This window comes from Coleofasciculus sp. H7-1 (assembly GCF_057473865.1).
In genome coordinates this window covers 57,672-107,911 of sequence record NZ_JBYCCT010000061.1, presented here as the reverse complement: position 1 = coordinate 107,911, position 50,240 = coordinate 57,672, and the positions used below count along the sequence as shown (strand labels likewise).

Below are 50,240 nucleotides of genomic sequence, written 5' to 3'. Positions count from 1 at the left end.
CACCATCTGTCAAAGCAAGGGGGCATAGCGGCGGGAGTTGTCTCTTTCATCCCTCAAACCTCAACGTGAAATGTCTGTTATTACAGTATTATACTTCCATTGACTTTTGATTTTAGTTTAAGTCCCATTAGGTCGTAGGGATAGAGTTTGGAGTCGAGGTGACTATTGTCGGGGGTGAGGGTAGCGGTGAAGTTGTCGCTGACAAACAGTTGAGAACCGTTGATGGTTTGGATGTGGCTGTCGAAAGTAGAGTAGCCGTCGATAAAGCCTGCTAGGTGCCCCATTTCGTGCAGCAGGGTGGTGACACGTAGGCAATAATCAACACGCCGTACTGTGCCACCTGAATCCAGGTAATCCCTTTCATTCCCCTCAAAACGGAGAAAAAACCGACAATCACCATACCAACGATCGCGCCAGTGCTTACATCCACTTGTAGGAAGCGGCTGAACACAGTTCCCACAGCCCGCATCTATCCGGCGACGTAGGTCATGGAAACAAAAATAGCCGCCACGACTGCTACCAAACGGGCACGTTGGAGTAATAGCGATCGCACTTCTTCCGATGCAACAACCCAGCAGCGAAGCATCCCGTAGAAATCAACGTAAAATCGCGGATAGATATCACCTCAGTTCCTAAAAAAACCCGGTTTATTGGAGATTTACACTTACCTACTCAGCGTATGCCGCAACGCTCCAGCTCCTCAAACCTAGGAAGTGGCAGAGAATCTGCGATCGCTTCCGAGTAAATACATAAATTGGTGTTTTAAAAATAAAATACAAAATTTTGTAAGAATTGGGACGAATACTCTGCATCATTAGTAGGAAGCGATGGGAATACTAATAACAGCTAACCGGGGAGTAAATATCCAAGAGGACTACTGTGGACAATTCCAAGCATCCAAGCGAATTAACTGAGCAGCTGGCTAAAGCAGAGTCCGAACTCAACGCATTTTTTAACCTGTCCCTCGATCTTTTATGCATTTGCGGACAAGACAGGTACTTCCAGAAACTCAACCCCGCCTGGGAGAGAGTTTTGGGCTGGACGCTGGAAGAATTGATGTTGCGCCCTTGGATTGAGTTTGTCCATCCAGATGATGTGGATGCAATAACAGCATACGAACAATCTACTGACAATGCGATCGCCCATTTTGAAAATCGCTATCTCTGCAAGGATGGCAGCTATCGATGGCTGTCTTGGAGAACGTTACCGCATCAAAATGGATGCTACTATGCAGTTGCCAAAGACATCACCGAGCATAAAGCCGCAGAGTTAGAACTACAACAACTCACCGCCCAAGTTGAGCAACAAGCAAAAAGCCTCGACCAAATTCTCTCAGCTTCTCCAGACCATATTTATCTAATCGATAGAGCTGGAAAATATGCCTATGCTAGCCTTGCAGGTGCAAAGGCACTAGGGTTCCAGCGTAGCGACATGGTGGGGAAGACATGGCGAGAACTAGGCTTGCAACCGGAAAATATGGAGTCAATTGAGGCTCACCATCAGGCAGTATTTTCCACCGGACAACCCATGAATGGCGAAGCTTACCTTCCCACCGTCGAGGGTTTCAGGCACTACGAGTACATTATCACCCCCATCCATAATCCAGACGCCAGTGTGGATGCAATCCTCAGCACTGTCAGAGATATTACCAGTCGAAAGTGGGCAGCCGCCGCCCTAAAAGAAGCCAACGAAGAACTAGAACAGAGAGTAGAAGAGCGTACAGCAGAATTACAGCAGGTAAACGAGCAACTCCGGGATGAAATTAGCGAAAGCCTGCGACACGCTGCGCTCTTGCGACGTGCAGAAGCAGCACGGCGCGAGAGCGAAGAAAGATTCCGCCGAATTTTTGATGATGCTCCCATCGGTATCACCTTAGTGAGAAAACCTGACTGTCGGTTTTTCATGGTAAATCGAGCCTTTTGTGAAATTTTGGGTTACACGCAGTCAGAACTGATAACCCTCAACCTTTTAGATATTAACCATCCCGAAGATTTGGAAATGGAAACGCCTTATCTCAAGCAAGTAATTCAGGGAGACATAGACAGCTATCAACTTGAGAAACGTTATATCAAGAAAAACCAAGAAATTTGCTGGGTGAAGTTAACGGCAACAGTAATCCGAAATGAAATTGGAGAAATCCTCTATGAATTAGGCATGGTTGAGGATATCACCGAGCGGAAACGAGCCGATGCCGAAATTCGCAATGCCATAGAAAAAGAACGGGAACTCTGCGAACTCCGTTCTCGCTTTGTTACCACCGTATCCCACGAATTCCGCACCCCGTTGAGCATCATCATTTTGTCTGCCAGATTGCTAGAACGTTTCCCACATCAAGCAACAGAAGAGAAAAAATGCGAATATTTTGCTCGCATTCAAGCAGCTGCCAAAAACATGACTCATCTCTTAGATGATGTGTTGTTTATTGGTAAAGCAGAAGCCAAGAAGCTCCAGTTTAATCCAGCACCTTTAGATTTAGAAAGATTCTGCTGCGAATTGGTGGAAGATATACAAGTAACAACTAGCAAGCAACACGCGATCGCTTTCGCTTGTCAAGGTCAGAATACCCATTTTTGTATGGATGAAAAGTTGCTTCGGCAAATTTTCACTAATTTACTTTCAAATGCCATCAAGTATTCCCCGAAAGGCGGCAATATTCAGTTTGACTTAGTTTGCGAACAAGGAACGGCACTTTTCCGCATCCGAGATCGAGGAATCGGCATTCCTCCCGAAGCCAGAGCGCGATTATTTGAATCTTTTCATCGAGCTGATAATGTAGGGACGATTCCGGGTACTGGATTAGGACTTTCTATCGTCAAAAATTGTGTGGATTTGCACGGTGGCAAAATAGCAGTGGACAGTGAAGTTGGAGTAGGAACCACGTTTGAGATTACGATTTATTCAAGTAATTCTCTGTCTAAAGTAGAGGCAGAAAAGACAATTGCTTCTCTCGTTCAAGCTTCATAAATTCAGGAAATTGTTTTGCTAAAAACGTTTACTATAATCAAGACAAGACATTCAACTGAATTTGAGTTTAGATATTTCCTCCCTTTTTTATAAACTGCTTCAAAATCTCGCTTGGTTTGCGATCCCATGTATCGATGTGATTGTAAATTAAACCGTCTTTATTGAGTTTATACGTAGAGTAGCCATTGAAAAATAGGCGAGCTTTCCAGGGAAGGCGCAAGACACCGCGCACAGTCCAATTCGCCCTAATCGTGTCTTCATCTGTCTGATACACATCATGAAGATCGAAAAAGATTTCTGTAAAAAATAGCTGAGCGTGAAATCGCAGCGTCCAAAAGATAATGCGATAGTTGATTTTCCATTTAAATTTATTAACTGGATCTTCAAAGTAGATATCCTGCGTATAAATGTCGTAGGAAATATCTTTCTCAAAAAGCGTCGGTAAATCCTTTTTAAGCGTCTCTACTACCCGTTCTACTTGTAATTGATATTCCACGCGCTTTCCCTCGTAACCCAGCGGCACAGTGATGATTTTAGCGGCTTTTCAACCTCTTTTTTTGCAGAAAACCCGATTCTAGACCAGCCGCTATTTTACATTGATTTTCATCGATTGCTTCTTATCTACTGAGGCGATCGCTGGCAAAGTGGTAAAAGATCCGAAATTATACAGTAGACAGTATCTCCAGCCAGTGTTATCTCAGAAGAGGGAACGACAAATACTTCTAGTCAAAAAGTCTTCTGCCTAAAAACAAACTAATATTTGCTGTCTAAATGACCAACCAGTTATCCGTAATTTCTCGGAATTTGCTGAGAAACAACTGAATAGTCAAAGTCGAGCGTTTGCACAAATTATAATGAAAATGTTACCTATTTCATGAAAATCAACAAATATACAGCGTTTTCTTTCTGGATGAGGTACAGTCAAGCTTCCAAAATCAAAGGTTTTAGGCGATCCTCGTACCTCACTAGCTTCAAAAGTGCTGTATGAAATATTCCAAAATAAGATACAAATTGAATATTAAAAGTAAAAACTATTACGGCAATAAATCTTGATGTTAAAATTTGTGCAAAATTTTTTGTCAAAAGACTTTATTCCCCACGGGCATTGTTACTTGTGGAAGCCAGGATTAGTGTGGCTGCACATCACATCCGATGTTCTGATCGCACTGGCTTATTACTCAATTCCAATCATGTTGGTATATTTCGTCTACAAAAGGCGAGATATGCCTTTTTACGGGATATTCCTATTGTTTGGAACATTCATCGTTGCGTGCGGTACGACTCATATCGCAGAGGTGGCAACGCTGTGGCATCCGTATTATTGGCTATCAGGATTGTTGAAAGCTTTTACTGCTGCGATTTCTGTGTATACGGCGTTGGTGCTAATGCCCTTGATTCCTCAAGCACTTGCAATTCCTAGTCCAGCGCTACTGGAAACTGCCAACAATACACTAGAAAATGAAATTGCCGAGCGCCAAGCCGCTGAGGAAGAACTGCGAAAACTCACATTAGAGTTAGAAAGACGAGTCGAAGAAAGGACTGCGGCGCTACAATCTGCCAACATCTTGTTACAACAGGAAATTGCCGAACGCCAGCAGACAGAAGCGGCATTACGGGAAAGCGAAGCGCAATATCGTCGCATTGTCGAAACCACAACTGAGGGAATCTGGGTTCTCGACGCCGCAGGCAATACATCTTTTGCGAACAATCAGATGGCCGAAATGCTAGGCTATACCATCCCTGAGATGTTAGGTCAGACTTTATTTGCATTCATGGATGAGGAAGGTCAGGCGATCGCGATCGCGCAAATAGAACGTCGCCGCCAAGGAATTAAAGAACAGCACGACTTTAAATTCAGCCGTAAAGATGGCTGTGACTTGTGGGCGATTGTGGCGACCAATCCCATCTTCGATCAAGCAGGGCAATACATCGGTGTCTTAGGAATGATTACCGACATTACCGAACGTAAAGCTGCCGAGGAAGCTTTACGGCAATCGGAAGCGCAATTGAGACAACAAACAAACCAGCTAGAACAAGCTTTTCGAGAACTTCAACAAACCCAAGCTAAACTCGTTCAGAGTGAAAAAATGTCCAGTCTGGGGCAATTAGTCGCCGGAGTTGCTCACGAAATTAATAACCCAGTCAACTTCATCTACGGCAATCTCACCCACACCAGCGACTATACTCAGGAACTGCTCAACCTGCTGTCCCTCTACGAGAAACACTATCCCAATCCCGTCCCTGAAATTCAAGCTCATGTGGAGATGGGCGACTTCCGTTTTATCAAGAAAGACCTCCCGAAGCTGCTGGCGTCGATCAAGGTGGGGGCAGAACGCATCCGCCAAATTGTCTTGTCGCTGCGTAACTTCTCTCGACTGGATGAAGCGGAAATGAAAGTCGTTGATATTCATGAGGGAATTGAAAATACTTTGCTGATTTTGCAGCATCGCTTGAAACAAGTCGGAGGCACTTCAGGCATTCAGCTGTTCAAAGAATATGGCAAGTTGCCGCTAGTCGAGTGCTACCCAGGTCAGCTCAACCAAGTGTTTATGAATATTCTCGGTAATGCGATTGATGCCCTCGAAGAGGCAATCGGGAATGGGTCATGGGTTATGAATCATGGAGAAGAAAGTACCGATAAACAATTACCTACGATTCGGATTCACACTCAAATGCTAAACACCAATCAGGTAGCGATCCACATTGTAGATAACGGTTCTGGCATGAGCCAAGAGGTGCAGCAACGAGTGTTCGATCCGTTTTTTACCACAAAAAGCATCGGCAAAGGCACAGGACTGGGGTTATCTATTAGTTATCAGATTGTGGAAAAACACGGCGGTCAATTAAAATGCATTTCCACAGCAGGACTTGGGGCAGAGTTTGCGATTGAGATTCCCATTCACCAGACCAGTCGCCAGCCTGCGTTAGTGAAGTAATCTGCCCTATTTTTGGCTCCGTAGAAATCTTGATAAAATTTAGAAAAAGCAGGAAAATCTCTGCTGGAAACAAGAGAATATCCGTAGTTTCCCGGTTGCTAAATTTTGCATTTGTTCCATATAAAACGAATAAAATTTAAAGGGTAGGCATTTTTTCTATCGATTAAAGTTGTAAATAGATTAGTTTAATAAATAATATTTGTAATTTCGTATACAGATTTGCTTTCTACGTCTAGAAAGTAATCAGGTTAAAAACTTATTAAGGTAATTTGTGACAGAAAAAGGAATTTTTTGTGATTTAGATCCGGAGAAGGCTACCTATCTTAAAGTAGAAGTAAAGATTGCGAACATAATTACAACCAACCTAGCTGAGGAAAACAGAATATGGTAAACCTGAGCCGGATAGGTATATTTGAAGCTATATCCAAAAGAATAACCAAAGCTAGTGTCAGAGAAAATGTCGCAAGTATCGAATCTGGAGAAGTATTACGGGTGAAAGTGCCTATAACAAGCAATGAAGCAGCAAGGCTAAAAGCCCTCTGGCAGTATGAGATTCTTGATACTGCTCCCGAACAGGCTTTCGACGATCTAACTCAGGTGGCTGCACATATTTGCGGAACACCTATTGCGCTGGTCAGCTTTGTCGATACGCATCGGCAGTGGTTCAAGTCGAAAGTCGGTGTGGAGGTATCAGAAACACCGCGAGATATCGCCTTTTGCGCTCATACCATTCTGCAAACCGATTTGTTTGTTGTCCCCGATTTAACAGCCGACGAACGGTTTGCAACGAACCCTTTGGTAGCTTCCGATCCTAATATCCGCTTTTATGCAGGTGCGCCTTTAATCACACCCGCCGGTTATGCGCTGGGAACGCTGTGCGTAATTGACTATGTGCCGCGCCAACTCAAGCCTGAGCAGCAAGAAGCACTCTTAACACTGAGTCGTCAGGTGGTGGCGCAACTCGAACTCAGGCATAATTTAGCAAATATGCGACAAGCGATCGCTGAACGCTTGCAAGCAGAAACTCTATTAAGCAGTCAGAAGCGTGTACTGGAAATGATTGCCAGAGGCGACTCCCTCAACAGCGTCCTCAACGTTTTATGCCGCAATATTGAAAAACATTCCAGTAAAATGCTCTGTTCGATTCTACTTCTGGATGAAAACAGAATTAATCTGCACTATGGCGCAGCGCCTAGCCTTCCAGAAAACTATAATCGCGCTCTTGATGGGGTAGAGATTGGACCGCGTGTTGCCTCTTGCGGGACAGCTGCTTATTGGAAGGAACCTGTAATTGTCTCAGATATTGCTATCGATCCGTTGTGGGAAGATTACCGCGAGTTAGCGTTGAGCAACAAACTCCAAGCTTGTTGGTCTACACCGATTCTGAATTCGGATGGCAAGGTGTTGGGTACTTTTGCAATGTACGGCTCCCAACCTTGCACGCCTAATTCTTATGATTTACAACTGATTGAAATAGCAACAAACTTGGCAGGAATTGCCATCGAGCGCCTGCGGACAGAAACCGCACTTCAGAAAGCGCACGAAGAGCTAGAAATGCGGGTTTGGGAACGAACGCAAGAGCTAGAAAAAGCGAATCAGACATTGCAAGCTGAAATCGAGGAGCGCCAGCGAGCAGAAGCGGCGCGGCGGGCATCAGAAGAGAGATTCTTTAAAGCCTTCCGTTCCAGCCCTGACGCAATTACTATCAGTACGCTTGCAGAGGGACGCCTTGTTGAAATCAACGATACTTTGCTAAGCATTACTGGTTATACCCGCGAAGAAATCATCGGTCGCACCACAGTTGAGCTGAAGATTTGGGCAAATGTAGAGCAGCGCGATCGCATGAGGCAGATATTGCAGGAGCAGGGAACTGTTCGCAACATAGAATTTACCTTCCTGATCAAGTCAGGTGAGGCGCGTGTGGGATTGCTCTCAGCAGAAATTATTGACTTTGACAATCAGCCGTGTCTTCTCGCCGTGAGCCGAGATATTACCCATCGCAAGCAAGCTGAAGAAGCACTTAGGGTACAACAAGAGTTTCTTCGCAATGTGATTGACGCCACCCCAAATTTAATTTTTGTCAAAGACTGGGATGGGAAATTTACTCTGGTTAACAAAGCATTAGCAAATATTTATGGAACAACCGTGGAAAATTTGCTTGGCAAGACCGATGCAGATTTCAATCCGAATCCTGGGGAAGTAGAACAGTTTCTCTGTGATGACAGAGAAGTGATGACAGTAGCAACGGAAAAAATCATTTCTGAGGAAACCCTCACTGACTCTACAGGCAAGGTGCGATGGTTTCAAACAACTAAGAAGTCTCTGGTATCGCCAGATGGAAAAAGCCGGCAAGTTTTAGGAGTTGCCACAGATATTAGCGAGCGCAAACGCGCAGAGGAGCAATTAATCCACGATGCCTTTCACGATAAGCTGACAGGCTTATCAAACCGCGCCTTGTTCATGGATCGACTCGGACATTTGGTTGAGCTGACACAACGGCGTCAGGATTACTTGTTTGCCGTACTATTTCTGGATCTCGATCGCTTTAAGGTCGTCAACGATAGCCTTGGGCATACAATCGGCGATCAACTACTTGTCGAAATCGCTCGCAAGCTCCAGACGTGTCTGCGTCCTGGAGATACGGTTGCCCGTCTTGGGGGAGACGAGTTCACCATTCTTGTAGAAAATATTAAAGATGTCAGTGACGCCACCCGCCTTGCCAACCAAATTCAAAATGAACTAACTTTACCGTTCAATCTCAACGGACAAAAGGTATTTACCACCACCAGTATTGGCATTGCTTTGAGTACAACAGGTTATCACCAGCCGGAAGACCTGCTGCGCGATGCTGATATTGCCATGTATCGCGCTAAGGCATTGGGTAGAGCGCGTCATGAGGTATTCGACATGACGATGCACACTCGCGCTGTGGCACTTTTGCAGTTAGAAACTGACTTGCGGCAGGCTGTCAATCGCCAGGAGTTTTTACTTCACTATCAGCCAATTGTGTCGCTTTCTACAGGTCGAATTACCGGATTTGAGGCGCTGGTGCGCTGGCAGCATCCAGCGCGGGGTTTGATTTCCCCAGCTGAGTTTATTCCAATGGCAGAAGAAACTGGACTGATCTTTTCCCTAGGTTGGTGGGTCTTAAGGGAAGCTTGCCGTCAGATGCGGGCATGGCAAGATTCGTCATTAGAAGAACCAAGGGCAAATGACCAAGGACAATTGACGATGAGCGTGAATCTTTCTAGCAAACAGTTTACGCAACCTCATCTAGCTCAAGCAATCCATCAAATTCTAGAGGAAACAGGTTTAGATGGTGGCTGTTTGCGGTTGGAAATCACCGAAAGCGCCGTGATGGAAAATGCTGAATCTGCGATCGCTACCCTCTTACAATTGAAAAAACTAGGCGTCCAGTTATATATTGATGACTTCGGCACGGGTTATTCATCTTTAAGTTATCTGCACCGATTTCCAATTGATACGTTGAAAATTGACCGTTCCTTCGTCGGTAGAATGAGCAGTGATAGCGAGAATTCGGAGATTGTTCGTACCATTGTCACACTTGCTCACAACTTGGGTTTGGATGTGGTTGCAGAAGGAGTAGAAACCCATGAGCAACTTGCCCAACTCAGAACGCTGCAATGCGAGTATGGACAAGGTTACTTTTTCTCCCGCCCCCTGGATGTTGCAGCCGTGGAGACATTAATGGCGGCAAAGCCTCAGTGGTAGAGATACCCCTGGCATCCCCCGATAAATTGGGGGACTTTTCCGGTTCCCCCCAATTTATCGGGGGGTTAGGGGGGATCTAGGTTTCAAGCTTTGAGTGCGTAAGTCCTGATATATCTAAATTGCCCAAAAAACTCCTACAAAATGTCGTCTATGTCCGTAACTCCCCAACTGGCTGTTGGCAGCAATAGACAAGCCATTGTCATCGGTGGCAGTATGGCTGGGCTACTAGCAGCGCGTGTGCTTGCCGACCGCTTTGACCAAGTGACGATTATTGAACGCGATCGCATCCCAGACAAACTGGAGACGCGCCGAGGCGTCCCCCAAGCCTACCAAGCCCACGTTCTGCTAGTGCGGGGTCAGCAGATTTTAGAGCAAATGTTTCCTGGATTGGGTGCTGAATTAGTGGCTGCTGGCGCAACTACTTTGGACTGGACGTTAGACTGTCCCATGCTAGATTTTGGCGGTTGGGCACCCCGCTTTCCCTCCGGACTTGTGACTCATGCCTGTAGTCGGAACCTGCTGGAATGGACGATTCGCCGCCGACTGGCTGCTTACAGCAACATACGCATTCTGGAAGAATCCCAAGTAACCGAGTTGTTGTCTGACGCCAGCAAAACGAAAGTGACGGGCGTGCAGGTGCAATTTCACAACCACCCGCAAAACACTAGCGCCGCAGATGTAGAGACGCGGAATTTCGCCTCTCTACCAGCCGATCTGGTCGTGGATGCAACTGGACGGAATTCCAAAACCCCTGAGTGGTTAAAGGCATTAGGTTACACGCCGCCTCAGGAGACAGTCATTAACTCGTTTTTAGGCTACGCCAGCCGTTGGTATCAGCGCCCAGCCGATCTCCAAAGCGATTGGAAATCAATCGTGCTGTGGTCTAAACCAGGGGAAAACTCTCGCGGTGGGCTGCTTTATCCCTGTGAGGGCGATGCTTTTGTTCTCACCCTGGCTGGCGTAGGTCGAGATTATCCACCCAGCGACGAAGCTGGCTTTTTGGAATTTGCCCGCAGCTTGCGATCGCCCATTCTCTACGAAGTGGTCAAACACGCCCAACCGATTTCACCCATCTACTGTCATCGCGGGACAGAAAACCGCCTGCGTCACTACGAACAATCCAGATTGCCAGAAAACTTTGTCGTCTTAGGTGATGCCGTCTGTTCCTTCAATCCTATCTACGGTCAAGGCATGACTGCGGCGGCGATCGCTGCGTTAACTCTGGAGGAGTGCTTGAAAGAGCAATTTCAGCGTCAGTCTCAGGACGATTTAACGGGTTTAACGCGGCGTTTTCAAAAGCAACTGGCTAAAGTGAATCATATACCTTGGCTGATGGCAACCGGCGAGGATTTCCGCTGGTCTACGACCGAGGGCGGTCAACCCGATCTCAAGACCCGATTTATGCATTTGTATCTGGATCGTGTGAGATTAATCACGATTGACAGTCCCGTAGCGTTCAAAGTTTTCATAGAAGTGATGCACCTGCTGAAACCACCCACCGCGTTTTTTCAGCCGAGAATCTTAGTGCAAGTGCTAAGGCAGTTAATCAATCGGCGTCGGCAAGATCAACCGAGTGCTGATGAACTATATCTTCCGAAGCTGCCGTCTTCTGCTGTTGATTCGTTAACCTGAAGAGTGTCCGCAGTGGCAATGAATCGCCGATCCCATGACTAAAACGGCAAAGGAGTATCTATGTCTGTGCTAGAGGGTTCTTGGAAGCACGAGTATATCACCAGCAACGGAATTAAGCTGCACTACGTCACGCAGGGAGAAGGCCCTTTGATGCTGATGCTGCATGGGTTCCCTGAATTTTGGTACTCCTGGCGGCATCTAATACCCGAATTTGCCAAAGATTATAAAGTCGTCGCCCTCGACTTGCGCGGTTATAACGACAGCGATAAGCCAGCAGACCAATCGGCTTATGTGATGGATGAATTTATTAAAGATGTTGAAGGGGTAATTAAGGGACTCGGATACTCTAGCTGCGTTCTGGTGGGTCATGACTGGGGGGGCGCGATCGCTTGGAATTTTGCCTACGCATACCCCACAATGGTGGACAAGTTGATTGTGCTAAATCTGCCTCACCCTGCCAAATTTGCCGAAAATATGCGTAATCCCCAACAACTCTTACGCAGTTCCTATATTTTCTTTTTTCAGCTACCGTGGCTACCAGAATTTCTCTTACAATCCTTCGATTACCAATCCATCGAAACGGCTTTCACGGGTATGGCTGTTGATAAGAATGCCTTCACAAAAGCCGATCTGGATGCCTATAAACAAGCTGCGGCAAAACCCGGTGTCCTGACAGCCAGCCTGAACTATTATCGCAATCTTTTTCAGCAGAGAATGCTCAATCAAGATTGGAGTATTCTCCAGGTTCCTACTCTAATGATTTGGGGGGAGAAAGATACTGCACTTGGTAAAGAACTGACTTACGGAACCCAAGCGTATGTCAAAGACTTTACGATTAAATACATCCCCGACTCTAGCCATTGGGTGCAGCAAGAGAAACCGCAACTAGTCACTCAATATATGCGAGAGTTCCTTGCAACTACCAGCGGCTGATCGATAGGTGATTACTGCAACTTTTAAGATTGACTCACTTTGCTGCTGATATTAACAGTTTTGAGCAAATTAGAGATTGGGAAAAGTCTACCACTCTTGCTATAAGCTTTCAAGGTGCCAATCAAGAGGCTGAAGCTACTTTTTAAATTCTATACAGCTCCAGCCTTAAAGCGACAGATTGCCAATCTATCAACAATTCTACCAAGCACTCAGATAGCAAATCTACTTGCTTCTATGTCAAATAGCGATGCTGCTGGCGCAGCCGCAACGCTTACGTGCAATTCTTGTGATGCGGGGAAGGATGCGATCGCGTTGTTTATTTTGGCAATTCTGCTTTAATCATGTCACAAAAATTTATAAAACTTTTGAATGTATTCAATTGCGGTGGTTGAGCTTTAATTCTTGCTTTTAATTCATTCAAGTAGTATGGTTTCAAGACCTCGCCTGGGTTTCTTTTGTTATATGTGATATTTTTTCCCTCAAATAGCGCTTTCAAATAAGCCCCATGAAACTGAGCATGGGTATTAAATTCATTATATTTGCCCATAAATTCAGGATCATCGACTGAAACATCATAATAACGGATATAATCCAACAACGGTTGGTTTTGAGGATTTTTTGAGTAAATCTTTCGATTACCCAGTAACCAGGTTTCTAAGCATCGGTTTTGAACGATGATAAAAAACTTTGTCTTTCCCAATTCAAAGCTTTCTTTTCTTATAAATTCATCAATTTCATTTCTGATATCTGCAACAGTATTTTCTTCTGCATCAAGACATACCACAAAATAGTTATACTTTCCACTTAAATTGATTTCTTCAATTGCTCTGGGAATGAAATCATAAATAAGGGAAGGATACCCTTCGCCACTTATCAGGTAATAGTTTTTCACATTCACCAGCGCGTAGGCATCAACTCGCTGTAGTTCTGGTAAAAGATGCCCTAACCAAGCTGGATAAACTTTTTTCTCAGTTCTTCTTCCTTCTACAAGAAAATACAGATTCATTCAACTGCTATTCCTTCGCTGTAAGCTTCAAGATTTAGTAGTTGAATAAAAGCTTGATGTCTAGATTTGCCCAGGTTAAAATCCTTAGCATCTTTTACCGTTACTACACCGCCTCTACGAGTAACTATTTTCCAGTGTTCCATCCCAATATTATTAATAATGTAAGGGTGATGGCTGGTTATGATAAATTGCAGATTTCTATTTTGCCCCAACAAATCTTCAGTCAAAACATCAATACAGTTAACACCTAAACTATTCTCAAATTCATCAATAAGAATTACGCTTCCTTCAGGGGCTAAGTATAATTCGCTAATCTGCATTAAAGTTTTAAACATTCCTGAAGAAATATTAGGTTGACTAATCCATTTATCAACACCTTTTTCTTTAATCTTAAGGGAAAGAAACTCATTCAATAAATTTTTAAAGCTAATTGGTAAATCTTCCCGCTTTTCTGGTTCTACTTTGATATCTTCAACCTGTGTAAATATATCATTTATAAAGCGCTTTTTGATTTTTTGGAATACACCTGGAAAATATTTATAAACTAATGCCAATTTGATTAAGTCTGGTTGATTAATTTTTTGTATAGTTTCCAAAGAAGAGTTTTCAAATTGGTTTAAAAATGCAGTGGTAGCTGTGTATATTCTTTTCTCCGGATCTAACTGAACTATTTTATCAAAACCCTCCTTTATGGGAGCAATGTCTTCTTCTTCACTTAGTATATCGACTAAACTTTTAAACGGTGACAACTTCGGAGTCATTTGATTTTTAAATTCTATTTTATCGTTGTTTCTTTTAGCAAGTTCATTGCCCTGCTTATATAAATACTCATTTATAATTCTAATTTTAGGTTCTTCATCATTCCCATCAAGAATCCCTCCAGCCAATCCTTTGCTTTCAAATTCCCCTTTCCATCGAAATTCAACCCGCTCAAGAGTTTCAAATGTAATATCCCATTGCACCCCATTCAAAGATTCACCATTGGCTATATCTTTTAAGTTTAATATTGACTTAATAATTTGAGTTTTGCCAACTCCTGATACACCAACAAGTAAGGTGAGGTTAGAAAAGCTATTAGTAAAATCAACTGTATTTAAGCGCCAGTCCAAGGCTTTGTTATAATATTCTATCGTTTTAATTTTCATAATTAATCTCCCCTTCAGTTACATAGATTATAACGATTAGCTAGAATTGGCTAATATACTGAAGGCATAGCTGTTAAACATTTACAGCCTAAATTCTTAGATATATTAGCAAAATTTTTATAAATCTCTATTAACTGAATCGATGGTGGCAGGGCTTACACAAGTGTAATAGCGATCGCCCCCACTACCCTATCTCTTCTTTACTCCTAAAAAAAACTCGTCTAGTTGAGAGGCGCGATCGCCTCCTCCACTCTTCTGCCTCCTCGCCACCACAAAAACAAGACACAATAGTTAACATACTTGCAATAGAGCATCTAAAATCAAAGATTGCCCCTAAAAGTTCCTTACCATGTCCTCAGATGATATCCGCGCCACGCGGTTAGAGAAAGTCGAACAGCTAAAGCAACTGGGAATGAATCCCTACGCTTACCAGTGGGAATCCAGCCACCATGCGGCTCAATTGCAGGAAAAATACGCAGATTTGCCGAGCGGTGAAGAAGTTGAGGTAGAAGTCGCCATTGCTGGACGCATTATGGCGCGTCGCGTCTTCGGCAAACTCGCCTTCTTTACCTTGCAGGACGAAACTGGCTCGATTCAGCTGTATCTAGAGAAGAAAAGAATCGATGAAGGGATGGCGGATGTCCCGGATGCCTTTAAACACCTAAAGGATCTAACGGATGCTGGGGATATCCTGGGAGCCAAGGGGACAATTAAACGCACGGAAAAGGGTGAGCTATCGGTTTACGTCAAGCAGTACGCAATTCTCACCAAGTCGCTGCTACCTTTACCGGATAAATGGCATGGATTGACGGATGTCGCCAAGCGCTACCGTCAGCGTTATGTGGATTTGATTGTCAATCCGGAAGTGCGGGAAACCTTCCGCCGCCGCGCTCTCATTACCGCCGGAATTCGCCGCTATTTGGATAAACTGGGCTTTATTGAAATTGAAACGCCAGTGTTACAAGGAGAAGCTGGCGGTGCCGATGCTCGTCCCTTCATCACCTATCACAACACGCTGGATATGGAGTTGTATCTGCGGATTGCCACAGAACTCCATCTGAAGCGGCTGATTGTGGGTGGATTTGAGAAGGTGTTTGAATTGGGGCGAATTTTCCGGAATGAGGGGATTTCCACTCGCCACAATCCGGAATTCACCACGATTGAGGTTTATCAAGCCTACGCCGACTATCAGGATATGATGGCGCTGACGGAGGGAATTATTACCACTGTGGCGCAAGAGGTGCTGGGGACGCTGGAAATTACTTATCAAGGCGAGACGATTGACTTAACACCGCCTTGGCGTCGCGTTACCATGCACGACTTAGTCAAGGAGCAAACTGGCTTAGATTTTACCGTCCCAACGCTGGAAGCGGCGAAAGCAGCAGCGAGTCAGGCAGGTATCGGAGGCGCTCAAGAATGCGAATCGATTGGCAAAATTCTTAACGAAGCCTTTGAGCAAAAATGCGAACCGAATCTGATTCAGCCGACGTTTGTGCTGGATTATCCGGTGGAAATTTCGCCCCTGGCTAAGCCGCACCGCTCGAAACCGGGATTGGTAGAGCGATTTGAGCTATTTATTGTCGGACGGGAGACGGCGAATAGTTTCTCAGAATTAACCGATCCTATCGAGCAGCGGCAAAGACTGGAAGCGCAAGCGGCGCGGAAGGCGGCTGGAGATTTAGAAGCGCAAGGCGTTGATGAAGATTTCCTGACGGCGCTGGAGTATGGAATGCCGCCGACGGGTGGTTTAGGGATTGGGATTGACCGCTTAGTGATGCTGCTAACTGATTGTGCCAGCATTCGGGATGCGATCGCGTTCCCCCTCCTCAAACCCGACAAATCCGACGCCACCCCAGAATAAACCTAACCCTGCCCCTTTCCACCTCTCCCTAACCCTCTTCTCTTAGGGGAGGGTTAGGGAGAGGTCAATATAGCTAATTCGACACTTCCGCCATTTCAATCACGCGACCTTCCAAATCTTTTACCAAAAAATTCAATGGTTTGTCGCGGCGAATTTTGTGCTTGACGCCTCGCATTTGCACCCGCATCAGCACCATCTCTAAACAATCGTGGTCAAAACAAACGTGACGTTGCTGGTTTTTATTCCCCAAACTGGCTCCAGAAATGACGTGCAGTTGGGTGTTCTTCTTGAGCTGATACCATAAACCTTCCGAACCATTCAACTTTTGGGTAGCGGTGCTTCCTCCCAACGTGGGTGAGAGATAAAGCGGATCGATGGCGGTAGCTCCCAATGTTTGCTCATAGTTGTAGTAGTAGTGCAGAGGCACTTCTGCAACTGGCAAATCTAGCAAGCCTTCATAGAACTGTCGCGCCGTGTCTAAATCGGACACCATGACGGTATGGACTTTTGGGGCGCTGGTGAGGAACATCCACATGGCACCGGCGTAGGCTGCCAACAGCATCACCATGATGCCTTGAGTGGACAAGAGACCATCTAGAGGTAATTCCGGGAAAAAAGCACCTAAATGAACGAGCTGAGGCAGAAAAGAAATTGTATCAATTGCTGCTAGAACCATGAACCTACAAGGCTTGAAGAACTCTATTGAAAACTAAACTTACGGTTGCACATAACACTTTGACTGTAACCCAGTCAAGAGTGCTATTTAATTCTATCAAGCTTAAACGAGTCTCTAAAATACTCCGCAAGTCTGCCGAAGTTAAATAAAACTGGCGCTGCAAGTTATCTCGCTCGATACTGAGACAAGCGATGGTGGTTATAGCAATTCTATTTGAGTGGTGAGCCAGTGGTTCAGACTCCTGACTTCGTAAGAGTTGTCGGGAGTCTCGCCTTCACGACATGAGAAAGATAATCAGAAGGATGCGATCGCTACTCAATCTATCGCCGCGAAGCGCTCAAAGCAGCTGAAGAAATAAAGTGCGATTGGCACTCTTGTCACCGACTAAAAATACAAGCATCATTTCCATTCGTGAAAACACTAGATATATTAGGGATCGTTCCTGGATAGAATGACTCCAGTAAGTGATTCAAAATCGTGCAAATTCCTCATTTCCCTGAAAGCAATCATCCGATTGTCAAATCGCTGTTTCATTACAGCGATCAGGAATTACTGACTTTGTTTCAGCGCCATCCGGAGCAGGGGCGCTTCTTCGTAGCGCTTTTCAGTCGCTATAGTCCGATAGTTTATACCCTGATTCAGCATTTGGCGCGATCGCCTGTACAAGCAGACTACCTCTTCGCCCTCACCTGGCGGCACATCTACTTCGAGCTAGGCGGACTGGATTTGCGCGATGTTAGCGGGACTGGGATGCTAACTTTCCAGAACTGGCTGATCAACATTACGGCTGTATGTATCAACCAGGCAGAATTGCCACCCGTGGAGTCAATTCATTACAACCTACAAGCGGCTTCCCCGCCCCTGTGGTGTTATGTTGAACAAGCGCTGGAGCGATTCCCGCCGATGTTGCGATTGATGGTGCTGATGGCGCAGACCTTCAACTGGAGTCATACGCGGATTGCGGCTTATCTCCAGGCAGAGGGAGAAACAATTTCTCCGACACAGGTTCAAGTCAAGCTCCAGGAAGGGTATCAACTGTTAGAAGCTTCTTTACCAGAGGATATTCGCACAATTTATCTGGTAGGAGCTAAGCAACAGAGCAAAGGCGAGAAGCAAGAGGCAAGTGGAGCGATTAGCTATGAGTTATGAGGAGCGAGTCTTGTTTTTCGCAGCATTCGCCAAATTAGGCAAAAATCGGGCACAAAAGAACAGTGCTAATAAATTGAGACTTTTTTCTGTTTCTTTGATCTTTTTACTGTTTAGTTTTTACTTGCCGAGTGGTGCCAAAGCCGTTAGTATTGACCAACAACTCAGTATCCCCTTGAACAATGGCACCCAAGGATATGCGAGGGAAGATGCCGACCGACTGCTGCGATTGGGCGCACAGGAGGAACAGAAAGGAAACCTGGCGAAAGCAATTCCCTACTGGATACAAGCACTGGATATTTATCAACAACTGGGCGATAGGCAGGCAATCGGTATTACCTACGATTATCTAGGTCTTACTTACGCCCGGTTGGGACGCTACTTTGAGGCGGAAGATGCCCTGCGACGCCGGTTGGCGGTTGCCCGCGACGAACCAGACTTCCAGGGGCAGATTTATGGCTTAAATAACGTCGGCACCATTCTGCTGCAACGAGGTGCCGTGCAGGCGGCTTCAGCCAGCTTTTCTGAGGCACTGAAAATTGCCCAAAGCATCAACAGCCAAGCTGGGGAAGGACTGTCGCTGAGTAATCTGGGATTGGCGGCGGCGAATAGCGGCGATTATTTCCAAGCGATTAAACGTTACGAAGAAGCCTTGATTTTTCGGCGGCGAGGGAAAGATCCTCTGGGCGAGGCGAATACAGTGAATAATTTGGGAGATGCTTATCGGGCAATCAATCAATATCGGGATGCCCAGACTTCATACCGTGCGGCACTGAGATTGGGACGGCAAACGCGCGATCGCTCAACTCAATACCGAGCGATTGATGGTCTGCTGGTCATCTACAGCAGGCTTAGGCAGTATCAGGAGGCTTTTGAACTGCTCGATCGCCGCTTAACCTTGGCTCAAGAATCGCAAAACTTGCGGCAAGAACTGGAATCGCTCAGGTTATTCGCTCAACTTTATCAGGTGAGCGGCAACCCAGTATCGGCGCGGACTTTTTACCAACGAGCGATCGCTTTGGCGCGTACCCTTGGGGATGAGCAGGAAGAAGCCCTTTTGCTCAACAATTTGGCTCAAATTCGGATTAGATAAAGCGTTATACCAGCGTAGGGAGGCAAAGCTCTACCTCCCTACGATCCTGGTCAGGAAATAGCAATCCTCATTCATTCATAAAATCTTGGATCTCTCTTCTTACTCTTCCTTCGCGCTCTTTGCGTCTTCACGGTTCCTAAAAAAATTTACAACTCAAAGGTTAGTTCAGCAAGACATTACCGTTTTCCTGAATGGTCATGGCATTTTTGTCAACACCGAGATCCGTTGTTTCCTCCAAAACCACCTCTAACATTCCCTGTTCGCCTGATGTTTGAGGAACGACTCTCAGCAGTGCGCCATTCGGACGTTGGAAGGTCAGATTTACAGGGGTTTTCAAGCCTTGTAGCGTAATATTATCTCGACCAGGTAGCCTCCGCTGATTGGTATCGCCCAGCACCTGATAAGTGATGGGATCGCCGGTTTGGTTGATCAGTTTGACATTCACCATCCCGTTCATGGGCATCACCCTGGAAGCGGGAGATTGTAGCTGTTCCGGTGCTGGTGGTTTAATCACAGCACAGGGTTGTGTCGGCGGTGCCATATCAGCGCCCGGTCTTGGCGGCGCTGGGGGTGTCATCTCAGTCTCTGACTGCATTGGCGAGGCAGCTGGACAACCCGCAGGGGGACGAATGCCCGCTTGAATATATCTAGATTCGTAGAAAATGCTAGGACAGGGGTTTAGTGGCGAAACGCGCTGAGCGTTATTCGGCAATTGGTTGACATTGCTGGGATTGGAGTTATTCTGCATCAGGCGATCGCCACTTGCGGGTGGTTGCATCAGGCGATCGCGAGTATCGGATGGTTGCTCGATCTCGCCTGGAGCCGAGTTCATCTGAGCCAGTGCTGGTAAGCCAAAGAGCAGACTTCCACAAATCGCTCCTGCTAACGCCAGTGTTTTTTTGATTGACTGATGTTTTTGAATCATGATTGATTTCTCCTTTAATTCAGTTTATTTAAAAAGTGTTTCAACTGCCCGACTTTAGCAGTTTGGTACTCGTCGGGCAGCAAAAAAAGATTAAGTTTTAGTCGGCAAAAGGCAAAAGTAAAGAATTTGCTCTTTTTATTTTTGCCTTTCTCAAAAAGCTAGGCTTTCTCCCAGAATTCTCTAATTTTGTCGGGTAAGAAGCCAGCAATTTCCTGAACCCGTTCCTCGGACAATTCATCTTTTGTCGCCGCGAACACAGCCTTAATTGCCATTTCTGGTTCTACCCCTTGCGGCAAACCAGCTTCTTGCCGAATCCGGAATAGAAAAGTATCGGACTTAATCACTAGGGGAGGACGAATTCGGCTGAGGAATTGGACAATTGGATTGGTATCCTTCCACAAGTCGGCAATTTCGTTTTGCAGCGCCTTATCTTTTGTAGGTTCCACTGGTTCATGCAGTTCAGAAGTAACCCGATCGGCGGCTTCATTCGTCATCATGTCCCGCATGGTACGGAACACCACCTCACTGATATCTCTAGCATCAAAGATATCTTCCAGTTCGCCCCTGAACATCACTTTCTCTAGGAAGGGCATATCCTTTGTGGCAATGGGAACCACGGGACCTTCTTGAAGGGCTGCTGGCAGGTTTTCCTCCATTTTTTCCAACAGGCGTTGCCCTTTTTCCGTCAGTCTTGCACTTTTAAATTTGATCAGATGAGGTGCTAAACCATCAGAGGGATCGTAGGAATTGGCAATGCGGAAGTCGAACTCTTTCGGATTAACGACATCCGAGGTATCTTCCTGATTGCCGTAAGCATTGCCAGTAAATTCAGCATCGATATACTGCTTTTGATTTAAATAATCTAGGTGCCCCAGCAGGTCGGTTTCTGTGACTTGTCTACCAGCGAAGTCTGCCGCCGTGAAGGCTACTTCATGCTTACCCGGCTCGCTGTCACCTTCGTGGATTTTTTTGAGTAAGATGTAGGCAACATCTTCTCTTAAGGGTATTGTCATCAGAATCTCCTTATATTTTGAATGTCGGATTTAGTAAACGCGGCTTTTCCCTTAAACTTTCCGCCAGATTGCGCTCGGATAAATGATTAGAGCGATTGAAACTCTCTTTGAGTTTCAAAAACCATTTTTGGGTGGAAATTTGGCTAAATCGCCTTAGCCGCTATTCAAGAAATTAGTAGGTCAAGCTTGATCCCTGCATCTGCCAGGGGAAGCATTTCTAAAGTAGAGTCTTTGGAAGGATGATGGAAGAGGGATGAAAGATGAATGGATTCATCCTTCCTAATATTCTTTTGTGGCTGCCGGTAAAGTGACCGTAACCGTTGTACCTTGATGGAGAATGCTTTCAATCTGGATGTGACCTTGGTGAGTCTCAACAATTGCCCGCGCGATCGCTAACCCTAATCCCGATCCCGTTGCCGTAGCATTTCCCGCGATATGAGTTCTGGCGGGATCGACCCGATAGAATCGGTCGAAAATGTGGGGCAGTGCCGACTCTGGAATGCCGATGCCAGTATCGCTGACTCTGACTTGCAGCTGGGGCATCCCGTGGCGTTTCGTGGGGCGATTCATTGCATCGACCCATTGCAATTCCACATCAACTTTACCCCCCGCTGGGGTGTATTGCAGGGCATTACTGACCAGATTTGTGAATAGACGCGCCAGATGATCCCAGTCTCCCTCAACAGCAAAGGCATCCTCTTCAAATTTGGGATTTGGGATTTGGGATGGGATTTCTTCCTCAATCAATCCCAAATCTAAAATCGGCAATCCAAAATCGAGAGATAGCTTGATGCCTTTCTCAGTAGCTACTAGCTGTTGTTCTTCAATCACCTCCATCAACAAGGCATCGAGGTGAACTTGAACCCAAGTGCGTTGTTTCATGCCACTATCCTGCCGCGCCAGAAATAGCAGATCGTCCACCAAACGCCCTAAACGCCTAGTTAACCGTTCTACAACCTTCAGCTGTTGTCGGTAATGGATGGGTGCCTCCCCTGCTGCCTCTACCAGGTCGGGATCGTCCAGCGCCACCTGCACATTCGTTTGAATCATGGCAATCGGGTTCCGGAGTTCGTGGGAGGCGTCAGCGGTGAATTGTTTAAGACGTTGGTAAGACTCTCGCACAGGTTCCATCGCCAACCCAGAAAGCCACCAGCCGCTAGCCGCCACAGAAATTAACATTAACCCGGTGCCAAAAATCAAATCGACCATTAACAAGCGAGTCGGTTTGGCAACCTCAAACCAGGGATGGCTGACGCGCAGATATCCCAGTACTTGACGCCCTATTTGCACTCGTTGTGTCACCTGTCGCAAAAGCAGCTTGGAGTCCTTCGTTGCCTCCCTTGTAGGAGACCAAAATTCCGAGTCTAATATCCCTTGCCACGAAGCCCGAACCACTGGCACGGTTTCACCAGTGCGGTTGAGATGAATGGGAATATCTAGGGGTTCAAAGAGGGTAGACCAGAGTAATTCACCTGTGGCGCTAAACCACTCCAGGTCGATGTGGTCGTCTTCAGCGGCTTCGGCATTATTGCGAAAACTTGCTTCGACGTTGACGGATGAATTGCCATTCGGGGCGGTTTCAATAACGAGCGATCGCTGCACCACTTCCACTACATGATTAAGCGTATCATCTACGCGCTCAATCAGCGTGTTGCGGACATACAAATAAACCCCAGTGGCAAATATCAGCAGCAGTACCGCTGTGACAGCCGTGTACCAAATAGCCAGACGCCGACGAGTGGCTTGAAACATAAATCAACTCAATTATAATCTCTAATTTTTTAACGCAGAGTTAAACGCTCTCGGTACGCAAAGTTGTGTTAATTTCTTTGCGTACCTCTGCGGTTCCCTTGGCGTACCTTTGCCTTAAAAATCTTCTCTATAATCTTTAAGCAGCACTGGGTTGCCCAAATTGAGTCAAGAAGCGGAATGCCTTGATAATGGAACTTGCACAATCTCTGGGGGAAGTGCCGTAAAAGGCACGCCATGCGGCGGCTTTATACTCGTCATAGCGGTCTGCTCGTTCTGGAAATTTTTCCAGCCAAGCCAACCGCACGGCATGACCAATTAGCACATCTAGGACAATATATTCTTCTACTTGTAACTCTGGATTCGCTTGAGCGATCGCTGCCAATTCCATCAACGCCTCGATATTTACCTTTCGGTATTCCGGTGCCTGGATCTTATTGAGCAAATGCTCGATTCGCAGGGCAAAATTCTTTTCCCCTGGCGTCATTTCTGACAAAATTAAATGGCTATCCAAACGATTGCGCCGCTCTAGCTTATCCCCAATTACCAAACCTTTGCAGTGTTTCAGCAGTCTCCAGACGCTGGGATAAAAGTCTTTCGGTACTCGATTGAGTGCCCCATCCAGTTGTCGCTGTCGCAACCAACCCCCAGCAGTGGGTGCCTCTGTCTCATCTGGTTCCACCGGAACCACCCACTCAATCTCCTGTTCCTGCTGTTTAACGTGTAAGGATTCTTGCTGGCGCAACACTTGATTCATCCCCTCATACCCAGCTAATACTTGGCGCAGCCGCATTCTCACTTCAAACGGGCTTAACTGCATCAAGTGTTCATAAGCTTCATCCTGAGTCAGTCGCAATTCGTGCGCCAATTCGCTAGTCAACAGCAGGATCAAATATCCTACCCGCAGCGTCAGCAAACCGTCAAATAGCTGAGGTTCCCCCTTGATCAGCAGACCGAGATAAATTAGGATTTCTTGAGCTAAGACGCGATCGCGTATATCCTCCCCGCAGAACTCGCGGATCTTGTCCATAATTTCTGTATAAGACATCGGGCGCGTCATCAGCGACGCCTCAGTATACGCCTTGCCCACCGTAATCTGCTTGCCCCGCACTAGGATATCCGTCACTGCATCCGATAAGCCAATATCAACCTTATTCAGTAACCCAGCGGCATGACGCACTACAGTCCAATGGGGGGAAGCTCCGCTGGTGCCTGCCTTGGTGTAAACTTCATCCAGCAATTGGGCTACCGTCACCCGTTGACCTGGTCCTCCAAAGCCGGTATCAAAATCCAATCCCTGCAACCGCACCAAGGTATGCAACAACTCAATTTGCTCGTAAATGTTTTCCGACTCCCGCAGACTGGAGAGTAATAATCCCAAGTTGGTTTCGCACTCCAGCATAAATTCTTGAGTATTACCCAGCGGCCTATTTTTATCGGGATGGCTGGTCAGATAGTACCGTCGTGTCGCGGCATCTTGAACCGGCGACTGGGTAAACTCAAAGTCGTGTAGAAAATCAATTCGTTCGGTCCCAGATGTCAGCATCAGCTGATTTAGCCGCCCCAATTTCACCCGGACCCCATTGCATAAACCATCTTTTAGCTCCTGCATCAGTTCCAGAAGCGCCTCTGAGCCGGTTTCCAGCATCGCCTGGGTCAGCAACAACGTCATGGTAGGACGCCCTAGCTCAAACCAATTGCGCTGAATATAAGCAAGTTCGCTCTGAATTTCAGCGACTAAGAAATGGTAGTCAAGCGTCAGGTAAAACTGCTGTTGATCCAAAAATGACGGTAAGAAGACAATCGTCTCGCTCCGGATGCGAAAAATCCTTGATGTCGTTAAAGTCCGCAACCGGCGCACGGGTCTGCCAGTGAGTCCCAGCTTATCGTTCCGTCCAATTTGGGTATAAATTGCTGACAGTTCTGTTGCTTGACGCACCTGAATCGGCTCCAGTTGTTGCGGCGTCTGCGTTGCAATGCCGTGGACTGCTAATTCAGCTTGCAACTTTTCATCTTCTGCCAGCAGCGCAATTTGTACCATCGGGTTTCCTTCCCGACCTACACTGAGGTGCCGTCCCAGGGGGTCAATATCCCCCACCGCGATTAACTTTTCACTCAGCATTTGTCCTAGCAGGTACAAGCTTTGCGCCCACACCAGGGGGATGTTTTCATTAGGTAGGCGCTGCTGGGTATGGGGGTTCAGCCTCTCCGCCTCAATCGTTTCCGCCGGGACATAATAAAGCTCCGGTAGCAGCCGCAAACCGTCCTGCTCAATCAGCAGAAACTCCAGACACTCTTGGTAGTCCTTAACTTGTTCGGTGTCTCCCCGAAACAAACCATCCAGCACCAGGTAGGTGAAAAATAAAGGCCATTCGCACTCAATATGCTCAAATTGTTGCAATTCCCAAGGTTCGTAGTGCAAGCGGCTGGTATCTTCCAAAACAGTTTGGTGTCCATCTCGCAAAAAGCGTTTGCAGCCGTAGCGTCCCTCTAGCTTGTCAACGATTTTCTGTCGGGTGCGTTCCATCAGCTCCATATTTTCCACCGCAAAGGCTGGGAAACTAATCACGCTCAAGCTAGCCGCATCCACTTCTTTGGAGCTGGATTCCCTTGGCAGCAGGGATTTCAGGGTCATGCGGGCGCGAGCAATTTCATCCGGCAGCACATGAATTACAGAAGCCTGAGAACCGCGCACTCCGAATAAATCTAGTCCGCTAATTGCTTCCAAAGCGGCTTTTGCCATCCCGACCGAACTGGCATTTAGCTCTGGATTCCCCCGATTTATCTTATTTCCCCGCTCCCAAATCCCATAATCGGGGGTTCGGTAAGTTCTGCCAATGTAATACACCAGATTTTGGACAAAGTTCACTTCGTCAATGGCGTAGATGATGTGCAACCCCGATGCCGTCATCTGAGCCAGCATCAGCAGAAACAGCGAGGTGGCATCTAATTGCAAGTGTCCCCAAGCGTCATCGCCGACTACGACATCACCGCTGCTGGTGTTGTACTTGGCGTGCAAGCAGTCTAGGAGGGATTGGCTTTGCTTGAATCGCTCGACTTTGTGGCTTTGCCGCATCATACAGAACAACAGCCCCCGCATTAGCTTGACGACGCTTTGTTCTAGCTCGTAGGTGCGCCCCTTGTCTTCATCGACTTTGCGGTAAGCCAGTGCCAGTCCCCAAACGGCGAGAATGCTATAAACGTTGTCGCGTACCCAGGCATCGGTGTAGTCGCCGTGGGCGTTAATTGCGGTACTGGCGGGCAACAGACCCGTAATCGGATTCTGACGGTTGAGAATGACAGCCTTGATCTGGTGGTAGTAATCGTCTAGGCGGCTTAGCTGTTGTGAGGCGTTTAGCAACATATCATTCTCCGGCAGTATGGGGAATCCAGCTTTGGTGCCTTATATTGTCGCACCAAAGCCAAATTTAATCTGCTTAAAGGCAGAAAAGATTGCAAGGTTGTTAAATATTAGAAATATTTATTAATTTGACAGTAATTAAAATTTATTTGACACAGTAAAGACTATGTAAGCCGCAGAAGCAACGCTTTGAAAAATTAGTTGATCTTGATAGATTGCTGGTTGTTTATTTAACATAATTCAGCTTTTTTAATAGCAAACTATGCTTTTTAATGTTAGCAGATTTGTTGTTAGTAATAAAACCGTAAATTAATGGCGATCGCGCCTTAACCAAATTCAAAACAAACAGATTCAAAACTTTGCCATAAGCTTTTAACATAAATATATAAAATAGACATTTGCTCATTAAAACAATTCATTAAATCACATTTATTCTCTAACATAAAGCTAAAAATTTTCTCTGTAAATCAACTCCTTCTGGGAACTGGCTACCTAAGCATATACATAGAATGAGAACAGTAATAAAATGAGATGCTGGGAGTGAAACAACTTGAGTATTTCGTGACTCTGTACTGTGAAAAAATACGCCTCAAGTTTACACCTAGTTCACAAATTACCGCTTATAAATTTAGTAGATTCCAGGGTTTACCAAAGTCAATGACTGGTATAAAGTTCTATTTCTTAAGCAAGTTTTATAGCAAATTTGGCTCGTGACATCGCGCCCTTATGTTTTCATGGAGGTGAGCTTCTTAACTGCGACGGAAGATATAAAAATTGAGAGGATAGACAACATGACATCTGGAGAATCTTTGGACGATGGCGTTGAAGCGAATGGCATACGCTTTAAAACTCTGGTATCGGAACAGGTGTTGACCATCCCGAATAGGAATGGTGTCAAAACTCGCGTACAGTTTGGGATTCGCGTTACCAACTTTTCGCCAAATCCCTATCGCTTCATATTCTTTTACTTGCTCCCAGAACTCTTGGCGCCGGATGGGCAAGCAATACATCGGTGCTATGGCGTAAATGGAATCAAAATACCTCAAGAATCTGATTTTATGTTAGCTATGCCTGGAGAGAATTTGACCTTCTTTCTTGATGCCCAGCTTTCCTGGTGGAATCACAAGCTTCGACTCGGAGGATATGCCAGAAATGGTGGCGTTTGGCATTTTGACGCGCTTAATCCAGGTATATATCGGGTTCGGTTCGCATATCGAAACCAAGACGCAGTGAGACAAATCTATGGTGGAGGAAGTATAGAAGGACTCTGGATAGGTGTGGTGTCTACGCCTTTTGTGGAGTTCCGTTTGGTTCAGCCCTGAACTGGAGGTGTCATCACGATTACCACTTATATCCGATTTCACGCAAAGACTGTTATCTATTTGTCACCTAATGCGTAAAGGAGCTACGAAAAATGGCATCACGACAATATCCCTTAGCTTTCTGGGCGACAACCTTGCTAGTAGCGCTCACAAGTCAGTCTAGCGTCGCGTTTACTATTAATTTCCCTCCCCCAGATTCATACAATCCCTTTGTTCACTACGACGAAGAAGGTTATGAGGGCGATGCGTATCTGGTGGGTCCAGAAAGTATCGAAAGAGGTGGGACGGATGAGCTTATGCGATTGCTAGATGATTTTTCTAGGAGAAGGGGGGGTCGCTGGGAATTTGAGCGTGCGGAGGATGACTTAAAGGGTCGTTTTGATCTCCAATCTTATTACGCCTGCGGTCCTGGAATTGAGTGTGGGAAGGAGATAAACGACCCCTATATAGATGGAGTTGGAGCTTTTCTTGACTTACGGTACTATCCAGTTCTAGGTACCGCCGACCCCATACCCGACCCCACACGCCTAACCGATAAAGTCCAATGGATTCAGCGCGTGAAGAGTAACCATAGCCTCGACCCCGACGAACATGGTCGCATTGAAGATGTCCTCGACATTGATTCTAGGCAAAGCACCCCATACTATACTACAGCGGGAAACAGATTATCCATCGGCATACCACCCATCCCATACAGATTTTTCGTAGACAGATCGTACAGAAATGATCCCAAGAACAATCATACCTGGAATGCTTTCCTCTACCTGGTTGAAGAAACCACAGTTCCGGGAAGCCAGAAAAGGACAGTCAAGATTTACAACGGGATCAAATGGGGTTGGAGAAACGTAACTTGTAGTAAAAAATTCTATAAAAGTTTTTCTGACAGCCTAGGTGCTGGTGAACAAGACAATTTCCACCTGGATAAACTGACTCCAGGGGCAAACTTTCTTGCCTGGATTAATAACGACCTTCCCTCAAATAGCTGCAACCCAAACACCTACTTAAGCGCCTATAGCGATGATGGTTCTTTCTACTCATCTGACAACGACAGTAGTTTCTTAGGAGATGGCTTCGCTTCGGCACTGACGGGTACTATAATAGCCAGTGATGGCACCCTCAACCTGAGTGTCGGTGCTGTAGGAGGTCGTGGGGAAGACAGGGGCAACTATGAGCTTTATGTCGATGTGTCCGACAATCCTTCTCCTCCCCAACCGCCAGTTAGCGTTGGAGGTAGCGGTGGAGGTGGTTTTGGTAACGAGGGTCGGACACAGCAAAATCCAATACTTCCCAAGGCAGTTGAACAAGGCTGGCAAGTCTTCCGGAATGTTCCAAGCTGCCGCTGGTACGATCCGCCAACGAGTTATGGTTTTGAGTTCCAGTCACTGGAAGACACGCTATTCACTGAGATTCTTGATTTTCCCGTTGGTGACGATAATCTCTTTACCGTCTTAATAGGAGACACCATTCTGGGTGAGTTTGGTCCCGGACAAAGCGTAGACTTTGTTTCTTTATTTGGTTCAGGAGTGTCAAACTTTAAAATTACTGGTATCGATTCATTATTTGGCGACACAGAGGAAACGGCTTTTCCGATTCAACTAGCATTCAACAACCGAGTCGGAAGTTTCAAAATGCGCCCGTTGTCTGAAACCCCCAATCCTCAGTCGGTTCCTGAATCCAGTTCTTTTATTGGTTTTCTAGCTCTTGGTGCTTGGAGTGCTTGGAGTGTAAGTTCACTAAACAAGCGCAAGTAGGGGACACGTCCTGTGAAGTACCTTTATACCCTGCTGTTTTCCCTCAGCATCATTCTGATTAATCCTTGGGGATTAAGCCGAGGCGAAATCTGGACGCAGCCAAAAGTTTTCGTTGTCCTGCTAATCACTCTATTAAACCTCTTTTTCTTGTGGAAAGATCGGTTTGTGACAATACCGCGTAGCTGGTTTATTAGCAGATTGCTGTGGGAACTGTTTCTCGGAATTGGGCTACTTTCAACTATACAAAGTCCGTTCCCGCTTCGGTCTTTATTCGGTCAAGAGCAGATAGGCGATGGTTGGCTGTATTGGCTGATAATTGCAGTCTTCACCCTGAGTAATACTCTGCTTTTAAGACTGTACCCAGAACTACTGCGATCGCAACTTAATGGTTTGCTGATTGGTGGTGTAATTGTCGCTATAAGTATCTTCCCTCAAGCCATTGACTGGCGCATTGACTACACCGCTACAATGGGTCAACTGCTCCAAGAAAATGTCTTGGTTAGTACCATTTTCGTTCAGCAACAGCCGATTGGCTTGTACTCCCATCGCGGTCATGCGGCTTTTGTGTTAGCAGCTACGGGAGTTCTTTCGCTTGTGGGTTGGCGGTGGAATTGGCTATCTCTTCAAGTGATGCAAGCTGTTGTGATTCCAATTGTGGCGGCGCTGCTGCTGACTCAAACCAGAATGGGAATTGTGGCGATGCTTGTAGGAACTGCTTACCTGTTAGGACGAAAATACTACAAGCTGTTAGTCGTTGCGGCGCTGGTGTGTCTGCTTGTGGTTGGTATCGCCACTAGCACTCGACGACTCAATAATTTACCTCTAATCAAACAAATTACTTCAGACCGAGTTTGGCTGTGGGAGTTAGCAAGCCGTGGAATCAGGGAACGTCCTCTACTAGGATGGGGTATGCATGGTTTCGGGACAGCCTACCCTTATGTCATGAACCCGAATTGGACACCGAAAGTTGTGCGCTTGGGAAACTTCAGTTTCGACTACTTTAGCAGGGACGGGCAGTTGCAAACGCGATCGCTATCCACCAGTAAGGCGCACAATCTGATTCTGGACACAACTTTATCCGTAGGCTTTCTGGGGATGCTGTCTTACTTGACGCTGTTGGGATTTTGTCTATGTCGTGTCATCCAGTCGCCTTACCGTGGTATTGAGGCAGTAGCATTAGCCTATCTGATATTTACCCTCACCTGGTTCGAGTGCGCCCAGTTCACACATTTACCTTGGTGGGCACTTAGTCTTACCGATATCACCAGTCAAAAAAGAAGCCCGATCTCGCTTTAATAGCAAGTAGGGGCGGGGAAACCCTGCCCCTATAGAGATGAAAGCGATCGCGTTAGCGAATGTACTCTTTGAGGATGCTGTTGCGATTGGGATGGCGCAACTTGCGGAGAGCTTTTGCTTCAATTTGACGAATCCGTTCGCGGGTGACGTTGAAGATTTGACCGATTTCTTCAAGAGTTTTCATGCGTCCATCATCTAAGCCGTAGCGCAGACGCAGTACGTCGCGTTCGCGGGGGCTGAGGGTGTCGAGGACGCTTTCTAGGTCTTCGCGGAGGAGATTTTTGGAAACTTGGTCTTCGGGGGTTTCACCGTCAGCTTCGATGAAGTCTCCCAGGCGGGAGTCTTCTTCTTTACCGATGGGAGTTTCTAGAGAAATGGGTAACTGAGCTGATTTGGCGATGAATCGCAGTTTCTCGATGGTCATTTCCATGCGAGTAGCGATTTCTTCTTCAGTGGGTTTGCGACCCATTTCTTGGGAGAGAAGCTTGGTAGTTTTCTTGATCCGAGAGATGGTTTCGTAGAGGTGAACGGGCAGTCGAATGGTGCGAGATTGATCCGCGATCGCTCTCGTTATTGCCTGCCGAATCCACCACGTCGCATAGGTGGAGAACTTGTAACCTTTTTCGTGGTCAAATTTTTCAGCGGCTCGAATCAAGCCTAGACTGCCTTCCTGAATCAAGTCTTGGAAGGATAAGCCACGGTTCATATATTTTTTGGCAATCGAAACCACCAAACGCAGGTTTGACTGCACCATTTTGTCCTTAGCGCGACGACCTACATAGAGGCGATGTCGGAACGCTGGCAGGCGCTTGTTCACCTCTTTAGACCACTCTTCTTGTTGCGGTTCTCGCCCCAGCTGAGTAGCGAGTTGTTCCCAAACTCGCTCAGATTTTAGCACTCCCTCAGCCCACTCTATATCCTGCGGTTCCCGCTCCAGATTTTCGATCAGTTGCTCGCGCAAACGCTCTAATTCTAGTAAGTCCGCTATTTTGCGTGCGAGTTCAATTTCTTCGTCGGCTCGTAAGAGACGAATCCTACCAATTTCTTGTAAATAGAGACGAATCGAATCCTCAGTGTAGTGTTTCTTTTTCGTTTGCACCCGACGACGGGATCTACTGACCTTACCAGGCTTACTGTCGTCTTCTTCGGGTGTTACGTCTACAAAGTCGTCTTGATCCGCGTCTTCATCAATTAAGAGATCCAACTCGCTCTCAGGCGGAGTGATGATTTCGAGTACGTCGTTGGCCTGGGTCATGCCGAATTCCTCATGCTCCTTCAGTTAAAGACCAGAAGATGGTGTTAGTTAATCTACAAAACAAGTTAGCCAGTCGTTTACCTTACCAGCTTTCAACGCTTGCTGACTGGCTAAATGAGAGAAAGGGAGAAGGCGCTCGCCTTGCAGGCCAGCGTTCGATAACCGCGTTGAAATAGGTGTTAATGCTGGTAGTGTTCAAAACCTTTCCGATTGTAGCCTTTCTCACAAAACTTGCACGCTTTTGGTTTATTTAAACCTTCAAATATGAAGTTAATGTCAAGGCGGCTTTTCCAAATGGATAATCCGAGTGGAATTGATACACCCATTCCGATCCCATCTCCTTCAACTAGCTTGTACAGGATTTACCAGCAACATTCCCTGGTTGATTTGGTGATGCCTCCAGCCAGTTGATCGCTATCTTTCTATAAATAGCCTATAGTTAAGCGTCAAAGGTTTCGGGAGAGTAGCACTAAGCAGTAATGAACGTTTAGGCAAAACTAGAGAAAATGTTGCTTTGTCTCGCATTTTGCTTAAATGCAACTCTATCCTACTGACGCTTTATGGGCGATGGGTTGCGACAAATGGCTGAATTCTATTCCGTCATTCTAATCAACAAGAGCCAAAATGTGACAGAGAAAACATCAATATATTTCGCATTTAGGTTAAGGAGGTCAACTGAGTTTGCTGCCACAGCGCATCGATGGTAACAAATTGATATCCTTGTTGCAATAGTTGAGGCACTAGCTGGGCGGTCGTTTCAGCCACATCTTGACCTCCATAATAGCCATCATGCAAAACAATGACCGAACCATTTTGGACTTGCCGCAAAACTCGCTGTACGACGACGCTAACCCCAGGCTGCACCCAGTCTTCCGGCACCACGCTCCACATGACAGGTCGATAGTTCCACTGCTGCAATAAATCTAAGGTCTGGGGTGTAAACAAACCATTGGGGGGTCGAACGTCACGAATGTATTGTGGATCGAGTTGACAGGCTTGTTGGATCGCCTGCTGCGTCTGTTTTATACTTTGCTTGAGGTCAGATGGACTCAGCTTGGGAAAAGCGCGATGATCGTACCCATGCAGTCCAATCCAGTGACCCCGCTGGTAGACTTCTTTGGCAGTTGCTGGTGAGCGGTTAACGCAAACACCCAGCCAAAAAAAACTGGCGGTTATGCCGTATTGGTCTAGCACTTTCAATAGTTCGGGAGTGTAGTGGGGATGGGGGCCATCATCAAACGTGAGAGCGATCGCTCGTGAATTTCCAGTACCCGACCACAGACAACGGGGAAAGGCAGGCTGAAGAATTCGGTACACAATAGGAAATAGCGGAGCCAGATGCATTTGCTCTTTGATGTCGTTTTTCTAATTGGTGTCAGCAGACGGTGAGTCTCAAAGGTCAATTTAAACAACAAAGCCCATTTTTTGCCATACTGGCGGGAGCTTCTCTCTTATTTGCTCTCTCTGGGTGCAGCACCGTAACCACTAACCAGTATGAAGCAACCGCCCGGACAACTTTAACTTGGAAGGTCGGCTACTCGACCAATCCCAGCCGCAATCAAGAGCGAATCGAAACTTTTGCCTCTACTTCCTTACTCAACCGCAATGGGGAGAAGCCAGAAGGCGCGGTAATTGGCCCAGACGAACGGGAACTCTGGTGGTCTGCACTGCCGCCGCGCCCCACGCTTGATGAAATTGAACAGCGGCTGCAACCTGCCGAAAAGGCAAGCCAGCCAGAGATTTTGCGAGATGTGAATTACCAGATTACTTATCGCAACAACGGGCAGAGTGTTACCTTGCCGACGAATTACGATGTCTATCGAGAGGTTGTCAAGGCATATCCTTCCCAAACGCCTTTAGAGCTAACGCTGGGAGTCAACGATGCCTCTGTGGAGAAAGCGGAACCCCAGTTTAAGAATTAAAAAGCAAAAATTAAGATTGGGCGATCGCTCCTCTGCTCCTCTACCCCTCTGCTTAATTCTTCCTGCGGACTTTAGCCGCAGACCGTTTCAAAACAACTGGCGTCTTTAACGGTTGGCTGCCCTTAATTAACTGCTGGTTACTCTCCAATGCTTGCAGACCATCAAGAACCGCATCTCGGATTGCCGCTTCCGGTTCTTGATTCAGCATCAGCCGAAAGTATTCAGCAACGCTACGCCGATGCTCCCGCTCTAACCTAGCGTCTGTGACTAAGGCACAAAGTTGCCGAACCGCAATCAGACGCTTCAGGGGGTCTACCTGCGTTAGTTCCGTTAACCAATGGTTCAGGTTGGCTTCATCTCGATTCAGTTGACGGCTAATAATTTGCCAGACCAAGAGAATCAGGGTTGCCAGAGTGCCCAGACCTTGAAGAATTGCACCAGCGGCAATCCAAGGACTGTCGGAGTCTACCCAGATAGAAACCGCCATATAAGTGCTGAAGCTGGCAATGCCGCCACTGCCAACGGCAAGAGTTAATTGCCGGTTGGATCCACTAAAAAACCGTTGCAGACTCGACCAGTGTACTTGCCAGTCCCACTCCTGCATCAGGTAAACCAGCAACATTACCAACACACCAGTGCCGGTAGCGAGTAGAAGCTTCCAGTTCCAGAACAGCATCACCACCACAACGGCGATGGCTAGCGCCCACCGCTTCGCTACCGCTACCAGCCACCTGCCCGATCCCTGAACCGGGTGCCGGGGAAACAGCTTGAGGGCTGCCATTTTTAATTGTTTCTGCGACAGAGCTAATTGGATCTGGTTAACGAGTTGCTGTCGCCAAGACGACGCCTGTGCCACGAAAGTTTCCTGCTTAAGTCAGATAGATTATACCTAACGAGTTAACTATCTTAATAACTTTTAGTCATTAGTCCGTAGTCATTAGTCCTTAGTTTTAGCTAGTTGACCAATGACTACTGAACCAATGACCAATGACCGTTCATAAACCAAAGCTCAAGTCATCAATGGTCAGACAGCCATCAAAGGCGTAGAAGGTGATCCGATAGATATTTGGTACTGCGACGCTCAGCTGAGTGTTAGGAGGAATTTTGGAATCCGTCCCGGCTAGATTCGGCTCTGTCAGCTCAGCGCGAGCGAGGAGCTGGTTTTGCTGGTCGTAGGCAGATAAAATTGTTCGCTGGGAACTGGTGACAAAGCCACTGACAAAGCGAACCGGATACTGAAACGAAATTTCTATCAAGCCGTTTTTAGGGGCACCCATGAGGACGGTGGTGCCAGATCGCGGGGGGAAAGCGGGGTTGGAAGGATGCAGGGCGATCGCGTTTCTAAAAGTGAGACCCCATTGCTGAAACTGACGCTCCACCACGTCAAAGCATTTCAAGTCTTCCATGTTGAGGCGAACGCAGGTTGGCTTATTTACGGGTAAGCCGGAGTCAGCGCTAGGCGGCTCTATGCTAGGAGAAGCGACAACGGTGGACGCATCGCTGAACTCAATTGTTGTTGCGGATGCGTCAAAGTCGCTGATTTCATCCCACGGAAGACTGCATTGCATTGCCATAACATTCTCTTGACGTACTTTTTCAAGAACTGGATCGCCGTTTATTGCTCCGACACGGACATCTCCAGACTTGACGGAGCTATCACTTGGGAGCGACGATCTGAAGCTACTAACCCCCCCTCTGTTCATTCAGCCTCCTTGACTTATGGGGCGTCTTTTACGATCTGATTCCGAGTAATGCTTCTTCCCTCAGGCAAAAAATTCCGCATTTTTAAATTTTTTGAGCGGGAAGTTTTGGAAGAAATGTTCCAGCCATCAACATTGGCTGATGACCGATTGCCAGCGCGATCGCACACACCCTCTTACTTAAGTACGCAAAAAGCCGGTGAGGGGTTTCACCCCCTACCGTTTGGATTATCCCTGATTTTTTCTAATTTGGCGGAAAAAAACCAGCGGCTGGATTAGCATAGCGGGAAATAAAATCAACCGGCTGATATACTTTTACATTAATTTACATCTGCCTTTAGGGATAACTATTTACAAAATCTTTAATTTCAAGACGGTTGTTTTATCGTTCCTTTAAATTGCGGAATCGTTGCTCCAGTGAGGCTGGGCGCATTCGGTGCCATATCATTTGGTTTGACATTGCCCGGTGAAAATTTCTGAAACTAGCTATATCAGGACTTACGCAAAGCTTATACATATAGAGTTTTTTCGGGTTCAATCCCCCAGGGGGATTGCGGTGGTAGATGTGGTGATGTGCGGCGAGTCCTGTATATGTAAGCGTTTCATCATCCAAAATCTCAAGCAAAAATCTAAAATAGTATCAGTCACCAGCTCAACTGGGCATCGGCGATTGAAACTAGGTGCTAGGAATCAACCACTAGTCAGACGTTCTCACACTCAACAATTGGCGACAATGAGCGCTTGTGGCGATAACAATGAGGTTTATTCATGATTCAGCCACCCGGCTTTGAGATGCAATCGATTGTCACTTCCTTGGGAAGAATGGTGTACTACACCCCCAAGGGGGCACCTTGGCGCTCGACGGATGCAGCCATGTCAGAGGAGCTGCCCACGTTGGTTTTCCTGCATGGCTTTGGTGGTGGGTCGTCCGCCTATGAATGGTCGAAAGTCTATCCAGCTTTTGCAACCGAGTATCGAGTTATTGCACCCGACCTAATTGGTTGGGGTAGGTCTGACCATCCCGCACGCAATTACCAGATAGATGACTACATCAACACAATTATTGAGTTCATCGAGCAGACTTGTAACGAGCCGGTGCCAGTCGTGGCATCTTCTCTCACGGCTGCTTTTACAATTAGAGCCGCGATCGCTCGCCCCGATCTCTTTAAGTCCCTGATTCTCACCACACCGGCGGGTTTGTCTGACTTTGGGGAAAATTACAGCAGTAGCTTCTTTGCCCAACTGGTTAGCACGCCAATTCTAGATCGCTTGATCTATAGTACTGGCGTTGCTACTGAGGGTGGCATCCGTAGTTTCCTAGAACAGCGTCAATTTGCAAGGCAACGCCGCGTCTACCAGGAAATCGTAGACGCTTATCTGCAATCTGCCCAGCAACCAAATGCAGAATATGCAGCGCTTTCTTTTGTTCGGGGAGATTTATGCTTCGATCTATCCCTGTACATGACTCAGCTAAACGTGCCTACTGCCATAATGTGGGGGGAAAAATCCGAGTTTACTGGCCCGGAAATTGGCAGGCGGCTGGCAGCTTTAAATCCGCAAGCTGTCCGAGTTTTTCAGCCCCTCGATGATGTGGGCTTGACGCCCCAACTGGAACTGCCTGCGGTGACAATCGGCTTGATCCGGCGATTTTTAGACTTACTTGCGTAGAACTTACTTGTCTAGAAATGCCAGAGAAACCCATTATTTTAAAAAATAGTGGGTTTCTCTACCGCCAGATTAGTCTTGGAACCGGATATCAATGACCGTGGAATTGAAGTTATAACCTGAGCCGTCCAGTTCTACTGGGATGCCAATTTTGAGTTTGGTACCGCCCACAACCGGGCCATCCTTGGTGATTTGGGCTTTAGTACCGAAAGTCATCAGCATATCGGTGCTAAAAGAATCAGGTCTAGGATCGGGGAGCGCTTTAACAGAACCATCCGGTTGCGGGACGGTCACGCTTCGCGGCAGGATTTTTATGGATTTAATCTCCATCTGTCCGGCGGGTTGATTGCGGATGATAATATTCGTTTTTTTGTCCTTCTGGAACTGGTCAATTAAAGCCTGGGGATCTCGCACATTTAGACCCCGGACAATCAAATCCATTTCTACGGGTTTTGTGGTAACGCCGACTTGGGCAACCGAACCGGAGGTGCCGGGAAAAAAGAAGATTCCCACAATAACTGAGAGAATCACTAAGGCAGCACCCACATCTAAGATGCTCACCTTGCCGAATAAGCGACCTTGAGAATCCAAAATCTTCATGCAGAATTGTCCTGGCTCTAGCTAAAAAACTGGGGAAATTCAGTAACCTCTAACTCTACAAATCACAAGGTAGATGATACTTAATCCGGCAGTCTTTTGTCAGAGTACCACGAGTGTCGCCTACAGAGTGCTGGCAGATGGCTGGTTGTAAAGCCTTCCTGAAAAGACTGCCTAACTTAGTCTACGACACGGATATAGCCTTGCTTTAGGCTGTCAAATACTCGGTTGACTTGGATCTGCTCTTCGGAGCTGAGAGCCGTCTTCGATAACAGCGCTGTCATCAGCCGTTGTTGGTCATTGCGAGTGATTCTGCGCGTGGTGAATAATTGCTCGACTAATTGAGCGATCGTTAGGGAGAGGCTTTGAGCTTGCATCTTCTTATCGGGGCACAGGATTCTATTTAAATTTTCTGTGAACTTGCTCTCCAGTTCATCAGGACAACCACCGAATCTGGTGATGAAGAATGGCTAAATTTTCAGCAGTACCGAATCAGTATTGTACGGGGGATCGATCTCAGTTCGATGATCTGCCGAGGCTTGAGCGATCGCTAAATATCTCGATTGCGGTTGAAGCTGCAACTTAGAATTCTCAAATAACGTCTGCTAATTCAGGCTGATGAAAGTTGTTGTCACATTTACGTGGAGATGCGATCGCATTCTATAGATTCTCTTTCTCTGGGCTGATGCCTGGGAAGAAGAACCAGAACCAGAAATTGTGAGTTATAAAATGTGGTGTTGCCTCGTGTGGAGCAGGCATCTCGCCTCCGAGATGGTAGGGAGTGTTGAAGTTGCAAAGACTGGTCGCTTATCACAACTGTCGGTTTGATTATCACTCGTTTTCGCTATGAAGTTGAACCCCTTGTCATTTTTTTCTCGTCGTTCCTCTCGCCGCTGGTTCTATCCGTTCCTCTCATCTGTGGTGGCGCTGTTTATTTGTGTAGGTTTGCCTCAGTCTGGGCAAGCAATCTCGTTGTTTGACTTGATTTTGCGCGGCGTTCAGGTGATTCAGCTATCGAATATTTCTGATAAACAGGAAATTCAGATTGGTCGGTCGATTAATAACCAGCTGGTCACTCAGGAGATTCGGCTGTATCGCAATCCGCAAATCGTTCGCTACGTTGAAGAGATTGGTCAGCGGTTGGTGGCGAAGAGCGATCGCCCTGATATTCCCTATACGTTTCAAGTGGTTAACGATAAGGGTCTCAATGCCTTTGCGACAATGGGAGGCTTTGTCTACGTCAACACTGGCTTGCTCACAGCAGCAGATAATGAAGCTCAGCTGGCGAGTGTTATGAGCCACGAAATCGGTCATATTGCCGGTCGTCATGCGATTGAGCAGCTGCGGAAAAATGCGCTAGCTCGCGGCGTGGCGGCAGCAGCGGGGTTGGATCGCAACCTAGCCGTTCAAATTGGCGTGGATTTGGCTCTGCGGCGTCCGAACAGTCGCCAAGATGAATTCGAGGCGGATCAAAAGGGGCTGCAAACCATGACGAGAGCAGGCTATGCTCCCTCTGGAATGGTGGCTTTCATGGAAAAGCTGCTCAGGGCCAATTCTGTGCCTACTTTCTTAAGTACCCATCCGGCAACCTCGGATAGGATTAAGGCTTTGAAACGTGCTATTGACCCGGAAGATGCCAATGTCGGCGATGGGTTGGATGAGCAGGCTTATAAAGCGAAAATTCGCCCCCTGACTTAAGGTCTGAGCATCTGGCGGCGCATCCGACTCACCTGGGATGGATCGACTTGCGTCACTGCTTCTTTGAGGGGCAGTTTGCGAACGCGACGCCGCGCCACATTGACTTGATAAACCAAATTGTTGGTGATGTCCAAGCCAGTCAACCAACCACTTTTTTGGTGATAGGCACCCGTATCGATGTCAAGCCAGCCGTTGCCTTGGGCGAGTTTCCCTGGTGCTACTCCAGGCAGGGTAAAGGTGATGGTGTGACCCGTAACGATCAGTTTATCGGGGAAGTACGGCTGGGGAATGCTGTGAAATTCTTCGCGAATCCAGCAAAATTCCTCAGCGGTTTGCTTCTCGAAGGGAATTTGCGGATGGACGCCTGCATGAACTAACCAGATATCGCCTAAGTCTAAATACGTGGGTAGCGATCGCATCCATTCTATATCCTCTGTCGGAATGCCCGCTTCCCCATAACTGTTCACGGTTGCATGACCGCCACTGTAGAGCCATCCTTGCAGCGCTGGACCGTAAATTTGTCCATCGCCCAACACGTCTAATAACATTTGCTCGTGGTTGCCCAACAAACAATGATAGGAATTTTGCTTGACAAATTTAACAACCTGAGCGCTCTGAGGCCCTCGATCGATTAAATCCCCCAAAAAATAAACCGAGTCGTTTGAGGAAGGAGCGATCGCTTCCAACAAGGTCATCAGGCCGTCGTAGTGGCCATGTACATCACCAATCACAATGCGACGGGGGGTCATTTTGCTCATCCTCAATCCGATTACTCACAACCTTAGATAGCGCCTCAGAGTGAGGCACCGAATAACTGTCGATCAAAACTTATACACTCATGGACATCCCTAGTCATGTTGCCCAGGTTATCGCGCTGGTGGGAAAGTGACTTTCAAACGCGGCACAATATGGTAAAATTCCAATGTCTCACCGATAAACCATCGGTGAGATGTTTGTCGCGTCTGCTCCGTTACAGCCAGATGAAACTCACAGCCTGTTAAAACTGATAACCACGCTAAAACTGGGTTGATTAGTAAGTCAATCAAGTAGGAAATGGATGTCAAAAAAGCAATGTCCTTTCTGTGTATTAAGAGTTTCACGGAACGGATGCACAGCCTGAATAGGGAACACCAAAAAAGCACTGGGAAAAATCAGCTATAAATTAGAAGTCAAGAGTGCATTTTCAAAGCTGACTTTTAAGTTCTAAATTCTCTTCTAAGTGGCGGGACGTGGCAAATTGTAAGTATGGTAGACTACAGTATTAATCATATCTCGCCAAGCCTGAGTAGGACATTCGGGGATCGGGAATATCCCTAAGGGCAGGTGAGTGTTGGGTGAAACAGAGCGAGACAATCAAGCGAAAAATCCTCTCGCTATAGTTAAATGTCAGAATTTTTTCAACTAAAGTTCCTTGCCTCCTGTGTCTTCTACTACGCTGCCAGTCATTATTGCCCTGAAACAAGCCAGCAGTATCGCTTGGGTAAATCAGGCGATCGCTAACGCGGATACCATTCTGCTCGATCATTCCCACTGCGAACGGAAAGCAGCAGGGGTTGCTTTGAATTTGATGTTTCGCTACCCTTCTTATACTCAGCTGGTGCGGCAGCTCACCAGGATCGCCCGCGAAGAACTGGAACACTTTGAGCTGGTTAACCAGTGGTTGGAACGTCGTGGCATCCCTCTAGCTGCCCTCTCTGCGCCTCCTTACGGTGCCGGGATGAAGGCGCAAATCCGCGCCAAGGAGCCGGAGCGGTTATTGGATTCTTTGCTAGTTTCTGGGTTGATTGAGGCTCGAAGTCACGAACGGCTGGGATTACTTGCCACCCACTTGCCCAATCCAGAGTTAGCCCAATTTTATGGCAGCTTGATGGCATCTGAGGCACGTCACTATGGCGTTTATTGGCTGCTTGCCGATACTTATTTTGAGCGTGCTGTTGTCAACCAAAGGCTGGAGGAATTAGCCGTTGTTGAGAGTCAGTTGCTGGAAACGCTGCACCCAGAACCGAGAATTCACAGCTAAAGGCAAGAAGCGAATGAAAGCTCCATATCGGGATTTTGTGATTCGTGGCTGGGAGGAGCGCGATCGCACTTTTGCCGCTCATGTTATCTATTCAGTGTTAACCGAGTATGGCTTGTCTTGGGAGCCAGAGGGCGCGGATCGGGATGTTCTGGAGGTAGAAAAATTTTATCAAGATGCTGGGGGTGAGTTTTGGGTAATTGAAAGACAGGGGCAACTGGTGGGGACTGGCGCGTATTATCCGGTGAAGCGCGGGGACAAATCGGTAGAATTACGCAAAATGTATCTATTGCCAGCGGTGAGAGGGCAAGGTTTGGGTAAGTATTTGTTACAACAACTCGAAAACGCGATCGCTTCTCGTGGTTTTCAGGCAATCTGGCTGGAAACGGCTAGCGTCCTTAAAGAAGCGGTCAAACTTTATGAAAGTAGTGGGTATGAACCAGCAACGGGTGTAGAGACGGCAAGATGCGATCGCCTATATGTAAAATTCTTCCCCTTTTAATTCTTTTTCTGGTAGAGCTATGGGGTAAGGATAGAGGTAAGAAGGCTTGGTAGAAAGGGCTTTCTTCTTATACCATTTCATCTTAATCTCGCCACAAATAAATTGTTGGAAGTGGCTACTGACAAGATTTGTGTCATCCAAACTCTGAAATCAAAATCTAAAATTGTATTCCTCTGCCCTTTTTTTCTTTATAAACCCAAAATTTCACAAACAGGTGTGGCAGGCGCAAGGGTTGCCTACGGCACGCTACGCGATCGCATTTCTGATGAGGTGCTGATGGGTGAGAGTCGCGTGTATTGGGTGGATTGCATAAGCTGGAGCCGAGGGAATTGGGTAATACTCTATGTGAGAGGATTCTTGAGGTTTTACCCGCATCTAATTTATTGGACAAGCAAAATAAAACCATTAGATTAACTAATCATGCTCAAGAACAAGCGATTGAAAGAGGTACAAATGAAGCAGAAATTGTTGATGCTATTATTACAGGTAATCGACAACCTGCTAAAAATGGTAGATACAAATATCAAGCCACTTTTCAATATAATAATGATTGGCAGGGTAAGTTCTACTCTCTCAAAAAAGTCGCACCGATTGTTGCCGAGACTGATACTGAATTAGTCGTTATCACGGTCTATACTTTTTATTTTTGAGGTAAAAGTTTATGAAAATTAGTTATGATTCAGAAGTTGATGCTCTCTACATTAGACTTGTAGAAGGCAAGCATCAGTGTCGCACTTTGCAGTTAACTGAGGAAATTGCTTTAAATATTGGTGAAAATGAATTATTAGTAGGGATAGAAGTTTTAGATGCTACAGAAGTTTTAGGTGCAGGAAATATCCCTAATGTAGTGCTGGAAAATATATCTTTTACTGTGGCTTAAATAGGGAAGGCGATCGCTACCTGTGCAAGCATCGCTCTCGCTGGTATGCTCAGGAAAAGCGTCCTCCTTCCCCTTTCCTCACATAAAGCTATGTCCGCAAAAGATATCTTTCATCCCATTGTACGTTCAGCACTGGAAAAGGAAGGGTGGACAATTACTGACGATCCTATCTATCTTAAAGTAGATGAAGATAAGCTGTATGTAGATTTAGGTGCTGAAAATAACTTATTGGGAGCAGAAAGGTACGGACAGAAAATAGCAGTAGAAATTAAAAGTTTTTTAGGTCTTTCATTGATTAATAATTTTCACGAAGCGATCGGTCAAGCTTGGAACTATAAAGTGGTTTTAGCAGAACAACAGCCAGATAGAGTTCTTTATCTAGCAGTACCCGAAGATATTTATGAAGAATTTTTCACTCGGCGTTTAGCTCAAATGTCAGTAATGCGGATGCAATTAAACTTACTTGTATTCAATCCGATTAGGGAGGAGATTGTACTATGGAAATAGAGAAATATAGAAAAATAATTAAATCGATTGTCGGAAAACATTCTGAGGGCGACAGTGACGATCGCGAAGTGGAAACTCAAATTGCTTTCGATGTCGATCGCGATCGCTATCTGATGTTTCATGTCGGGTGGCGTGGAGAAAAACGGGTGTTTGGATGTGTTATTCACATTGAGATTAGGGAGGGAAAAATTTGGATTCAACGAGATGGGACTGAGGTGGGGATAGCCAACGAGTTAATTGAAGCCGGAGTGCCTAAGTCTGATATCGTGTTGGGATACAGGTCGCCTTATATGCGTAAGTTTACAGAGTTGGCGGTGGGGTAGTGATGAGGTTAGAGAGGCGATCGCTACCTCTGCAAGCATCGCTCTCCCTGGTATGCTCAGGAAAAGCGTCCTCCTTCCCCTTTCCTCTGTACCTATATGGGTCGTCAGGATAGTGGTAGAGGTAGACCTTTTCGATTTATCCTGAATCACTCAAGGGCGACGGCTACCAATGTTTATTTGATGTTGTACCCTAAACCTGCTCTTGCTAAAGTGCTTTTAAATCAGCCAGAATTGCTTAAAGAGGTTTGGCAGGCGCAAGGGTTGCATTTCTGATGAAGTTCTGATGGGTGAGGGGCGCGTGTATGGGGGTGGGTTGCATAAGCTGGAGCCGAGGGAATTGGGTAATGCTCTAGCTGGAAAGATTGTTGAAGTTTTATAAAGTAGAAGTGCGATCGCGTTTCTTGCGTGCTTTTTAACGTTTCTTCTGGTAGTTGCAGCTCTCTTGGGTATGATGTAGTCTTGTCTATAATCTGGGGCATAATGGCCAAATTACCAGACCAAACTTTAGCTACTATCTTTTACTTGCAGCGACGGTTAGTAGAACTGATTGATGAAGCCAAAGCTACTGAGTTCGCCATATTTGAACGGTTTGGGGAGAATGAGGCAACCCTACCAGAATTAGATCAGATGCAAAGCGGTGCTGAGAGACTGAGAATGCCTTACTCGCGTTTGCATACTCTGGCGCTAGGAATAGCCGAATACCAGCCGATAGCGACCGATGCTATGCTGAACTTATTGGCTCAAACTATTGAGCAGACTGAGGCATTAATCGGTGCTATTGAGGCAAGCATTTCTGAAACCAAACAAAATTGGAATCTGCCATGAATCAACAACTCCAAATACCCGACCCCCAGACGAGAGCGCGAAGTGTTGCTAGGTGGCGTGAAGTTAACCAACAAATCGATTTGCTCACACTCCAGCTTGATGAATTAATTGCGATGGTAGAAACTGGTCTGCGAGAGCAACGTCTGGCTAGACTTCAAGGTAAAGGTCAAGCAGCAGAGACTATTAATGAGTAAGAGAAGGATGTGAGCGATCGCTATCTCTGCAAGCATCGCTCACCCTGGTATGCTCAGGAAAAGCGTCCGCCTTCCCCCTTCCTATGTACTTATATGGGTCATAACGGTTTAGCTTCCTTAGAATTCTTTCAGCGTGACAGAAAGTTAAATCCTAAAGGTATTATTGCTATAGATTTATTGAGGTGGAAACCATGATTAAAAATGAAAAAGAGTATGAATACAGTCAAGAATGCGCGCGAAAATTTGAATATTCTATTATGGCGTTAGACCAAGATGAGGAACTGAAGAAAAACGACCCCGATGGTTGGCAACTTTCTCGCGATGTCAAGCAATCTCACCTGATGGCTTTACAAGCAGAAATTGCTGAATATGAAAGGCTTATTAATTGTGACAAAATCCAGCCGATTCAAATTAAAGTTGAGAGCATAAATAAGCTGTCAGATGCTTTAATTAAAGCTAGGATAGCAGCCAAAATCAGTCAACAAGAATTAGCTCAAATACTAGGAATTGAAGAACGGCGAGTTAGGCAGTATGAAGATACAGATTATCAATGTGCCAGTTTTGTAGAAATCCTCGAAGTTAGCACAGTTTTGGGCGTAGAATTTGAAACGGCTGTGATGCGGGTAGATTTTGAGGAAATAGAAGCTGTTAAACAAAGTGTAGAAAAATGGCGAAAGGAAAAAGTAAGTATGACTGCTAAAACCTCATAAATGTTAGTGAGTTGCTCTAAAATAGATTGTTAGAACAACCATTGAGTAATCCCAGGAACCCGGTTTCTTTGGCTTGCAGCAACGAAATATCAAACTTCCCGAGGAAAGAAACTCGGTTTCAGTGTCTATCTCTAATACTGAATAGGGAGAAGAAAGAGTGAAACCTATTAAATTAACTAATCTTCATAAACTTTTGAGGTAAAGATTTATGAAGATTAGTTATGATTGAGAAATCGATGCTCTCTACATTAGATTTGTTGAAGGTAAGCATCAGTGTCGTACTTTACAGTTAACTTGGGAAATACAGACCTGTGAAAGGAAGTCAGATTGTTCTTATCCCAAGCGTATTGTCCTCTTTCAAAAGCTTACACAACTGATCCAAACTATCCCGACAATGCTCAGTCAATGTTTCACCTCGCATCTCTAGGTAATCGATATTACCAGGATCTGCATTATCCATCTGATCGTGATTATGATCGCCACTCAATTGAAGTTGAAAACGGTAGTAGTTTCTGTTCTCTCCTTTATTTACCATTAGCTTATCAAGCTGAAAAGCAACAGCTTCGCTTTGACCATCTAGAACAATGTTCAATAAGGGAAGTACCCATTTGACTTGTCCCCAATTTTTCACCTTATTATACTTATATTGTCTAGTTAGTGAGCCAGTCCCCAAAGAAACAACAAGGGTATCAGTACGTTCTAGTTCTTCACCCTTATGTGCTTCCTTGTAAGAAATCATCGCCTCCATCATTGCAAGTGAGGAAGGATTATTTGCAAAAATCCCGCCGTCAACTAAAGCGTAATATCCCTCTGGAGTACGATGTGCTGTGTCGAGTTTGTAAGGCGGAAAGAATGTCGGTGCAGCAGAAGTTGCCATTGCTGCCTCAACCATTTTGAATCCCCTACATATTTTGCGGCTATTATAACTATCGATGTCTTCTGCTTCCGGATTGCTTGTAAAAAAAACTGGTGCTCTCAGTTCGATATCGTAGCTCGTGATCAAAATTTCTTTTAATGCGTCTTCAACCTTCGCTTCACCTAGAAGCTCCGTGAAAACTTCTTGCCTACCTTGTGGGTTGAACTTGGGTTGTCCCATATCATCTAGACCCAGTGGCATATTCTCACTAAAAATCTTTTTTCCATATTTGCGATAGAAATTTACAAGTTCGGCAGATGTGTACTCTGGCTCCTTATTGATCCTAGAATCTGAGTTCAGTTTAGTTAAACCCAGTGCTAAAATTCCTCCTGTTGAAGTGCCTGCAATAAAATCAAACATTGTTGCTATTCGTTTTCCTGTTTGCTCTTCAATGTAGTTGAGAACGATCGCAGGGATAATACCCCGGATACCACCACCATCAATTGAGAGAATTCTTCTCTTGAATACTTTAGTATCCATAACACTTGCTCCTTGAGATATTGCTTAAATTGTCAACGAAACTGATTCCAAAAGAATTGTCCTAACCAAAAAAACTCAAGCGCTCCAACTATTAATTGTGCTGCATTTGCGGCCTAAACCACTTTATAGTGTATGAAACCGCAAACATTTAATCCCTAAATTTACGCTTTTCTAGAGCTTCAACCCATATAGTGGAGAACCCCGATGTAGATTCACCTCCTGCAACTTCCATAGTCACCCTAAACGCTTGACATCCTTTTTGGATTCTAAATTAGTCAGACTATCCGAATACCACTTGATCAAATTCCGAGCAAACTTCCCCTCAGCGCTAGTCGCCCACCGCAAAGCCAGAGCCTGCTCGTTTTGTCAGATGAACTGGCTGCCCCAGCGCAAACCCCCCTTGCGACCAAAGCAAACCCATCCATCCCATCAAAGCACCGACACCCAACGTCGTTAAGAGGATACCCACCGCAACCACCAAAGAACGCGCAGATGTCACCATCCTTGTCAATTGGGTCTGACGCACTAGAGAATTGACAGCCTCAGCAATTTGCCCCTCTTGCTTCTCAAGCGCCACCCGTTCGTAATGTTAATCCGCGCCAAAGATCGCACACCAACTCAAAATCCTCTGGTTTGGGACTTTCTCGAATCAGCACTTCCAATCGCCCCGTAGCCTATAAAATCAGAAATCTTGGGTCAGTTGGCTCAATTTTCCCTTTAAAAGCCAACTCCAAAACTTTGCGCCTATACTCCTCAGATTGACCCTCCAGGGGAATATCCAGCAAAGATTTAGTATCAACAGCATCTTTAACTCACGGTAACATCCCCGTAGTTTCAAACGCCTCGTAATCTGACAACATAAACGACTTAATTCGTTGCCATCCCAACACCCCAAATTATTGACTATTCCTTTTCAGATGAGCAGAAAATTGGATAGCGTTTCTAATGCCGATTTGTCACTTTAAACTTAGGATAACTATCAAGCCCGTGAAAATTCACTCATCGCATTTTTTATTACATTCGTGTTAGGAAAAGTGCCACCATTGACGCATCCGCCGTTTGAGCGAACAGTCGAATCATCATCACATAGGATTTCGCTCTAAAAGAGGTCCACGATCGGGGAAGCCAGCCCCAAGACAAAAATCTGCATCTAGCGGCTAACCCAAGCGATCGCATCCATCAAATCGCCTCAACTTCAAATTTCTGAAGCCGCCGCTCAGCGGAAGATTAATAACATTTTATGTTTTCCTTCATCATCATTAGGGCAGATGTGTAAACCTATGGTATGACATCATTCGCTCAGGGGATCGCTTGGCTACTGTTCTTGTGGAGAGGGGTATTTTTGGGCCAATGGTATTAGGAGTTTAGGAAATGAACCCCCATCAATTATTACCCTGGGATGACAATTCGCATCGCATCACTCCTCGTGGACAGTTAGAGCATTTTGAAGAGCTGGTTGCAGCATTCACAGATAAACCGATCCAGACGAGCGAACAACTGCAAAAGGAGATCGTCGAACGACAAAGGTTTGAAACAGCGTTAAGCGAAAGTGAGAGACGATTCCACGCTATTTTTAATCAAACATCCCAATTTATCGCGCTACTGCAATCAGACGGTATTGTCATAGAAGCCAATCAGACGGCGCTAGACTTCGGTGGAATCACTGCAACTGATGTTATGGGTCGTCCTTTTTGGGAAGCGCGGTGGTGGAGCGTTTCGCTAGAGATCCAGGAACGTTTAAAATGCGCGATCGCTCAAGCAGCAGATGGAGAATTCGTGGGTTACGAAGTTGAGCTGCGGGGTGTGGGAGATACTATCGCCATCTTTGACTTCTCGCTGAAGCTTTTGAAGGTCGAAACAGAGTTGGTTGAGGCACAGCATACTCCACCTTTATTGATTGCCCAAGCTCAGAATATTACCGAGTGCAAGCACTCAGAAAACAAGCTCAACCTATGCAATCTGGAACTGCTAACGCTATACAAAATTTCAGAAATCACGCAGGGTACTCAATCTCTTTACACCGCATTTCAAGAGATTGTTGAACAAATTAGTGTTGATACTGGTTTTCCGATTATCACCATCGAACTTTATGACGAAGCGCGGCAAATGATGGTGTTTGCAGGGGTAAAAGGAGTTCCCTTGCCTCCGGATACAACTGTTCTTGAGGTGCCGGTAGACCAGACGCTTTCGGGGACTGTGGTTCGCACGGGTCAGCCTGTCGTAAAGACGGATTTCCCGCAGTCAGACAAGAATGGTAACTCTAATAAAATACTCTGGCAGCCTGGGATTAAAACTTTCATTTGTATGCCGATGATCGTCAACCAAAGGTCAATCGGAGTTTTAAGTCTAGCCCATCTGGAAATTGTTGAATGCGATGATTCATTTCTGAGATGGATCGGAAGCTTGGCTAATTATATCGCTTCCCTAACGGAGCGCAAGCAGGCAGAGCAAGCACTACGAGAAAACGAAGCGAGATATCGTCGAATTGTCGAAACCACAGTTGAAGGGATCTGGGTTCTCGATCCTGAGGGGAATACAGCTTTTGTGAATAACCAGATGGCACAAATGCTAGGACTAACAGCGGCTCAAATGTTAGGCAAGCCTTTGTTTGCTTTTATGGATGACGAAGGTCGCGCGATCGCAGAAGCTTTAATGGAGCGTCGCCGCCAAGGAATTAAAGAACAACATGACTTTAAATTCTGCCGTCAGGATGGCTCCGATTTATGGGCGATTGTTTCTACCAATCCCATCTTCGATCGAGCGGGGAAATATGCGGGTGTCCTGGGAATGCTGACTGATATCACTCAGCGCAAAGCCACTGAAGAGGCACTGTTGCAGCAGGCAAAGCGGGAGTCGTTGATTCGGGTAATTACCCACCAAATTCGTCAATCTCTGAAGCTAGAGGAAATTCTCAACACGACGGTGACGGAAGTGCGACAATTTCTTCAGGCTGACCGGGTAGTAATTTTCCGCTTTCAACCAGACTGGAGTGGCGTTGTCGCAGTTGAGGCGGTCGATTCTAGGTGGACGCCAATTTTGGGATCGACGATTACAGATCGTTGCTTTGCACAAACTTATGTCCAGCCGTACAAAAACGGTCGTATTCAAGCGATTGAAGATATTTATACGGCAGGGATAAGTCAGTGTCACATTGATTTACTGGCTCAGTTTCAGGTAAGAGCAAACTTGGTGGTTCCCATACTCCAAGGCGAGGATTTGTGGGGATTGTTGATTGTTCATCATTGTTCGCAACCGCGACAGTGGCAGCAGCTAGAGATTAATTTGCTCAAAGAATTGGCAACACAGGCGGGAATCGCTATTAAACAAGCCCAACTTTATCAACAGTTGCAGCAAGCAAATCAGGAGTTACAGCGCCTTGCCGTTTTAGATGGTTTGACTCAGATAGCGAATCGCCGTTGCTTTGACCAGTACCTGGATAGTGAGTGGCGGCGGCTGGTGCGAGAGCAAGCACCCTTATCATTAATTTTGGGCGATATCGATTTTTTTA

Annotated in this window: 46 protein-coding genes and 2 pseudogenes (1 of these 48 only partly in view); 26 read left to right on the top strand and 22 right to left on the bottom strand. The window is 46.2% G+C overall.

What is annotated here, in order from left to right; translation table 11 throughout:
* Positions 1–80: 80 nt before the first annotated feature.
* Entirely contained in the window at positions 81–284 is a 204-nt protein-coding gene (locus tag AC2VDX_RS15545; RefSeq protein ID WP_378183326.1) for a hypothetical protein, read from the bottom strand.
* Positions 285–298: 14 nt separating this feature from the next.
* Positions 299–549 (bottom strand): annotated as a pseudogene (locus AC2VDX_RS15540) (cation acetate symporter); the annotation flags it as partial.
* Between the two features lie 330 nt (positions 550–879).
* On the opposite strand from AC2VDX_RS15540, the gene AC2VDX_RS15535 reads away from it, so the two are divergent.
* Positions 880–2,964 (top strand): PAS domain S-box protein, encoded by a 2,085-nt coding sequence (locus AC2VDX_RS15535; RefSeq protein WP_378183323.1) that lies wholly within the window; start codon positions 880–882, stop codon positions 2,962–2,964.
* A gap of 67 nt (positions 2,965–3,031) precedes the next feature.
* On the opposite strand, the gene AC2VDX_RS15530 is transcribed toward AC2VDX_RS15535, so the two are convergent.
* Positions 3,032–3,460, bottom strand: coding sequence for a C6orf136 family protein (locus AC2VDX_RS15530; protein ID WP_378183320.1), 429 nt, complete (start codon positions 3,458–3,460; stop codon positions 3,032–3,034).
* Between the two features lie 556 nt (positions 3,461–4,016).
* Between AC2VDX_RS15530 and AC2VDX_RS15525 the strand changes: the two genes are divergently transcribed.
* The 4 genes from AC2VDX_RS15525 (at position 4,017) to AC2VDX_RS15510 (ending at position 12,197) form a co-directional block, all read left to right on the top strand.
* Positions 4,017–5,900 carry a sensor histidine kinase gene (locus AC2VDX_RS15525; RefSeq protein WP_486928197.1) on the top strand — a complete coding sequence of 628 codons (1,884 nt, stop codon included), beginning with the start codon at positions 4,017–4,019 and terminating at the stop codon, positions 5,898–5,900.
* A gap of 384 nt (positions 5,901–6,284) precedes the next feature.
* Positions 6,285–9,632: a sensor domain-containing phosphodiesterase gene (locus AC2VDX_RS15520; RefSeq protein WP_378183314.1), complete on the top strand. Its 3,348-nt coding sequence runs from the start codon at positions 6,285–6,287 to the stop codon at positions 9,630–9,632.
* Positions 9,633–9,782: 150 nt separating this feature from the next.
* The gene (locus tag AC2VDX_RS15515; RefSeq protein WP_378183311.1) at positions 9,783–11,264 is read left to right on the top strand and encodes an FAD-dependent oxidoreductase; all 1,482 of its coding nucleotides are present in this window, start codon (positions 9,783–9,785) and stop codon (positions 11,262–11,264) included.
* Positions 11,265–11,324: 60 nt separating this feature from the next.
* Entirely contained in the window at positions 11,325–12,197 is an 873-nt protein-coding gene (locus AC2VDX_RS15510) for an alpha/beta fold hydrolase (RefSeq protein WP_378183308.1), read from the top strand.
* A gap of 316 nt (positions 12,198–12,513) precedes the next feature.
* On the opposite strand, the gene AC2VDX_RS15505 is transcribed toward AC2VDX_RS15510, so the two are convergent.
* Both AC2VDX_RS15505 and AC2VDX_RS15500 read right to left on the bottom strand, forming a co-directional pair.
* Entirely contained in the window at positions 12,514–13,203 is a 690-nt protein-coding gene (locus AC2VDX_RS15505) for a hypothetical protein (protein WP_378183305.1), read from the bottom strand.
* Positions 13,200–14,348, bottom strand: a complete 1,149-nt coding sequence (locus tag AC2VDX_RS15500) for an AAA family ATPase (protein WP_378183301.1) — start codon at positions 14,346–14,348, stop codon at positions 13,200–13,202. The genes AC2VDX_RS15505 and AC2VDX_RS15500 overlap by 4 nt, the downstream gene beginning before the upstream one ends.
* A 349-nt stretch (positions 14,349–14,697) precedes the next feature.
* On the opposite strand from AC2VDX_RS15500, the gene lysS reads away from it, so the two are divergent.
* The gene (gene lysS / locus AC2VDX_RS15495) at positions 14,698–16,209 is read left to right on the top strand and encodes a lysine--tRNA ligase (RefSeq protein WP_378183298.1); all 1,512 of its coding nucleotides are present in this window, start codon (positions 14,698–14,700) and stop codon (positions 16,207–16,209) included.
* Positions 16,210–16,282: 73 nt separating this feature from the next.
* Here the strand turns inward: lysS and AC2VDX_RS15490 are convergent, their stop codons facing one another.
* On the bottom strand, positions 16,283–16,885 hold the full coding sequence (locus AC2VDX_RS15490; RefSeq protein ID WP_378183295.1) for a glyoxalase-like domain protein: 603 nt from the start codon (positions 16,883–16,885) through the stop codon (positions 16,283–16,285).
* Between the two features lie 477 nt (positions 16,886–17,362).
* Between AC2VDX_RS15490 and AC2VDX_RS15485 the strand changes: the two genes are divergently transcribed.
* Together AC2VDX_RS15485 and AC2VDX_RS15480 are read left to right on the top strand one after the other, a co-directional pair.
* Entirely contained in the window at positions 17,363–18,034 is a 672-nt protein-coding gene (locus AC2VDX_RS15485) for an RNA polymerase sigma factor (protein ID WP_378183292.1), read from the top strand.
* The gene (locus AC2VDX_RS15480) at positions 18,024–19,124 is read left to right on the top strand and encodes a tetratricopeptide repeat protein (RefSeq protein ID WP_378183289.1); all 1,101 of its coding nucleotides are present in this window, start codon (positions 18,024–18,026) and stop codon (positions 19,122–19,124) included. Before AC2VDX_RS15485 ends, AC2VDX_RS15480 begins: the two co-directional genes overlap by 11 nt.
* 160 nt (positions 19,125–19,284) lie before the next feature.
* Here AC2VDX_RS15480 and AC2VDX_RS15475 read toward each other — a convergent pair whose 3' ends face one another.
* The 4 genes from AC2VDX_RS15475 to AC2VDX_RS15460 form a co-directional block, all read right to left on the bottom strand.
* Complete coding sequence (locus AC2VDX_RS15475; RefSeq protein WP_378183286.1) at positions 19,285–20,049, bottom strand: hypothetical protein; 765 nt, start codon at positions 20,047–20,049, stop codon at positions 19,285–19,287.
* Between the two features lie 158 nt (positions 20,050–20,207).
* Positions 20,208–21,062, bottom strand: coding sequence for a DUF2267 domain-containing protein (locus AC2VDX_RS15470; protein ID WP_378183283.1), 855 nt, complete (start codon positions 21,060–21,062; stop codon positions 20,208–20,210).
* A gap of 279 nt (positions 21,063–21,341) precedes the next feature.
* On the bottom strand, positions 21,342–22,814 hold the full coding sequence (locus AC2VDX_RS15465; RefSeq protein WP_378183280.1) for a sensor histidine kinase: 1,473 nt from the start codon (positions 22,812–22,814) through the stop codon (positions 21,342–21,344).
* 136 nt (positions 22,815–22,950) lie between these two features.
* Positions 22,951–26,175, bottom strand: coding sequence for a glycoside hydrolase family 15 protein (locus tag AC2VDX_RS15460; protein ID WP_378183277.1), 3,225 nt, complete (start codon positions 26,173–26,175; stop codon positions 22,951–22,953).
* A gap of 707 nt (positions 26,176–26,882) precedes the next feature.
* Here AC2VDX_RS15460 and AC2VDX_RS15455 point away from each other — a divergent pair.
* From AC2VDX_RS15455 to AC2VDX_RS15445, 3 genes are all read left to right on the top strand, one after another.
* Positions 26,883–27,494 (top strand): hypothetical protein, encoded by a 612-nt coding sequence (locus AC2VDX_RS15455; protein ID WP_378183274.1) that lies wholly within the window; start codon positions 26,883–26,885, stop codon positions 27,492–27,494.
* 92 nt (positions 27,495–27,586) lie between these two features.
* Positions 27,587–29,245 carry a hypothetical protein gene (locus tag AC2VDX_RS15450; protein ID WP_378183272.1) on the top strand — a complete coding sequence of 553 codons (1,659 nt, stop codon included), beginning with the start codon at positions 27,587–27,589 and terminating at the stop codon, positions 29,243–29,245.
* A 12-nt stretch (positions 29,246–29,257) separates the two neighbouring features.
* Positions 29,258–30,541: an O-antigen ligase family protein gene (locus AC2VDX_RS15445; protein WP_378183269.1), complete on the top strand. Its 1,284-nt coding sequence runs from the start codon at positions 29,258–29,260 to the stop codon at positions 30,539–30,541.
* A 52-nt stretch (positions 30,542–30,593) separates the two neighbouring features.
* Here AC2VDX_RS15445 and rpoD read toward each other — a convergent pair whose 3' ends face one another.
* The gene (gene rpoD / locus AC2VDX_RS15440; RefSeq protein ID WP_378183266.1) at positions 30,594–31,796 is read right to left on the bottom strand and encodes an RNA polymerase sigma factor RpoD; all 1,203 of its coding nucleotides are present in this window, start codon (positions 31,794–31,796) and stop codon (positions 30,594–30,596) included.
* 657 nt (positions 31,797–32,453) lie between these two features.
* Positions 32,454–33,140 (bottom strand): polysaccharide deacetylase family protein, encoded by a 687-nt coding sequence (locus AC2VDX_RS15435; RefSeq protein ID WP_378183263.1) that lies wholly within the window; start codon positions 33,138–33,140, stop codon positions 32,454–32,456.
* A 41-nt stretch (positions 33,141–33,181) separates the two neighbouring features.
* Between AC2VDX_RS15435 and AC2VDX_RS15430 the strand changes: the two genes are divergently transcribed.
* Positions 33,182–33,718, top strand: coding sequence for a hypothetical protein (locus AC2VDX_RS15430; RefSeq protein ID WP_378183260.1), 537 nt, complete (start codon positions 33,182–33,184; stop codon positions 33,716–33,718).
* Between the two features lie 52 nt (positions 33,719–33,770).
* Here the strand turns inward: AC2VDX_RS15430 and AC2VDX_RS15425 are convergent, their stop codons facing one another.
* Both AC2VDX_RS15425 and AC2VDX_RS15420 read right to left on the bottom strand, forming a co-directional pair.
* Positions 33,771–34,574, bottom strand: coding sequence for a hypothetical protein (locus AC2VDX_RS15425; RefSeq protein ID WP_378183257.1), 804 nt, complete (start codon positions 34,572–34,574; stop codon positions 33,771–33,773).
* 139 nt (positions 34,575–34,713) lie between these two features.
* Positions 34,714–35,292, bottom strand: a complete 579-nt coding sequence (locus AC2VDX_RS15420; RefSeq protein ID WP_378183254.1) for a hypothetical protein — start codon at positions 35,290–35,292, stop codon at positions 34,714–34,716.
* 177 nt (positions 35,293–35,469) lie between these two features.
* On the opposite strand from AC2VDX_RS15420, the gene AC2VDX_RS15415 reads away from it, so the two are divergent.
* Together AC2VDX_RS15415 and AC2VDX_RS15410 are read left to right on the top strand one after the other, a co-directional pair.
* Entirely contained in the window at positions 35,470–35,697 is a 228-nt protein-coding gene (locus tag AC2VDX_RS15415) for a hypothetical protein (RefSeq protein WP_378183251.1), read from the top strand.
* Between the two features lie 489 nt (positions 35,698–36,186).
* Positions 36,187–37,086 (top strand): alpha/beta fold hydrolase, encoded by a 900-nt coding sequence (locus AC2VDX_RS15410; RefSeq protein ID WP_378183248.1) that lies wholly within the window; start codon positions 36,187–36,189, stop codon positions 37,084–37,086.
* Positions 37,087–37,155: 69 nt separating this feature from the next.
* Here AC2VDX_RS15410 and AC2VDX_RS15405 read toward each other — a convergent pair whose 3' ends face one another.
* Together AC2VDX_RS15405 and AC2VDX_RS15400 are read right to left on the bottom strand one after the other, a co-directional pair.
* Entirely contained in the window at positions 37,156–37,683 is a 528-nt protein-coding gene (locus tag AC2VDX_RS15405) for a DUF4330 domain-containing protein (protein ID WP_378183245.1), read from the bottom strand.
* A 176-nt stretch (positions 37,684–37,859) separates the two neighbouring features.
* Positions 37,860–38,057 carry a hypothetical protein gene (locus AC2VDX_RS15400; protein WP_378183242.1) on the bottom strand — a complete coding sequence of 66 codons (198 nt, stop codon included), beginning with the start codon at positions 38,055–38,057 and terminating at the stop codon, positions 37,860–37,862.
* Between the two features lie 469 nt (positions 38,058–38,526).
* Here AC2VDX_RS15400 and AC2VDX_RS15395 point away from each other — a divergent pair, with 469 nt between their 5' ends.
* The gene (locus tag AC2VDX_RS15395; protein ID WP_378183239.1) at positions 38,527–39,378 is read left to right on the top strand and encodes a M48 family metallopeptidase; all 852 of its coding nucleotides are present in this window, start codon (positions 38,527–38,529) and stop codon (positions 39,376–39,378) included.
* Here the strand turns inward: AC2VDX_RS15395 and AC2VDX_RS15390 are convergent.
* A complete protein-coding gene (locus tag AC2VDX_RS15390) occupies positions 39,375–40,136 on the bottom strand; it encodes a metallophosphoesterase family protein (RefSeq protein ID WP_378183236.1) in 762 nt (253 codons plus the stop codon). The genes AC2VDX_RS15395 and AC2VDX_RS15390 overlap by 4 nt on opposite strands.
* 108 nt (positions 40,137–40,244) lie before the next feature.
* Positions 40,245–40,442: a hypothetical protein gene (locus AC2VDX_RS15385; RefSeq protein ID WP_378183234.1), complete on the bottom strand. Its 198-nt coding sequence runs from the start codon at positions 40,440–40,442 to the stop codon at positions 40,245–40,247.
* Between the two features lie 356 nt (positions 40,443–40,798).
* Between AC2VDX_RS15385 and AC2VDX_RS15380 the strand changes: the two genes are divergently transcribed.
* The 10 genes and pseudogenes from AC2VDX_RS15380 to AC2VDX_RS15335 all read left to right on the top strand — a co-directional run bounded on the left by AC2VDX_RS15380 (position 40,799) and on the right by AC2VDX_RS15335 (position 45,336).
* Positions 40,799–41,398, top strand: a complete 600-nt coding sequence (locus AC2VDX_RS15380; protein WP_378183231.1) for a MiaE family protein — start codon at positions 40,799–40,801, stop codon at positions 41,396–41,398.
* Positions 41,399–41,411: 13 nt separating this feature from the next.
* A complete protein-coding gene (locus tag AC2VDX_RS15375) occupies positions 41,412–41,897 on the top strand; it encodes a GNAT family N-acetyltransferase (RefSeq protein WP_378183228.1) in 486 nt (161 codons plus the stop codon).
* 329 nt (positions 41,898–42,226) lie between these two features.
* Positions 42,227–42,547, top strand: coding sequence for a DUF4258 domain-containing protein (locus AC2VDX_RS15370; protein WP_378183225.1), 321 nt, complete (start codon positions 42,227–42,229; stop codon positions 42,545–42,547).
* Positions 42,548–42,558: 11 nt separating this feature from the next.
* On the top strand, positions 42,559–42,777 hold the full coding sequence (locus AC2VDX_RS15365) for a DUF2283 domain-containing protein (RefSeq protein ID WP_378183223.1): 219 nt from the start codon (positions 42,559–42,561) through the stop codon (positions 42,775–42,777).
* Between the two features lie 90 nt (positions 42,778–42,867).
* The gene (locus AC2VDX_RS15360) at positions 42,868–43,284 is read left to right on the top strand and encodes a XisH family protein (protein WP_378183220.1); all 417 of its coding nucleotides are present in this window, start codon (positions 42,868–42,870) and stop codon (positions 43,282–43,284) included.
* A complete protein-coding gene (locus AC2VDX_RS15355; protein WP_378183215.1) occupies positions 43,275–43,607 on the top strand; it encodes a XisI protein in 333 nt (110 codons plus the stop codon). The genes AC2VDX_RS15360 and AC2VDX_RS15355 overlap by 10 nt, the downstream gene beginning before the upstream one ends.
* A gap of 18 nt (positions 43,608–43,625) precedes the next feature.
* A pseudogene (locus AC2VDX_RS15350) lies at positions 43,626–43,986 on the top strand (SAM-dependent DNA methyltransferase); the annotation flags it as partial.
* A gap of 101 nt (positions 43,987–44,087) precedes the next feature.
* Positions 44,088–44,432, top strand: a complete 345-nt coding sequence (locus AC2VDX_RS15345; RefSeq protein ID WP_378183212.1) for a hypothetical protein — start codon at positions 44,088–44,090, stop codon at positions 44,430–44,432.
* Positions 44,429–44,626, top strand: a complete 198-nt coding sequence (locus AC2VDX_RS15340) for a hypothetical protein (RefSeq protein WP_378183209.1) — start codon at positions 44,429–44,431, stop codon at positions 44,624–44,626. Before AC2VDX_RS15345 ends, AC2VDX_RS15340 begins: the two co-directional genes overlap by 4 nt.
* A 191-nt stretch (positions 44,627–44,817) precedes the next feature.
* A complete protein-coding gene (locus tag AC2VDX_RS15335; RefSeq protein WP_378183206.1) occupies positions 44,818–45,336 on the top strand; it encodes a DNA-binding protein in 519 nt (172 codons plus the stop codon).
* 322 nt (positions 45,337–45,658) lie between these two features.
* Here the strand turns inward: AC2VDX_RS15335 and AC2VDX_RS15330 are convergent, their stop codons facing one another.
* The 4 genes from AC2VDX_RS15330 to AC2VDX_RS15315 all read right to left on the bottom strand — a co-directional run bounded on the left by AC2VDX_RS15330 (position 45,659) and on the right by AC2VDX_RS15315 (position 47,517).
* On the bottom strand, positions 45,659–46,732 hold the full coding sequence (locus AC2VDX_RS15330; RefSeq protein WP_378183203.1) for a patatin-like phospholipase family protein: 1,074 nt from the start codon (positions 46,730–46,732) through the stop codon (positions 45,659–45,661).
* 234 nt (positions 46,733–46,966) lie between these two features.
* Positions 46,967–47,035: a hypothetical protein gene (locus tag AC2VDX_RS15325; RefSeq protein WP_378183331.1), complete on the bottom strand. Its 69-nt coding sequence runs from the start codon at positions 47,033–47,035 to the stop codon at positions 46,967–46,969.
* 25 nt (positions 47,036–47,060) lie between these two features.
* Positions 47,061–47,309, bottom strand: coding sequence for a DUF6753 family protein (locus tag AC2VDX_RS15320; protein WP_378183200.1), 249 nt, complete (start codon positions 47,307–47,309; stop codon positions 47,061–47,063).
* 97 nt (positions 47,310–47,406) lie between these two features.
* Entirely contained in the window at positions 47,407–47,517 is a 111-nt protein-coding gene (locus AC2VDX_RS15315) for a DUF6753 family protein (protein WP_378183197.1), read from the bottom strand.
* A 586-nt stretch (positions 47,518–48,103) separates the two neighbouring features.
* Between AC2VDX_RS15315 and AC2VDX_RS15310 the strand changes: the two genes are divergently transcribed.
* A protein-coding gene (locus AC2VDX_RS15310) for a diguanylate cyclase domain-containing protein (protein WP_378183194.1) crosses the window boundary here: on the top strand, positions 48,104–50,240 show its 5' portion. It continues 374 nt past the right edge of the window; the window shows 2,137 of its 2,511 coding nt (coding positions 1–2,137); the start codon lies at positions 48,104–48,106; its stop codon lies off the right edge, out of view.

Bases quoted from the DNA above. Each gene is read 5' to 3' on its own strand.
- AC2VDX_RS15460 (WP_378183277.1), bottom strand. From the start codon at position 26,175: ATGTTGCTAAACGCCTCACAACAGCTAAGCCGCCTAGACGATTACTAC.
- AC2VDX_RS15405 (WP_378183245.1), bottom strand. From the start codon at position 37,683: ATGAAGATTTTGGATTCTCAAGGTCGCTTATTCGGCAAGGTGAGCATC.
- AC2VDX_RS15400 (WP_378183242.1), bottom strand. From the start codon at position 38,057: ATGCAAGCTCAAAGCCTCTCCCTAACGATCGCTCAATTAGTCGAGCAA.
- AC2VDX_RS15365 (WP_378183223.1), top strand. From the start codon at position 42,559: ATGAAAATTAGTTATGATTCAGAAGTTGATGCTCTCTACATTAGACTT.
- AC2VDX_RS15480 (WP_378183289.1), top strand. From the start codon at position 18,024: ATGAGTTATGAGGAGCGAGTCTTGTTTTTCGCAGCATTCGCCAAATTA.
- AC2VDX_RS15340 (WP_378183209.1), top strand. From the start codon at position 44,429: ATGAATCAACAACTCCAAATACCCGACCCCCAGACGAGAGCGCGAAGT.
- AC2VDX_RS15510 (WP_378183308.1), top strand. From the start codon at position 11,325: ATGTCTGTGCTAGAGGGTTCTTGGAAGCACGAGTATATCACCAGCAAC.
- AC2VDX_RS15525 (WP_486928197.1), top strand. From the start codon at position 4,017: ATGTTAAAATTTGTGCAAAATTTTTTGTCAAAAGACTTTATTCCCCAC.
- AC2VDX_RS15420 (WP_378183254.1), bottom strand. From the start codon at position 35,292: ATGGCAATGCAATGCAGTCTTCCGTGGGATGAAATCAGCGACTTTGAC.
- AC2VDX_RS15410 (WP_378183248.1), top strand. From the start codon at position 36,187: ATGATTCAGCCACCCGGCTTTGAGATGCAATCGATTGTCACTTCCTTG.
- AC2VDX_RS15515 (WP_378183311.1), top strand. From the start codon at position 9,783: ATGTCCGTAACTCCCCAACTGGCTGTTGGCAGCAATAGACAAGCCATT.
- AC2VDX_RS15435 (WP_378183263.1), bottom strand. From the start codon at position 33,140: ATGCATCTGGCTCCGCTATTTCCTATTGTGTACCGAATTCTTCAGCCT.
- AC2VDX_RS15395 (WP_378183239.1), top strand. From the start codon at position 38,527: ATGAAGTTGAACCCCTTGTCATTTTTTTCTCGTCGTTCCTCTCGCCGC.
- AC2VDX_RS15450 (WP_378183272.1), top strand. From the start codon at position 27,587: ATGGCATCACGACAATATCCCTTAGCTTTCTGGGCGACAACCTTGCTA.
- AC2VDX_RS15500 (WP_378183301.1), bottom strand. From the start codon at position 14,348: ATGAAAATTAAAACGATAGAATATTATAACAAAGCCTTGGACTGGCGC.
- rpoD (WP_378183266.1), bottom strand. From the start codon at position 31,796: ATGACCCAGGCCAACGACGTACTCGAAATCATCACTCCGCCTGAGAGC.
- AC2VDX_RS15330 (WP_378183203.1), bottom strand. From the start codon at position 46,732: ATGGATACTAAAGTATTCAAGAGAAGAATTCTCTCAATTGATGGTGGT.
- AC2VDX_RS15375 (WP_378183228.1), top strand. From the start codon at position 41,412: ATGAAAGCTCCATATCGGGATTTTGTGATTCGTGGCTGGGAGGAGCGC.
- lysS (WP_378183298.1), top strand. From the start codon at position 14,698: ATGTCCTCAGATGATATCCGCGCCACGCGGTTAGAGAAAGTCGAACAG.
- AC2VDX_RS15470 (WP_378183283.1), bottom strand. From the start codon at position 21,062: ATGACAATACCCTTAAGAGAAGATGTTGCCTACATCTTACTCAAAAAA.
- AC2VDX_RS15465 (WP_378183280.1), bottom strand. From the start codon at position 22,814: ATGTTTCAAGCCACTCGTCGGCGTCTGGCTATTTGGTACACGGCTGTC.
- AC2VDX_RS15545 (WP_378183326.1), bottom strand. From the start codon at position 284: ATGGGGCACCTAGCAGGCTTTATCGACGGCTACTCTACTTTCGACAGC.
- AC2VDX_RS15390 (WP_378183236.1), bottom strand. From the start codon at position 40,136: ATGAGCAAAATGACCCCCCGTCGCATTGTGATTGGTGATGTACATGGC.
- AC2VDX_RS15355 (WP_378183215.1), top strand. From the start codon at position 43,275: ATGGAAATAGAGAAATATAGAAAAATAATTAAATCGATTGTCGGAAAA.
- AC2VDX_RS15505 (WP_378183305.1), bottom strand. From the start codon at position 13,203: ATGAATCTGTATTTTCTTGTAGAAGGAAGAAGAACTGAGAAAAAAGTT.
- AC2VDX_RS15475 (WP_378183286.1), bottom strand. From the start codon at position 20,049: ATGATTCAAAAACATCAGTCAATCAAAAAAACACTGGCGTTAGCAGGA.
- AC2VDX_RS15345 (WP_378183212.1), top strand. From the start codon at position 44,088: ATGGCCAAATTACCAGACCAAACTTTAGCTACTATCTTTTACTTGCAG.
- AC2VDX_RS15335 (WP_378183206.1), top strand. From the start codon at position 44,818: ATGATTAAAAATGAAAAAGAGTATGAATACAGTCAAGAATGCGCGCGA.
- AC2VDX_RS15415 (WP_378183251.1), top strand. From the start codon at position 35,470: ATGCTTCTTCCCTCAGGCAAAAAATTCCGCATTTTTAAATTTTTTGAG.
- AC2VDX_RS15360 (WP_378183220.1), top strand. From the start codon at position 42,868: ATGTCCGCAAAAGATATCTTTCATCCCATTGTACGTTCAGCACTGGAA.
- AC2VDX_RS15490 (WP_378183295.1), bottom strand. From the start codon at position 16,885: ATGGTTCTAGCAGCAATTGATACAATTTCTTTTCTGCCTCAGCTCGTT.
- AC2VDX_RS15520 (WP_378183314.1), top strand. From the start codon at position 6,285: ATGGTAAACCTGAGCCGGATAGGTATATTTGAAGCTATATCCAAAAGA.